The organism is Candidatus Zixiibacteriota bacterium (assembly GCA_036480375.1).
Lineage (GTDB): Bacteria > Zixibacteria > MSB-5A5 > GN15 > JAAZOE01 > JAZGGI01.
The window spans coordinates 1-57,671 of sequence record JAZGGI010000033.1; the positions used below are offsets into that span (position 1 = coordinate 1).

General features: G+C 43.3%; 48 protein-coding genes and 1 tRNA gene (1 of these 49 running past the window's edge). 14 read left to right on the forward strand and 35 right to left on the reverse strand.

Translation table 11 applies throughout. The features are described 5' to 3' along the window. Positions 1-350 (forward strand): hypothetical protein (locus tag V3V99_10165; protein ID MEE9443016.1); only part of this gene is annotated, 350 nt, incomplete at its 5' end. Positions 351-610: 260 nt separating this feature from the next. Further along, positions 611-1,360, forward strand: coding sequence for a hypothetical protein (locus V3V99_10170; protein MEE9443017.1), 750 nt, complete (start codon positions 611-613; stop codon positions 1,358-1,360). 105 nt (positions 1,361-1,465) lie between these two features. Here the strand turns inward: V3V99_10170 and V3V99_10175 are convergent, their stop codons facing one another. From V3V99_10175 to tpx, 6 genes are all read right to left on the reverse strand, one after another. Continuing rightward, complete coding sequence (locus V3V99_10175; GenBank protein ID MEE9443018.1) at positions 1,466-2,143, reverse strand: aromatic aminobenezylarsenical efflux permease ArsG family transporter; 678 nt, start codon at positions 2,141-2,143, stop codon at positions 1,466-1,468. A gap of 16 nt (positions 2,144-2,159) precedes the next feature. After that, positions 2,160-2,639: a nitrophenyl compound nitroreductase subunit ArsF family protein gene (locus V3V99_10180; GenBank protein ID MEE9443019.1), complete on the reverse strand. Its 480-nt coding sequence runs from the start codon at positions 2,637-2,639 to the stop codon at positions 2,160-2,162. Positions 2,640-2,658: 19 nt separating this feature from the next. Then, on the reverse strand, positions 2,659-2,901 hold the full coding sequence (locus tag V3V99_10185) for a thioredoxin family protein (protein ID MEE9443020.1): 243 nt from the start codon (positions 2,899-2,901) through the stop codon (positions 2,659-2,661). Between the two features lie 11 nt (positions 2,902-2,912). Then, a complete protein-coding gene (locus V3V99_10190; GenBank protein ID MEE9443021.1) occupies positions 2,913-4,205 on the reverse strand; it encodes a permease in 1,293 nt (430 codons plus the stop codon). Between the two features lie 75 nt (positions 4,206-4,280). Then, a complete protein-coding gene (locus V3V99_10195; GenBank protein ID MEE9443022.1) occupies positions 4,281-4,610 on the reverse strand; it encodes a metalloregulator ArsR/SmtB family transcription factor in 330 nt (109 codons plus the stop codon). A gap of 139 nt (positions 4,611-4,749) precedes the next feature. Further along, positions 4,750-5,268, reverse strand: coding sequence for a thiol peroxidase (gene tpx / locus V3V99_10200; protein ID MEE9443023.1), 519 nt, complete (start codon positions 5,266-5,268; stop codon positions 4,750-4,752). A gap of 507 nt (positions 5,269-5,775) precedes the next feature. On the opposite strand from tpx, the gene V3V99_10205 reads away from it, so the two are divergent. Further along, complete coding sequence (locus V3V99_10205; GenBank protein MEE9443024.1) at positions 5,776-6,693, forward strand: hypothetical protein; 918 nt, start codon at positions 5,776-5,778, stop codon at positions 6,691-6,693. A gap of 72 nt (positions 6,694-6,765) precedes the next feature. On the opposite strand, the gene V3V99_10210 is transcribed toward V3V99_10205, so the two are convergent. The 5 genes from V3V99_10210 to V3V99_10230 form a co-directional block, all read right to left on the reverse strand. Next, positions 6,766-6,854 (reverse strand) — tRNA-Ser (locus V3V99_10210). 132 nt (positions 6,855-6,986) lie between these two features. Further along, the gene (fetB, locus tag V3V99_10215; protein MEE9443025.1) at positions 6,987-7,745 is read right to left on the reverse strand and encodes an iron export ABC transporter permease subunit FetB; all 759 of its coding nucleotides are present in this window, start codon (positions 7,743-7,745) and stop codon (positions 6,987-6,989) included. Then, positions 7,742-8,410 carry an ATP-binding cassette domain-containing protein gene (locus tag V3V99_10220; GenBank protein ID MEE9443026.1) on the reverse strand — a complete coding sequence of 223 codons (669 nt, stop codon included), beginning with the start codon at positions 8,408-8,410 and terminating at the stop codon, positions 7,742-7,744. The genes fetB and V3V99_10220 overlap by 4 nt, the downstream gene beginning before the upstream one ends. A 145-nt stretch (positions 8,411-8,555) precedes the next feature. Further along, positions 8,556-10,148 carry a hypothetical protein gene (locus V3V99_10225; protein MEE9443027.1) on the reverse strand — a complete coding sequence of 531 codons (1,593 nt, stop codon included), beginning with the start codon at positions 10,146-10,148 and terminating at the stop codon, positions 8,556-8,558. 277 nt (positions 10,149-10,425) lie between these two features. Continuing rightward, complete coding sequence (locus V3V99_10230) at positions 10,426-11,244, reverse strand: DUF2268 domain-containing putative Zn-dependent protease (protein MEE9443028.1); 819 nt, start codon at positions 11,242-11,244, stop codon at positions 10,426-10,428. Between the two features lie 750 nt (positions 11,245-11,994). On the opposite strand from V3V99_10230, the gene V3V99_10235 reads away from it, so the two are divergent. The 5 genes from V3V99_10235 to V3V99_10255 all read left to right on the forward strand — a co-directional run bounded on the left by V3V99_10235 (position 11,995) and on the right by V3V99_10255 (position 18,652). After that, the gene (locus tag V3V99_10235) at positions 11,995-13,320 is read left to right on the forward strand and encodes a TolC family protein (GenBank protein MEE9443029.1); all 1,326 of its coding nucleotides are present in this window, start codon (positions 11,995-11,997) and stop codon (positions 13,318-13,320) included. An 11-nt stretch (positions 13,321-13,331) separates the two neighbouring features. Beyond that, complete coding sequence (locus tag V3V99_10240; GenBank protein ID MEE9443030.1) at positions 13,332-14,423, forward strand: efflux RND transporter periplasmic adaptor subunit; 1,092 nt, start codon at positions 13,332-13,334, stop codon at positions 14,421-14,423. Positions 14,424-14,437: 14 nt separating this feature from the next. Next, positions 14,438-17,539, forward strand: coding sequence for a CusA/CzcA family heavy metal efflux RND transporter (locus V3V99_10245; protein MEE9443031.1), 3,102 nt, complete (start codon positions 14,438-14,440; stop codon positions 17,537-17,539). Beyond that, positions 17,529-18,221, forward strand: a complete 693-nt coding sequence (locus V3V99_10250) for a hypothetical protein (protein MEE9443032.1) — start codon at positions 17,529-17,531, stop codon at positions 18,219-18,221. The genes V3V99_10245 and V3V99_10250 overlap by 11 nt, the downstream gene beginning before the upstream one ends. Positions 18,222-18,427: 206 nt before the next feature. Next, positions 18,428-18,652, forward strand: coding sequence for a 4-oxalocrotonate tautomerase family protein (locus tag V3V99_10255; protein ID MEE9443033.1), 225 nt, complete (start codon positions 18,428-18,430; stop codon positions 18,650-18,652). A 103-nt stretch (positions 18,653-18,755) separates the two neighbouring features. On the opposite strand, the gene V3V99_10260 is transcribed toward V3V99_10255, so the two are convergent. Beyond that, positions 18,756-20,711 carry a phosphoenolpyruvate carboxykinase (GTP) gene (locus tag V3V99_10260; GenBank protein MEE9443034.1) on the reverse strand — a complete coding sequence of 652 codons (1,956 nt, stop codon included), beginning with the start codon at positions 20,709-20,711 and terminating at the stop codon, positions 18,756-18,758. Positions 20,712-21,166: 455 nt separating this feature from the next. Between V3V99_10260 and V3V99_10265 the strand changes: the two genes are divergently transcribed. Both V3V99_10265 and V3V99_10270 read left to right on the forward strand, forming a co-directional pair. After that, on the forward strand, positions 21,167-21,622 hold the full coding sequence (locus V3V99_10265) for a YtoQ family protein (protein MEE9443035.1): 456 nt from the start codon (positions 21,167-21,169) through the stop codon (positions 21,620-21,622). A 98-nt stretch (positions 21,623-21,720) separates the two neighbouring features. Then, positions 21,721-24,117, forward strand: a complete 2,397-nt coding sequence (locus tag V3V99_10270; protein ID MEE9443036.1) for a prolyl oligopeptidase family serine peptidase — start codon at positions 21,721-21,723, stop codon at positions 24,115-24,117. Between the two features lie 82 nt (positions 24,118-24,199). Here V3V99_10270 and V3V99_10275 read toward each other — a convergent pair whose 3' ends face one another. Beyond that, a complete protein-coding gene (locus V3V99_10275; protein ID MEE9443037.1) occupies positions 24,200-24,832 on the reverse strand; it encodes a PEP-CTERM sorting domain-containing protein in 633 nt (210 codons plus the stop codon). 576 nt (positions 24,833-25,408) lie between these two features. Here V3V99_10275 and V3V99_10280 point away from each other — a divergent pair. After that, on the forward strand, positions 25,409-27,292 hold the full coding sequence (locus V3V99_10280; GenBank protein MEE9443038.1) for a hypothetical protein: 1,884 nt from the start codon (positions 25,409-25,411) through the stop codon (positions 27,290-27,292). Between the two features lie 89 nt (positions 27,293-27,381). Here the strand turns inward: V3V99_10280 and V3V99_10285 are convergent, their stop codons facing one another. The 4 genes from V3V99_10285 to V3V99_10300 form a co-directional block, all read right to left on the reverse strand. Beyond that, entirely contained in the window at positions 27,382-29,043 is a 1,662-nt protein-coding gene (locus V3V99_10285; GenBank protein MEE9443039.1) for an amidase, read from the reverse strand. Between the two features lie 75 nt (positions 29,044-29,118). Continuing rightward, positions 29,119-29,334, reverse strand: a complete 216-nt coding sequence (locus V3V99_10290; GenBank protein ID MEE9443040.1) for a hypothetical protein — start codon at positions 29,332-29,334, stop codon at positions 29,119-29,121. A gap of 111 nt (positions 29,335-29,445) precedes the next feature. Then, positions 29,446-30,600 carry an MFS transporter gene (locus V3V99_10295; GenBank protein MEE9443041.1) on the reverse strand — a complete coding sequence of 385 codons (1,155 nt, stop codon included), beginning with the start codon at positions 30,598-30,600 and terminating at the stop codon, positions 29,446-29,448. Between the two features lie 94 nt (positions 30,601-30,694). Continuing rightward, positions 30,695-32,818 (reverse strand): prolyl oligopeptidase family serine peptidase, encoded by a 2,124-nt coding sequence (locus V3V99_10300; GenBank protein MEE9443042.1) that lies wholly within the window; start codon positions 32,816-32,818, stop codon positions 30,695-30,697. Positions 32,819-33,296: 478 nt separating this feature from the next. Here V3V99_10300 and V3V99_10305 point away from each other — a divergent pair, with 478 nt between their 5' ends. Next, positions 33,297-33,734 carry a hypothetical protein gene (locus tag V3V99_10305; GenBank protein ID MEE9443043.1) on the forward strand — a complete coding sequence of 146 codons (438 nt, stop codon included), beginning with the start codon at positions 33,297-33,299 and terminating at the stop codon, positions 33,732-33,734. Positions 33,735-33,967: 233 nt separating this feature from the next. Here the strand turns inward: V3V99_10305 and V3V99_10310 are convergent, their stop codons facing one another. Beyond that, entirely contained in the window at positions 33,968-36,193 is a 2,226-nt protein-coding gene (locus V3V99_10310; protein ID MEE9443044.1) for a tetratricopeptide repeat protein, read from the reverse strand. A 254-nt stretch (positions 36,194-36,447) separates the two neighbouring features. Between V3V99_10310 and V3V99_10315 the strand changes: the two genes are divergently transcribed. Beyond that, on the forward strand, positions 36,448-37,503 hold the full coding sequence (locus V3V99_10315) for a chemotaxis protein CheW (protein ID MEE9443045.1): 1,056 nt from the start codon (positions 36,448-36,450) through the stop codon (positions 37,501-37,503). Between the two features lie 892 nt (positions 37,504-38,395). Here the strand turns inward: V3V99_10315 and V3V99_10320 are convergent. From V3V99_10320 to V3V99_10380, 13 genes are all read right to left on the reverse strand, one after another. Continuing rightward, positions 38,396-39,163, reverse strand: a complete 768-nt coding sequence (locus tag V3V99_10320) for an energy transducer TonB (protein ID MEE9443046.1) — start codon at positions 39,161-39,163, stop codon at positions 38,396-38,398. 10 nt (positions 39,164-39,173) lie between these two features. Next, positions 39,174-39,452, reverse strand: coding sequence for a hypothetical protein (locus tag V3V99_10325; GenBank protein ID MEE9443047.1), 279 nt, complete (start codon positions 39,450-39,452; stop codon positions 39,174-39,176). Positions 39,453-39,531: 79 nt separating this feature from the next. Further along, the gene (locus V3V99_10330) at positions 39,532-39,795 is read right to left on the reverse strand and encodes a hypothetical protein (GenBank protein MEE9443048.1); all 264 of its coding nucleotides are present in this window, start codon (positions 39,793-39,795) and stop codon (positions 39,532-39,534) included. Positions 39,796-39,996: 201 nt separating this feature from the next. Then, on the reverse strand, positions 39,997-40,722 hold the full coding sequence (locus tag V3V99_10335; protein ID MEE9443049.1) for an energy transducer TonB: 726 nt from the start codon (positions 40,720-40,722) through the stop codon (positions 39,997-39,999). Between the two features lies 1 nt (position 40,723). After that, entirely contained in the window at positions 40,724-41,344 is a 621-nt protein-coding gene (locus tag V3V99_10340; protein MEE9443050.1) for a biopolymer transporter ExbD, read from the reverse strand. A gap of 47 nt (positions 41,345-41,391) precedes the next feature. Then, positions 41,392-41,862: a biopolymer transporter ExbD gene (locus V3V99_10345; GenBank protein ID MEE9443051.1), complete on the reverse strand. Its 471-nt coding sequence runs from the start codon at positions 41,860-41,862 to the stop codon at positions 41,392-41,394. Beyond that, positions 41,859-42,617 carry a MotA/TolQ/ExbB proton channel family protein gene (locus V3V99_10350; protein ID MEE9443052.1) on the reverse strand — a complete coding sequence of 253 codons (759 nt, stop codon included), beginning with the start codon at positions 42,615-42,617 and terminating at the stop codon, positions 41,859-41,861. The genes V3V99_10345 and V3V99_10350 overlap by 4 nt, the downstream gene beginning before the upstream one ends. 38 nt (positions 42,618-42,655) lie before the next feature. Further along, a complete protein-coding gene (locus tag V3V99_10355) occupies positions 42,656-43,648 on the reverse strand; it encodes a hypothetical protein (GenBank protein ID MEE9443053.1) in 993 nt (330 codons plus the stop codon). Positions 43,649-43,688: 40 nt separating this feature from the next. Further along, positions 43,689-45,521 carry a tetratricopeptide repeat protein gene (locus V3V99_10360; GenBank protein ID MEE9443054.1) on the reverse strand — a complete coding sequence of 611 codons (1,833 nt, stop codon included), beginning with the start codon at positions 45,519-45,521 and terminating at the stop codon, positions 43,689-43,691. A gap of 22 nt (positions 45,522-45,543) precedes the next feature. Then, positions 45,544-45,810, reverse strand: coding sequence for a hypothetical protein (locus tag V3V99_10365; GenBank protein ID MEE9443055.1), 267 nt, complete (start codon positions 45,808-45,810; stop codon positions 45,544-45,546). A gap of 266 nt (positions 45,811-46,076) precedes the next feature. Next, entirely contained in the window at positions 46,077-47,228 is a 1,152-nt protein-coding gene (locus V3V99_10370) for a hypothetical protein (GenBank protein MEE9443056.1), read from the reverse strand. A gap of 320 nt (positions 47,229-47,548) precedes the next feature. Then, positions 47,549-48,184 carry a choice-of-anchor N protein gene (locus V3V99_10375; GenBank protein ID MEE9443057.1) on the reverse strand — a complete coding sequence of 212 codons (636 nt, stop codon included), beginning with the start codon at positions 48,182-48,184 and terminating at the stop codon, positions 47,549-47,551. A 448-nt stretch (positions 48,185-48,632) separates the two neighbouring features. Continuing rightward, positions 48,633-49,955, reverse strand: a complete 1,323-nt coding sequence (locus V3V99_10380; GenBank protein MEE9443058.1) for an FG-GAP-like repeat-containing protein — start codon at positions 49,953-49,955, stop codon at positions 48,633-48,635. A gap of 375 nt (positions 49,956-50,330) precedes the next feature. Here V3V99_10380 and V3V99_10385 point away from each other — a divergent pair, with 375 nt between their 5' ends. Beyond that, the gene (locus V3V99_10385; GenBank protein MEE9443059.1) at positions 50,331-52,550 is read left to right on the forward strand and encodes a M1 family aminopeptidase; all 2,220 of its coding nucleotides are present in this window, start codon (positions 50,331-50,333) and stop codon (positions 52,548-52,550) included. 37 nt (positions 52,551-52,587) lie between these two features. On the opposite strand, the gene mtaB is transcribed toward V3V99_10385, so the two are convergent. From mtaB to cmk, 4 genes are all read right to left on the reverse strand, one after another. Further along, positions 52,588-53,865 carry a tRNA (N(6)-L-threonylcarbamoyladenosine(37)-C(2))-methylthiotransferase MtaB gene (gene mtaB / locus V3V99_10390; protein ID MEE9443060.1) on the reverse strand — a complete coding sequence of 426 codons (1,278 nt, stop codon included), beginning with the start codon at positions 53,863-53,865 and terminating at the stop codon, positions 52,588-52,590. A 111-nt stretch (positions 53,866-53,976) separates the two neighbouring features. Then, on the reverse strand, positions 53,977-56,364 hold the full coding sequence (rpsA, locus tag V3V99_10395; protein ID MEE9443061.1) for a 30S ribosomal protein S1: 2,388 nt from the start codon (positions 56,362-56,364) through the stop codon (positions 53,977-53,979). Between the two features lie 110 nt (positions 56,365-56,474). Next, positions 56,475-57,035, reverse strand: coding sequence for a lysophospholipid acyltransferase family protein (locus V3V99_10400; GenBank protein MEE9443062.1), 561 nt, complete (start codon positions 57,033-57,035; stop codon positions 56,475-56,477). Between the two features lie 61 nt (positions 57,036-57,096). Further along, on the reverse strand, positions 57,097-57,671 hold the 3' portion of the coding sequence (gene cmk / locus V3V99_10405) for a (d)CMP kinase (GenBank protein ID MEE9443063.1). 127 nt of this gene lie beyond the right edge of the window; 575 of the gene's 702 nt are visible here — the last part of the coding sequence; its start codon lies beyond the right edge, outside the window — the gene reads right to left on this strand; its stop codon occupies positions 57,097-57,099.

A 57,671-nucleotide genomic window follows, 5' to 3' on the forward strand; every position in this document is an offset into this window, starting at 1 on the left:
ACACCTGCACGGCACCAAATACTATTAACATGAAGTGGATACACCGCGCGACAGCTGAAAACAGGCTTTCGCCTGTTGATATGACCAAAAACGTTAATCTGAGGAAACAAACCCATTTTGAGAAGCATGCCCCGTTCCGTCGGTTCTTTAACGAAGCGGTGAACCGACGGATAAATAACCGTCAGGTCACACCCACCTATGGCGTCCAAGACCTGACGGAACATATTAAAAGTTTAGATAAACCTCCCGACAGCCAAAAAGAGATGACATCCCCGACAGCAGAAAACAGGCCCCCGCCTGCGAAAAGGACAAAACGAACCCAATTCGCTGTAAGTAAAATCGCGACATGAAATTGCGAGGAATTTATTGAAACAAGAATGTGGATAACTTCCAGATTCTCACTTCAAAATCAATGGCAAGATAACTTCGCACAGAATTTGAATGCGCTCGATACTAAAATGAACAATTATTGTGCAATCATCTAAACCAGGTTTTTTCGTATTTGCCGTAACTGATGCAATACCAACGCATAATAATCTTTGGCATAGCGCTTGCTATTTTCCTAACCGTATGGCAAAACTTAGAACTAATTGATGAGAGGAAGTAAAAAATGAAAACCTCAGCCAAAGCAATCAGAATTCTGTTAACCGTTCTCATAGTAACAATCTTCTGTCAGCAGGCTTTCGGTGATATCGTGCGCCGTAAACGGAAAGTGAAAATCGACGAGCCATTCCGTCCCTGGACTTTTCAATTTGCCTTTGATGATCGTATGGACGACGACGATGACGAGTATCAAGGTGTACGTTTTTCGATAATGAAGAAAAACAAATCGGGCTCGGCCCTGCGGTTCAATCTCGGATTAGTCGAACGGGATAATCTTTTCTTGAATGACGGAGTCGTTCATACCCATAATGCCGATTTGATCTTTCACAATAATTATTATCCGACGAATATCGACGGGGCGAATATTTCATTGCAATATCTTTTCTATCCCTCCCCCGGCAATAAAGTCGATTTCTTCTGGGGATTCGGGCCCCGCTTGAGCGCCTACGAAACCGGTCCCGGGGTTATCGTCAATCATTACGAAGATTATATTTCCGAATGGACGGAAACGATTGATTCGAGGGAAGGAACTCGACTCGGTTTTGGATTCGAAGGTTCATTGGGAATGGAATGGCATCTTGGTCGCAGTATCAGCCTGCTGGCCGAATACGGTTTCATTGCTCAAAATGAATGGTATATCATGGAGGTGGAACAATATAACATTCACGGTCGCCTCGTAACCGATCATGAATCATTCGACGATGGAATACATCTATATGGGTCACAGGCGAGAATCGGATTTTCGGTTCATTTTTAAGAAGATAAGCATACTTTGCCTCGCAGCATAACTCCTCAACACCAACCCGGCGGGACTATCACAAATCCCGCCGGGAATTTTTATAAAGTTCATAGGAATATCATGTCATATCTGTACGTTAAATATGTATACGATAACCAAATAAAAGCCTACGACAATAAATACAATCGCCGTAATTCGCCGAGCCCATTTTTCAAAAGCGCTCATGCGATTGAAAAACGCACTGATGAATCGGGTCCCAAACGCGATTAGCAGCGCGAAGATAACAACCGGTAAAGCCGTGCCAATACCGTAAGCAGTGGGCATTATCAGACTGGATTCATATTCTATGGCCAGCGGTATTAGACTTCCAAAAAACAAGGCCGCCGAAACCGGGCAGAACGATAAGGCAAATAAAATCCCAAAAAGTCCGGCGCCCCAGATCCCCCATGTATCGACGCGCCGGGTTATTCTGTCGCTCACCCCCATTCCTGAAAATTTGAATTTAAAAACTTCCAGCAACAATAGCCCGACTATTATCAAAATCGGCCCCAGGAATTTATTCATATGCTGCTGCAAAAACATGGCTATATCAGGAATCGACAGCACACTGGTAACCGCTAACGCACCAATGACTATATAGGTAATCATGCGACCAATCGTGTAGAGTATCCCGGAAAGCAGGGCGACACTCGGTCTCTCCACGTTCTTGCCGATATAAGACATGGCCGCGATATTAGTCGCCATTGGACAGGGTGATATAGACGTCAGGATTCCCAGCCAGACGGCATAACCAATTGCCATCACAAAACTATCCATATTATTTTTTGGACACTTTTATAAAATCCCCTAATTCCGTCTGGACGTAACCAATAAACTTTTCCTTATCCCTCACCAGCGTCCATATCTCCGTGAGATTTTTCCATTCAACTTCTTTGCCGTCATTTTTCCGGGATAGAATTAATGATTTAGTGTAAAGTTGATAGTCTTTAACGTAGTGTTCATTACCTTCGTCTTCGAAATTCACCGTCTGCCAGACAATTGAGCTATCCTTGAGGTTTTCGGAAAATCCCGATTTAATCGCTTCTTCCGAGTAAGCTTCTATTTTTTTGCAGGTAGCACAGCGTTTATTGCCGTGCAGGTAATAGACAACGATTTGTTTTTGGGACTTATCGGCATCAGATTTTTCTTCCGAAGTAATGGTCGTATCTTTTGATTTAGCGGGTTGCTGATCATCAGATACTACTGCTGAAAACGCAAGCAGAATAAACCCTAAAAGACAAATTAGTATCTTTTTCATAACGAACCTCTCTATCAAATCAATTATCACTATTTATCATTTCTTTGAGCTGGTCAAGTGATGGCACTTTTCCGCATATTTTCACCTGACCGTTGACTACCAGGGCCGGTGTCATCATAACACCATAGCCGGTAATTTCCTGAATATCGGTTACTTTCACGAGGGAAGCATCCAAACCGATTTCCTTGATCGCCAATTCGGTCTGCTTATACAATTCCCTGCATTTGGGACAACCGGGGCCAAGAACTTTGATATCTTTCACGATATTCTCCTCTAAAATAAATTACCGTATATGATCCCGCTTATAGTAGCCATAATAATGACCAAGCATACAAAAACACTGGTTTTTTTGGTTCCTATAACTGAGCGAATGACGAGCATATTGGGCAACGATAATGCCGGCCCGGCTAAAAGAAGCGCCAGGGCAGGACCTTTACCCATTCCATTTCCAATTAATCCCTGCAATATAGGCACCTCGGTAAGTGTCGCGAAATACATGAAGGCGCCGACAACTGAGGCAAATAAATTGGCCCCGAATGAATTTCCGCCAACCAGATTACTTATCCAGTGAGACGGAATCAGCCCTTCGCTATCGGGGCGACCGAGGAGTAATCCGGCAACCAATACTCCGGCAAAGAGCAAAGGCAATATTTGTTTGGCAAAACCCCATGTTTGGGAGAACCATTCCCCGGTTTCATCCGAGCGACGGCATGTAATGAGCGACAAACCGATTACTCCGGTTGAAAAAGAAATAATGGGCATATCGGGAAAGATTAAGGCCATCGCTGCGACAATTATGGCGGTGAGGACAATTGGAATCCATTGTAATTTGAACCACTTAATCAGAATAAATCCTAAACCGGCCGCGGCTATACCGGTTATTATCCATTTATTGGAGTATATGAAATACCAGATTCCCGAACTCTCCTCCGGCTTTCCCCAATTAGCGAAAACAAGAATCAATATCATTGTCGCAAAATATAATCCGGTTTGCCATAACGGGCGTTTAACCTCCGTATCAGGCATGACCATTTGAGTTTTGGCCTTTTCTTCCTTAAGAAAAATCAAATGCATTAAGAGACCAATAAATATACTGAAAATAATAGCTCCGACAGCTCGAGCGATTCCCAATTCGAGTCCCAAAATTTGAGCCGTAAGAATAATTGCCAATACATTAATGGCCGGCCCCGAATATAAAAACGCCGTTGCCGGGCCAAGTCCCGCACCCATGCGATATATTCCCGCAAAAAGGGGTAAAATAGTGCAGGAGCAAACGGCGAGTATTGAGCCGGAAATTGAGGCAACACCATATGACAGAATTTTATTCGCGCCCGGTCCAAGATATTTCATTACCGAAGCCTGATTGATAAAAACCGCGATCGCCCCGGCAATAAAAAAGGCCGGTATCAAACATAAAATGACATGTTCCCGGGCATACCATTGGGCCAGGGCCAGAGCTTCGATGAATGGACCGCCAAAGCGCAGGCTTTCAAAAGGGAAAAAATAGAAAGCCAGAAAGGCGGCAATTATTAGAGCCAGGGGCTTCCATTCAGATCTCCAGTCCAATTTACAGGCTCCTCCAAATTGAAATGGTTGTGGCCGGAGTTTCATTTGCCGTATGACTCGTTTGAATTCTTGCCATTATTTCATTGCCGCTTGACGCGCCTGCTTAATATTCGCTTTTAGAACATCTTCAATGCACCCAAAGAAATTCAGAATACAGGGAATTCTGAGGCTGTACCAAACCTGTAAACCGCGCTTTTCATCGTTTACAATACCGGCCTGTTTGAGAATTGATAGGTGTTTTGATACCGTGGAAATATCAGAACCTATCATTTTAGTCAGATCATTAACGCATTTCTCGGACCTAGCTAACTCATCCACAATGAAAAGCCGCGTAGGATGAGCCAGCGCCTTAATAATCCGAGCCCGAGCTTCAAACCTTTGTTTTTTATTAGAATCCAATATCATACCATATGCTATATTTGCTTATTTGGCAAAATAGCCAATTATATCCGGCACGTCAAGAGAATTTAATGCAGATTGCTTTTGCAGCATCTAAATCTGAATTAAGGGCGACAGCTTAATGAAAAAAAACACCCCGAATCTATTAGCCTATCAAAGATTTGACAGTTTCAAGAACCTCATCGTAATTTGGTTCTTCGGTGGTTTCTTCGACATATTGGATGTATTTGACCTTTCTATCTTTGTCGATAACAAAAACGGTCCGGGCTAAAAGTCGGAGTTCTTTAATAAGTACGCCAAAAGCTTTTCCAAATGAGGCATCGCGATGATCGGACAGCATTTTTACGTTTTCTACTCCGGCGGCAGCGCACCAACGTGATAACGCAAAAGGAAGATCCATACTGACACCCATGACAGCGACATTATCTGATAATTTTTCGGCTTCCTGATTAAATCTCCGAGTTTCCATGTCGCAAACCGGAGTATCAATAGATGGCACAGACACAATAACTACAATTTTACCCCCGAATGAATCCAGGCTTTTTGCCGTCAGAGTTTCATCGAGAACCTCAAATTCGGGAGCGGTATCTCCCACTTTAACTTCATTGCCAAGTAAAGTCAGAGGATTGCCCTTCATCTTGACGATATTGTTTCTCTCATTCATTTTTTATCCTCCAAAAAAAATATTACACTGACTTAATAAATCCCTCGCCAATTATTATCCGCAACAAATATTTTTTTAAATTGTGCCTGAGAAATATAGAATTTCTTATTAAAAACGAGATATTTATCAATGAAAGATTTTTAAATCCTGAACCTGTCGAAAAATGTCTGATAGCAGCCGTTGCAATAAAAAAAGAATGGTCAAAAACAGGCCTTCCCTCGGGGAATCCATGTCACGCATCTTCTATTTTAAAAATAACATCTTTCGTGTCTAGCCTGATCGTCCACAATCAATTGGCATCGGGCTGATTCAACTACGCGACAGCCGAAAAGTAAATGAATTTTACTGGCGGAGAGGCTGGGATACATATAGAACTTTTATTTTCCATGGCAACCTTTCCTTATGAAATCTTCTCTATATGCTTCTTGTCTCGTTTCTTATTGACCTCAACCCTATGGTGAGATAAATTGCCGTTACCAATAGTTGGTTGTTTGCGAGAAGATGATAATGAATTTACCGGAAAATCATATTAATAAGATTAGAGCCGTTCGGCATTCGGGTAATCCATTGATAACAATCAATTCATCAACAGCGCTGGGAGACAACATCAACGGGCCTTCCGTCATTAAGGTTCCGTCATGGATAAAAAATCCTCTTGGTAATTACTATATGTATTTCGCACATCACAGCGGTAAGTTTATCCGGCTGGCCCATTCTGATTCTCTCGGCGGTCCGTGGATAATTTATGGACCTGGTACGCTAAATTTGAAGGGGGCGAACGCATTCCGAGGGCATATAGCCTCACCGGATGTCCACGTTGATGAAGAACAGCGGAAAATTTTTATGTACTTCCATGGTCTTGCCCGAAGCCGCAAAGGTCAATGGACTGGCATCGCAAGTTCGACAGATGGATTAAATTTCAAAGCTTCGAATGAGATTCTCGGTAAGTATTATTTTCGCGTTTGGAAATGGGAAGGGGCTTGGTATGCATTGGCCAAGAATGGTAATGAGGGCTGGGGCGAACTCTATCGTTCAGAGAATGGTTTGACAGGCTTTGAGAGCTGCGGTGATTTCTTGCGACGCGTTCGCCATTCCGCCGTACTAATCCAAGGCCATCACTTGCTTATTTTTTTCTCACGAATAGGCGATGCTCCGGAGCGAATCCTGGTGTCTTCCATTGACCTGAGGCCTGACTGGTGGGAGTGGGAATCTTCGGATGCGATGGAAGTCCTGAGGCCAGAGGCTGATTATGAGGGTATCGAATTCCCAATCATACCCTCACAATATGGTTCAGCTATTAAAGTAAATCAACTCCGCGACCCCTGCATTTTTGAAGAGGACAATCAAATATTCCTTTTTTATACTATTGCGGGGGAAATGGGTATTGCCATGGCATTGATCGAAATCGAAATGAAGCCGGTATAAACGGCAGTAAAAGCGTTCTTTAGAATTAAGTTTTTTTAACTTGTTGGGATACATGTTGATAGCGAGAATAAACGGAGAGGCTGGGATTCGAACCCAGGAGGGGCTTGTGACCCCTACACGCTTTCCAGGCGTGCTCCTTCGGCCAGCTCGGACACCTCTCCGTCAAATAACTCAACCGCCTGATTAATTTCAGGCGAATCCAAAATATTGCTGCTTTGAATGAGCAAAATCGTCCCCTATTATATGGATTATATCTACAAACGCAAATGAAATTTAGATGAAGTGTTCGACTCCTAATCGACACTTAACTGATGGGCAGAAGTAAACAATCTCCGGATTGTTAATTGAGCGGATATAATACCGGTAACTGTCACCGCCGCCGCCAGCATATACCCGACAATTATCTGAATCAGGACAGCTTTTAATGGCGACGCTCCGGCCAAAATCATACCGGTCATCGCCCCCGGCAATTGCACGATACCGACGATTTTAAGGAAATTGAGCAAACTCATCATGCCCGCTTTTATCGAGGCTCGATAATATGGATGCGAAGCCTGACGCCAGCTTTTCCCCAGGGATAGCGATGTTTCTATGGCTAACTTATTGGTCTTTATTTCTGAATACAACCGTTCCATTACCAGAGCCGCGCAATTCATGGAGTTACCGATGATCATTCCCCCGAGCGGTATTATATAATGAGATTCCGGACGTATTATTTGAACGGCTAACATCAATCCAAGAGTTACTATCAAGGCGACAATTATTGCCGATGAGGCCAAAAGCCAGGCGCGGTCAATCTGAGGAACCCAGCGTGAAGTCGTATGAGCGCCGACTATAACCATGATAAAAAGCATTCCCATGATCGCGAAAATGTTATCCAATCCAAAAATGAATTCCAGTGCATAGCCTATGGCTATTAGTTGAATAAAAGAGCGAAATATGCCGACGATGAGTTGTTTTTCTACGCCGATTCTCTGCCATCGCGTCAGCACAATCGCAAGAATCATCAATAAAACCGCGAATCCAACCTCTTTAAGGCCGGTATCAATCATCGCAATTCACCATTTATAAATTTCTTCGAGATTTCATTCCCCGGATTTTTGAATATCGTTTCCGTCTCCCCCGATTCTATCAGCCTGCCATCGGCCAATATTAGAGAATTTCCGCCTAATCTTAGAGCTTGATCAAAATTATGCGTTACAATAATAAGGGTCAATCCAAGCTCTCGATTCAATCTTAATAACAATTCTTCAATTGTTCGAGCGGCTCCGGGATCCAGAGCCGAAGTCGGCTCATCAAGAAGTAAAATTTCCGGTTCCATTACCAGGGACCGCGCCAAAGCAACTCTTTGTTTCTGGCCTACGGAGAGTTTTTCGGGATCGGCGTAAATCAATTTGGAATTAAGTCCAACCATATCAAGAAACCGCGCAAGGGATTTTGAATGCGAATCTTGTCCCTCAGGCAACCCATATGCCAGATTATCCATAACCGTTCCGGGAAATAAATATGGAATCTGAAATGTTTTCGCGATACGGCGTCTCAATTCCGTCACGGGATATGATTCTAATGGCGAATCATGATATATGATTTCACCTCCGGTCTTTTCATCGAGTCGATTGAGCAACCGCAACAGCGTAGTTTTTCCAGCCCCGGAAGGACCGACGATTGAGTAGATTTCATTTTTATTAAATTCACATGACACAGAATCAATTATCACGCAGCTTCCGGAATTTACAGATACTGATTTCGAAAGATTTATGAGTTTTAATATAGCGGAGTTGGAAATATTTAATTCGCCCAGCATGTACGCAATATATCGCCTTCGATTTCTTGAACCAAATATTTTTTAATGGAAGCAATTGTTACAGGCTAATGATGTCAATTTCAAAATCCGTCAGGTTATTCGGGGCGAACAAATTATTTGACATTAGAATTCGTGTTATACCGGGAACGAGATTATGATTCCCAGCGTTCATATCAAATCCCATCACATAACTGGCAACGAGTCGGTTGCAATAATAATCATATAGACCCACCTCGGATGCGGTCACTTTAATGCCATATCTTTGTCCTGTATATTTTGTATCGGGTAGGTGCTCGTAAAATAACCGGCTTTGATAATCTTCCCGGGGAAGATTATGCTTATCGAGCAATGTGATTACGCAACCATCCGGGGAATTTGAAAAATCTATTTCCTGTAAATAATCAAAATTTAACTTCCACACCGAAAACCGAATAGATTCAGATATATTTATAAGCGTTGAATTAGCGGGAGTATTATAAATAAATGGCCTGATTCCGCAATATTCAAAGCGAGGCCAGAAATTGTTAAATCCCGCCATAATTGAATTCCAGCTCCGCCCGGAAACCGCTTCGATTTTTGATATAATATCCGCCTGAGAAATAGATTGTATTTCGGGGTCTGTTCCCGACAGCTGCCTATAAAGTTCTAAAAAATTACTGGAATCGCATAAACGCATCAGGTAATTGATAAAAACGGCGCTTACGGGATATGAGGTTTCAGCCGATCCAATTTTACCGTAAAAATCGTCATACGTTAGAATATCTTCAACATTGGCGATCCCAAAATGTAGATTCACATAACCCGCATAATGGATGATTGCCGGAGTGCGTCCCCACCGTCCACCCAAATTGCAGGCCAGTCCTTCTTGTATAAAGGGAAGCGTATATAGCGAATTTTCTTCCAGGGCGAAGTTGATTAATATGTGAGCCAATTCATGCTCATGAGGAAATTCCTGAGTTATTACCGCGTCCAGAGCCAAGTCCCCCATACCTCGGGCGCTAAAACCGGTGATGGCCAGCATGTTATCTTCATCGCATAAGTAATAATAAATCTTATTTTCGGCCAGTTGTTGCATTCGACCGGCGGGTATCTTAAGCCGTGCCCCGACTGAATCAATAAATTTATCGATCTCGTCACTGGCAAATTCATTTATACGACTGGCATCATTATAAAATATTCGTACGTATCGGGTGTCCTTTATTTCCCAATCCTGACAATAATAGAATGCGGGTGATGTTAACAGCCAAATTTTATCGCTGTCCCGGATGGCATAGTAAGTGTAGTTTATGGTGTCTCCGCCTGAACTTACTGAAACTTGAATTTTTGCTTTGTTGCCGTTTTGCGCTGTATTAGTAATGGATACTTTCGCTTTGCCTTCTGAAATCTTATTAAGATTTCTCAATATCGGCGAGGCGCAGTCAAATTTTAAGGGTGCATCTGAAAATGATATTCCCAGCCGTTTTGCTGCGTTCACAAACTTCGGTTCCCAGTATCTTGCCGCCTCGTTAAAACGACCCGATTTTACAGCATCAAAATAAGACTGTAATGTCGTATCCGGAGTTGATTGCGCGTAAGCGAGAGAAGCGGCGATGACGTAAAATGCCGGTAGAATTATACATAAGTGGACGATTGATTTTCCCGGTTTGAGCATGGTGTTTATTTTTACCTGCTATTTGGATATTAGTTCCGCTTGCGATCAATATATCATCAAATATCAATAAAAAAGACGCGTTTCCGACGGGCAGACTTCAAAAACAAGGCTCTTGAATTTATCAAACGGATTAAATGGATTTGGATATCCAATATAACAATGCCTCTTTCTAACATTTTTTTAACATTATTAGCCAAAACAAGAGGAAATAAGAGAAAACACCAAACAGTCAAAATTCATGCATTTGTGTCCAGTGAAAATATAAAATGGTAATGAATCAATCAGGCTGCAAAAGATTAGCGATGTCTTTTTCAAACCGCGCACGGATTAGTTCTAATATATCTTCAGCAGATAGCCCATTTTCCATTGCATACCGTTCAACCAATCTTAATCCGGCAAAATACCCTGACCTGAATTGATATATATTGTCCGGATTGGACGCGTAGAAAATTTCAAGCTTGTGATCGCTCTTATAGTAGTATTGTGAAATCAGGCGGTATAGATTGCGTTCTTCGGCGATGCACTTTTCCCACCATCGCAGAGCATCATCATCGCTTAAATAATCCGCCCAGAGAGCTTCCAAATTTGATATCCCAAGAAATTCCCGGGTTAAATAAGTCGCCAGTCCTTCCGTAATCAACTGACGGGAAATCTGGAGCATCTCATTCTTCGAGTTAAAGTAAAATGAAGGGCTATTATTATAGTGCAGAGCGTGAATCAATTCATGAGTTACAAAAACCTCAACCAATTTTTCGGAAGAATAAGTCTCCAGTGGCAACCAGACCAGCCATTTGTCTTTCGAACGAAAAGCATGACCATTGGTTGTCCCAGCGCCTATAAAATAGATAAAATCAATCGCGCTATCGTCAATGTTATTCTCATTTAGTATGATTTTCAATTTTTCTATTAATCGAGTAACCCACTTTTTCCGTTTTTGAATCTCCTCATAATCAACTATAGTAATATTTAATTCTCTTTTGGCCCAGAATCGATAGTAATTATAAAATAGATCAGGGCATGATCTTTCATAGCCGTCTCGATCCCCTTCATTAATAAATTTGGATAAATATTTTTCGGTTAAATCAATGATTCTCATACATCAAAAATACTCCAAGATCTACCAGTTGTCATCAAATTATTTGAAATCACTCAAAATTGAATGAATTCTTAATTAGAGAAGACAGACAAGAAATAAGCTTTTTCTGACGAATGACAAACGTGATGCTTTTGGCAGCCAACAAGTTATATGATTTGCGTTGACAGGGTCTATTTTTATGTTATATTGGCGCAATGGAGAAACGGTTATATAATTATGTTTGCCGGGTTTTGATTTTCAGCTTTTCTTTGGCGAATTTTACGGCCTGTTTCGGCGATGTCCTCTGCATCAGTGAAGATAGTACTGTGGAAATCGAGTTTGCAAATATTTCCTGTTGCCATGCCGATTGTTTAACGTATTCGTCCCTTGAAACGCCCGCAATTCATGAATCAACGAATATAGATGATTGCGGCGATTGTATAGACATCCCGTTGAAGTCAATCTGTAATTATAATAGAACCGCGCCTGAGGATAATTTTGTTTTGGCAGGTAAGGCTGTTAATCTTTGCGAAATCCATCAAATCTTTAATCAATCATTGGGACATAATCTCGATTTCAAGAATAAATTTCTTAATTCTTTCACTCCCCCTATTAATCCCGAATTAAAACAATTAGGGATATCATCTATTCTCATTTGTTGATTTTATCATCAGCAAAATATCAACTATTCTGACTTAGTATAATGTGCTCGAATTACGTCTTTCGGGCACACTTGCGACAAAGCAATTGGATATTCCAGAGGAATAATTTATGAGATTCAAACATCTAATTTACAAAAGGGCTTTATGGTATTGTATGATTACTGCGACAATGTTTTGGGGGAGCGTATCGTTTGCCGATTCAAATCCGGCTCATTGGCAATCGCCATTTGAGAAAGCAACGATTAAGCAAATCGACAATGATTCACTTTCGCTCAATGATATTGTCGGACTTGTCGCGGAGAAAAATCCAATCCTGAAATCATTAAAATGGCATCTTGAATCGGCCGAGGGAAATCTACGCCAGGCCGGGCTATGGTCCAACCCTGAACTGGAACTCGAACTTGAGGAATTTGGCTGGAACGCTCCCGGTTTCAGGGAAACCGAAATGGCCATTATCCTGTCGCAGGAACTTGAGATTTTTGGACAGCGTGGAGCGAGGAAACAACATGCCCGCGCCAACATCGATTACACAAAATGGAAAAATCAAAAGCTGGCCTTTGATTTATATCTTGACGCCAAAATGGGATATTTCAAAATGGCTCATGCACAGGATAAAGCTCGCCTGGCTCGGGAGGCTATGGAGTTAGCGCAGACCATTTATAACAACATTGAAGACCGCCATAATAAAGGAGCCGCCCTACAATCGGGACTGCTCTTATCCCGGCTTGAATTACTAAAGGCACAATTGGAATCTGACGAGGCATTGCGCGATCGAAAAAACGCGAGTATGGAACTATCTGCGCTTTGGGGCACGGACGATAGCGGTGTTGTAGTAGAAGACTTCGGTATTGATTGTCATGAGTGCCTAAAAAACATAACCGAGCTTGATGTTTCTGTTGATTCCTGCGGCGAAATCATCGAAATGCTTTTTCAAAAAGATATAATTGACTCGGAAAGCCGGCTTTTGGCCGCCGAAGCAAAACCAGCCCTGACTTTCAGTGGGGGAGTCAAGCGACTTCAAGGCGATAAAGCCAATTCATTCATTCTGGGATTATCTCTGCCTCTCCCCTTTGTAAATCGAAATCAGGGCGAACGAGCTGGTCTTCAGGCCGATATAAAGGCTCTGAAACTTGAAATAAACGAAAGAAAAGCGAGAGTATCGTCCACCGTCCGCTCTCACATCGGAAAGATTGTGCAACTGGATGAAAAGCTCGAGATAACTGATTCGCTTCTTTTACCCACCGCCGAAAAAACCTACGAATCTCTGACTCAGGCTTATAATGCCGGAAGAATCCCTTATACCAGCCTGCTTGAAGGCGAACGGGCCCTGATTGACCTGAGGTTCGATAAAAACAATATATTTCTGAACATAAGAGAACTGCAGATTGAACTGGAAAGAATAATCGGCATTCCCCTGGAAAGCATAAAAAAATAGAGGACATAAACATGAAGGCAATAAAGCTATCCATTTTTCGATTGGTTTTAATTATTACTGTTTTGGTGTTCGCGTTTTGGTCCCTGTCACTAACCGATTCCACTAGTAACATTCAAAATCAAACTGACCCGCATGAGAATGATCAGAAAACAGATGACGATCACAAGAAAAGTGAATTGGGGGACGATCATGATCTTGACGCTCAGACGGATGACGGTCATGACCATACCGCCGAGGAATCCGAGGGCGACGAACATGATGAAGAAGAAGAGGGCGTCATTGAATTATCAGAGGAAGCGATAAAAATGGCCGGCATAAATCTTTCTACTGTAATAAAAGGCCGGCTTGGCAACTCACTTGACCTGCCCGGAGAAATTACATTTAACGAAGATCAAGTTGTGCATATATCACCTCGATTTGAAGGGATCGCAAGGGAAGCCCGGTTCACGGTCGGAGATTATGTCAACGCCGGTGATATTGTAGCCGTGGTCGAAAGTAATGAAAGTATGAGCCCTTATAATATTAAGTCGCCGATTTCGGGATGGATTATTGTGCGGCATATCTCCAAGGGTGAATTTGTTTCTGCCGAAAATAGTATTTTTGTCATCGTCGATCTATCAACTGTCTGGGTTAATCTGGCGGTATATCCCAAAGACGCCGACCGCGTAAGGCCGGGCATGAAAGCATCCATTGAGGCGATTGGTTCTGATATTCATGCCGAGGGAACGATTGAATACATCACGCCTATTCTGGACGTAAATACTCGCAGTATTACGGCCCGCGTGGTGCTTCCTAATCCGGATAATCAATGGCGCCCGGGGACATTTGTTCATGCCGCCATCACTACCGATTATGGAAAACCCGGACTGTTAGTCGAAAAAGATGCCGTTCAGATTCTTGATAATGAAAAGATCGTTTTTATCGCTGAAGTCCCCGGGCATTTTATAATCACTCACATTGAAACCGGCGAATACGATTCCAAATATATAAAAGTTCTTTCAGGTCTTGAGCAGGGTATGCAGTACGTCGCCGACGGCGCCTTTGAGTTGAAAGCCAAATTGGTTACCGGTTCATTGGGCGGACACGCCGGACACGGACATTGAGGGGAGTAAGCGGAATGAAAACGATCTTTGAAAACGTGCTGAAAAACCGGCTGTTTATCGTCGTTATTCTTCTGTGCGTTATAAGCGTGGGAATCTATCAATACCAAAATCTGCCCACCGACGCCTTCCCGGATATTTCTCCGGTTATGGTTCCGGTATTTGCCGAAGCCCACGGGATGGCCCCCGAAGAAATTGAACGCCTCATAACGTTTCCGATCGAATCGGCTATGAACGGACTGCCCGGAGTAAAACTGATCAAATCCACATCCGCCTTTGGCATGGCCGTGGTATATGTCTATTTTGAAGATGATGTTGACATCTATTTCGCCCGCCAGATAGTTTCCGAAAGATTAGCCGGCGCCAGTTCAGAACTTCCCAAAATGCATGAACCTCCCGGTCTGGGACCGATTTCCACCGGTCTCGGTGAAGTATATATGTATTATCTGACAGCTGACAGCGCCGTTAATACGGAAGGCAAACAGCTTAATACTTATCTCCGGGAAGTAAACGATTGGATTGTAAAATACCAGTTGCAGACCGTTCCCGGCGTGACGGATATCCTGTCAATGGGCGGCCATGTCCTGCAGTATCAAATCAAAGTCGATCCTTACGCTCTGAACAAATTCGGACTGGGTCTGGAAGATATCGTTGAGGCCGTTATCAATAATAACCGCAACGCTGGCGGTCAATTTCTCATCCTGGGCTCGGAAGAATATCTCGTCCGCGGAATTGGTCTCATGGAAAAACGCGAGGATCTACGAAACGTTCAAATAAAAGTATATGAAGGCACGCCCGTTCGCCTCGGCGATGTCGGTGAAGTAGACTATGGGGAAGAAATTCGCCGCGGCGTAGTGACTCGCAATGGAACGGAGGAAGTCGTCGCCGGTATTGTGATGAAACTGTTCGGGACTAATACTTCGGAAGTGATAAGCGAACTGGAAGCAAAAATACCGCAGGTCCAGGCATCACTTCCCCAAGGTGTTCAGTTGATTCCTTATTACAATCAAAGTTCCCTTGTCGAAAACGCCGTCAAAACCGTTCGTGATGCCCTCTGGCATGGCGCCATTTTGGTAATATTGGTATTGGCTCTTTTTATGGGAAACGCCCGCAGCGCCTTTATTGTCGCGTTGGCTCTGCCCGTTTGTGCTCTGATGGCCGCAATTTTTATGGGCGTGGCCGGCATGTCGGCCAACCTGATGTCCCTGGGAGGAATTGCGATCGCCATTGGGATGTTAGGCGACGCCTCGATTGTAATCGTCGAAAACGTGTATCGTCACTTATCTGATGAAGAATATAAAGACAAGAGTAAATATGAGATTATCAATATCGCCTGCCGCGAGGTTTTGCGCCCGATTATTTTTTCGGTTTCGATTATTATTATCGTCTTTATTCCGCTTTTCACCCTCGAAGGCGTCGAAGGCAAGATGTTCTCGCCGATGGCGTTTACGATTACTTTTGCCCTTCTCGGCTCTCTTATAGCCGCTCTCGTCTTTTCACCGGTGCTTTCTTCCCTGCTTTTGAAAAAGAAAACAAAACCGGAGTTTGCAATTGTTCGTTTTATTAAAAGCGTTTATCAGCCTCTCCTTAATTTTGTCCTGCGTTGGAAAATATTAATTGTTGTCATTACACTTATCATCTTCGGAGGATCGCTGGCTCTTATACCACAACTGGGTACAGAGTTTATTCCCACTCTCGAAGAAGGCATTATTCAAATAAATATTACTATGGCGCCTTCGATTTCGCTTGAAAAGGCAACCGAAACCATTATGAAAATCGAACGTATCATCATGGATTTCGATGGTGTTGACCAGACAATTTCAAAAATCGGCCGTCCCGAAGCCGGTAGTCATCCGCATCCGGTCAATTCTTCTCATATTCAGATAATGCTTAAACCACGGGAAGAATGGTATCAATACAATTCCAAAGCTGAAATAATTGAAGCCCTCGACAAAAAACTCTCTCAATATCCCGGTATTCAACTCAACTTTTCACAACCAATTCAAAATATGTTTGATGAGCTTCTTTCCGGGGTGCGGACACAGTTGGCTATCAAGCTTTACGGTGAGGATTTGAATATTCTGCGATCCAAGGCGGAAGAAATTGAAGCCGTTATTGAACCTGTCGAGGGATTAGTTGATTTATCCATCGAGCAGAGCTTTGGACAACCCCAGGTGCAGATTATCGCCAACCGCGAGGCCTGCGCCCGTTACGGCGTCAACGTATCAGATATTCTTGAAGTGGTCGAGCTGGCTATCGGCGGTGAAGTCATCGACAATATTTTCTTAAATACGCGCCGCTTCGGGATTCACGTTCGCTATGACGAACGGCATCGCAATGATCCCGAAGCGATAAAAAACCTGCTCGTCCATTCTACCGACGGAGTTCTCATCCCTCTTTCACAAGTCGCCCGGGTCGAAACGCTCATTGGCCCAATTCAAATTAACCGCGAGAAAAACCAACGACGCTGGGTAATTTCAGCCAACGTCCGCGGACGCGATATGGGCGGAGTCGTAGGCGATATCAAAAGGCTGGTTAAAGAAAATATCGAATTGCCGTCCGGTTATTATATAGAGTACGGCGGACAATTTGAAAATCAGGAACGTGCGATGAAACGGCTGGGAATTATTGTTCCAGTCACTTTTGGGTTAATATTCCTGATGCTTTATATGTCATTTGGAACCATTCGCTGCGCCTCACTTATTTTTATAAATGTTCCCCTGGCGTTAATCGGAGGTGTTTTGGGTCTGTATTTAACCGGTGAATACCTTTCCGTTCCCGCTTCGGTAGGATTTATCGCTCTTTTCGGCATTGCCGTACAAAACGGCCTCGTCCTGGTTTCTTATATGGATCAATTACGAAGCCGCGGCTTATCTATAAATAATGCGATTATAAAGGCCTGCCTGCTGAGGCTAAGACCGGTATTAATGACCGCCCTGACGACCATATTAGGACTGGTGCCATTATTATTATCGCGGGGAATGGGTTCGGAAGTGCAGCGGCCATTGGCGGTAGTCGTAGTTTTTGGGTTACTCTCTTCCACTTTTCTAACACTGATATTAATACCCGTTTTATACGGATGGTTCGCACCAAAAATGAGTCGAATAAATGATAACTAAATTTGACCGGGGATTAAACCCGGACTACAAGGAAAGGAACATAATCGTGAAATCATTGATTTTTATTTTTCTAATAATGGCTTTGATGTCCCAAGCGTCTCTCGCACAGGAATGCGGCCCCAACTGTCCGGTATGTTCCGGCGCGGGATTAAGCGAGGGAGTTCTCCTCGCGCGGAATTCAATAATGGTATCAGCATTAGCCGTTCCCGATGCCGAAGAAGAGCGTACTGTCATCAATGTGAAATACGGGATTTTTAATTGGCTGGACGCCGGAATTGGTTACGCCGTCAGAACCGAAAAATTCATTTGGAATGCGCGCATCCAGCCTCTAATGGAACAAAAAGATAATTGGCGCCCCGGACTAATTATTGGAAGCGGCAGCGTCCAAATAGGCGGCAATGACCAGTCAATCTACGCTCAGCTTTTGAAATCAATAAAATTCGACGATGATTTCAGTTTGAGCGTTAGCGCCGGAGCCGCTACGCTCTTACCTGACGTTGACGAAGTTTTCGAATTATATGGAGTAACAGCCGGTATATTTGAGAATTACAGCCTGTTTGTTAGTTATGACGGTATATCCTACCACGAAGGCGCATCATGGAAAGCCAATAATTGGCTGGCTATTTCTTTTATGATGATTGAATCGGAATACCTGGCTTTGGCTATCAACGCTACCCTGTAATAATGAGCGCGATAAAAGGAGGTGAATTTTCTAGTGACCTTCGAAAAACTTCATTGGCATCCAATTCCAGCAACGCCTTCATTTCCGCAATAATCGCATCCAATATTAATTCATTTCGAATCGTATAACAAAAGCAATGCGGGCTCGTGTACAAAAATAGCGATGAAAAGTCACACTATTTAACATTTTCAAAAGGAGTATCTCTCATGCCATTTATTGAAGTCAAATTAATCGAGGGTGTCTTTTCCGACGCTCAAAAAAAGGAAATCATCGAAAAACTCACCGATACGATGGTCTCTATCGAAGGTGAGAACATGCGCGAAGTCACCACGGTAGTGATTGAGGAAATGAAAAGCGGTTCTTGGGGAATCGGCGGAAAGGCATTAACCACCGAAGATGTAAAAGCCCTCGCGGCCGGGACCCCCGCTTGATTTTCAATTCCAAAGGATAGTCCTTTAAAAAGTATTTCAAAAAAGAGGCGTCCCTATTATTGTATGGGGACGCCTCTTCTCATAGATATAAATCTTGTCAGATTTACAGGTCTTGCGGTTTCACCACCGAACCGTGTTTGGCCTTAAGCTCTTCGAGACCGGCTTTCTGCTCCTTAAGTAATTCAAAGAATCTCTCAGGGATGCCACCTTCTTTTGTGTAGGCCTCGTCCTGCAAATCAATACGACCGATGATATTATCGATATACAGCGAGAACTGCTTCGTGTAGAGTTCTTCCGAATAATCCTTGTCGATAATTTCCTTGAAGAATTTTTTCAAATCATCATATTTCGGAATATAGCCAATCGGAGTATCAATGGCTTCGACCTCTTTGTTTGCAAAACGATCCAGCCAGCTAAGCCATGCCGGAACATCTCTCTTCTCACCAAGAAGTCCATTGCCACTCCCGCCCCGCTCTTCATGAGTCAGGAAGTAATTTAGACCGGCAATAATCGGGCGACCCGCGTCGCTAAATTTCGGATTGCTGAAGAATTTCATTTGGGCATCCATATAATCGGCTAACGAGCCCGGAATAAACGGAGCATTCGCCCATGGTTGACGCTTAACGCCGGTGGCCCCAACTTCAGTTGCCGTCGCTTTCGATACAATCGAGGCTCCAATAACAACACCGCTATCTCCATCTTTTGAAACCCAAATAGGAGGCATGGTATCTGAGTCGCGTCCGGAATAAGTAAAGACTTTAACCGTCGCGCCTTCCGGGCTTTCACCAACTTCCTTGTTATAGGTAGCAATCTGATCACAGCGCAGAGTACAGCGAGAATTGGGATGCGAAAGCGGAATAGCTTTTCCATTTTCGTCAGTTTTGCCTTCGAACCATTCGCCCTGAAAATTAATTCCCTTCTTCGCATGTTCTTCACCATTACCGGTCCAGTGCGGTTTGTTATTCTCATCAATTAACACATTCGACCAGATAACTTCACTGCCTTCTTCACGGAGGCATTTCATCAGATGCGGATCGCCTTCGCGATTCACGTCCGCAACGATTCCGAAAATTCCCTGCTCTGGATTGACAGCCCGGCAAGTGCCGTCTTCAGCAATCCAAATCTGGGCCAGGTCATCGCCAATAAAGTCGGTACCGGCCATGGCGCTTGTAGTTTTACCGCATCCCGATGGGGCTGCACCTGCGACATAAGTCACGCGGCCGCCGGGTCCTTTTACGCCAGTTATGAACATATGCTCAGAAAGTTCATCGCCGTGCTTGTAATAGGTGGCATAGTCAACCGAAAAACGATGATTGCCTTTCTTGAGAAGGAGAGTGTTTCCGGCATAGGTACAAAAAGTGGAAAATGTTGTGAACCAACTGCGATCCATCAAAATTCGTGCGTTGGGAAGATCTTCCGGAGTATTATTTCCTTCAGCGTGAACATTGGTATAAAATATTCCTTTTCTTTCTACTTCCGCGTCAAAATGCTCATAGCAATTACGATATAGGAGATCTCCCGAGTGTAGTACATAAGTTGAGGAAGAAATTTCGATAGCCGGAATTGAACCGACGGCGCCAATCGGGCCGCGGCTGAAGAAACCGATCATCAATGTTTTTCCCGACATGATCCCCAGCATGAATTTCCTCACATAATCCATAGCGTCAGCGCGATCCAATTTCTTGGCCAGCGGGCTGAGCTTCTCGCCTTTGTTTACGATATAAAAAGTCTGGGCAACCAAACGACCCTGTTCCTTTGCCAGATCAAAATGTATCGTATGATCTTTCATTCCCAGGGGTTTTTCTTCGCCTTTCTTGAGAGAATATTCACGCACCCACTGCTTGTCCTCTTGGGAACCGGTATTGATAAAAACGTCTTTGGGTTTGCACATGGCAATCGCATTGGCAACCTTGAGCAGGGCTTCTTCATTTTTTATTTTCGAGAGTTTATCGAGGGTTTCCTTGTTCAAGGTTTTCTCAAATAACGCATCAGCTTCTTGTTTGTTGTGAATCCCGCCAACGACTGCAAGTATGTCGTCACCTTTTTTCAATTCCAACATGATTTATTTCCTTCCTTATTTCTGTTATCCCTCCAGAACTTGATAAAAACGTCTGAACGGTTTAGTATTTTTTAAATCCGCCTTTTTTCCCCAGCTCAATTTCTCTTTTAACTTCAACTTCGCTTAGACACAAGATTATTAAATCCTCGGTCAATTCACATATTGAGCCATTTACTAATAGGTCACGTTTGACCGATTAACAAAAGGCTAAGCTATAAAGAAAATTTCTGATACGCAAGTACTCAATGTTTTATTTTTGCCTAATAGTCATTTATTTTTTCATGAACAATTTCCTATCCAAATGCCAACGATACGGGATGAATATTATCGCCTTATAATCAATTTCCATAGTATGCCGGTTTCCGGGACAATTATTATTTATGTTTTGGGCTGGAATTTTTTCGTGGATTTTTTATATTGGCTCTAATTAGTTTATTCTTTTCAGGAGCACGAAAATGGCAAAAATATGGAAAATATATTTATCTGGAGAAATCCATTCTAACTGGAGAGAAAAAATTACGTCAGCTGCAAAAAAGGCACGACTTCCTGCTGAATTTTATGAGCCCGTAACCAATCATTCAGCCAGTGATGATTGCGGAGTAGAAATCCTTGGTGAAGAATCCGATATATTCTGGCACGACCACAAAGGCGCAAAAATTAATGCCATTAGAACCCGGACTTTGATTGAAGACACCGACATCGTAGTTGTTCGATTTGGCGACAAATATAAGCAATGGAATGCCGCTTTTGATGCTGGATATGCGGCGGCGCTAAATATCCCGATAATTGTTCAGCGCCCGAAAGAATTTATACACCCCCTCAAAGAACTCGATTCTGCCGCTTATGCCGTTTGCGAAACTGTAGAACAGGTAATACGAATTCTCAAGTATATAACCTTGGGGAAATTGTAAAATAACTGAAAATCATTGGCGAACTTCTTTGAAAACAGTACAACACAAGTTTTGATTTGTTTAGGAATTTAACTCATTCAAATTTTATAGGTGAATCAATGAAACCGATCAGATTTTTAGCGCTTTTTTGCTCGTTATGGGTGCTGATACTTCCCGTACTCGCGGACCAAATCAATTCAGCCGAAGAGTTATCTCCGCTGACTGTAAAAAAGATCATGCGTGACAGAGCATGGATGGGAAATTGGCCCAGAAGAGCTTACTGGGGCGAACATAGTCAAAAAGTGTATTTCCGATGGAATCCCGAAAATGCCGACAACGATTCCCTGTATGTGATAGATATAAATAGCAATAATCCACGTAAAGTCTCTTCGGAAGAAAGTGATTCTCAGCCAAACCGTTACGGCGATTACGACAAGAATCGAAATCGCAAATTATTTGAACGCGATGGCGATATATTCTTGTATAATCTTAAGGATAAATCAACTAAACAAATCACAAACACTGTCCGCCGCGAATCCAGCCCTCGCTTCACACACGATGGATTAAAAATAACTTACATTGATGATGGTAATTTGTTCATCTGGAATCTTAATGATGGGACTATCCGCCAAATAACCAATTTCCGGGAAGGCTCAAAAAGTAAAAAAAACGTGGGGGCTAAATCCAAACATGAAAAATGGCTGAGTGAGCAGCAAAAAGATCTGTTTCAGTCATTTCAGGAAAAAAGCAAGATTGATGATGAAGAAAATCAGATTCGAGCCAAAAAAGATTCAAATCGCCCGTCGAAGATTTTTGTAGGTAGAAAACACCAGTCAAATATTAAATTGAGTCCGAATGAGAACTTTATCACTTTTCGCATAACTCAAAGCCCACCGGAATATTCCTCTACAATCGTTCCGAATTACGTTACTCGAAGCGGTTTCACCGAGGATATTAATAGCCGTACCAAGGTTGGACGAGAGGGATCGACTTACGAATTTGGGATATATGATAGAGAAAGAGATACTGTTTACTTTATTGAAACCGATAGTATTCCGGGTATATTCGACCAGCCGGAGTATTATGCTGACTATCCGTCTCTCGCCGATAGTACCAACCCTCCTTCTAAGCGTGAAGTCATAATATATGGCCCTATTTGGTCGGATGAGGATAACAAGGCTGTAGTTGAAATACTATCATCGGATAATAAAGACCGCTGGATAGTGCTTTTGAATTTATCCGACGGAGGGATGAAATTACTTGACCGTCAGCACGATGAGGCCTGGATCGGAGGACCCGGAATCAGAGGACGGTATTCACGAAATATCGGTTGGCTGCCCGATAATAATACCGTTTGGTTTCAATCGGAAGAAACGGGGTATTCGCATCTTTATACCGTCGATGTCATTTCCGGTCAAAAAAAACAACTTACTTCCGGTTCGTTCGAAATACGGAATCTTAAAATGTCGCGCGACAAAAAGTATTGGTATTTCGTCTCCAATGAAATTCATCCCGGGGAACAACAATTCTATCGGATGAAAATATCGGGAGGAAAACGTGAGCGTATCACAACCTTAAGCGGCGGCTTTGAAGTTTCGATGTCACCCGACGAGAAAACTCTGGCCATTCTTCACTCGACGCCGAATCATCCCCCCGAATTATACCTTATGGAAAACAAACCGGGTGCACCGATGAAAAAGATCACTTCCTCTCTTACCGACGAATTTTTATCATACTCGTGGAGGACTCCGGAAATTATCACCTTTACCGCGAGAGATTCTGCCGTTGTCTATGCCCGGCTTTTTAAACCGGATGAGGTTTCTCCGAACACTCCCGCCGTAATGTTTGTTCACGGCGCCGGATATCTGCAAAACGCTCATATGCGATGGAGCGGTTATTATCGGGAATACATGTTTCATAATTTACTGGCCGATAACGGTTACATCGTTCTCGATGTTGACTATCGGGGCAGCGCCGGATACGGGCGCGATTGGCGAACCGGCATATATCGTCACATGGGCGGAAAAGATCTGGACGACTATGTTGACGGCGCTCGATATTTGGTATCCCAACACGGCGTTGACTCGACCCGGATCGGCATATATGGAGGTTCTTATGGGGGATTCTTAACGCTCATGGCGCTCTTTAAAGAACCTGCAGTGTTCAAAGCCGGAGCGGCCCTGAGGTCGGTTACTGATTGGGCTCATTACAATCATGAATATACGTCCGATATTCTAAACGTACCGCATTTGGATAGTATTGCCTATACCCGAAGCTCACCCATTTATTTCGCCGAAGGTTTTCAGGGCGCGTTATTAATGTGCCATGGAATGCTGGACAGGAATGTTCATTATCAGGATATTGTCCGCCTTTGCCAACGATTAATTGAACTGGGTAAGGACAATTGGGAACTGGCTTCATACCCCCTGGATGGACATACTTTTAGAAAAGAAGAAAACTGGACCGATGAATACAGCCGTATTTTCAAATTGTTTGAGGAAAATCTGAAAAAATAAATCAGCCAATTTTTCGGAAACAAATATAGGCAAAAAAAATACCACCCCGAAGGGCGGTATTTTATCATCCATTAAACTTGTATTACTTTCTGAATTTGCGAACCAAGCCAGTTCCGAGTAAACCCAATCCCAAAAGAGCCATTGAAGTCGGCTCTGGAATCGTAACAACCTTCAGTGACGCGAAGTCAATAGCAACGTTATCCACAGTGCTACCAACAGTGCCACTCGCAAAATCAACATCCAGTATACCGTCCGCCAACGTCACAGCGCCAAGAGAGAACTGGAATACCTGTGATCCCCATGCACCCATCTCTACTCCGGCAAAAGCATTGACAACTTCAATACCGTCAAACCAGAGCCTGCTCTGGCCCCCAGCGGTAGTCTGAATACCGGAAAGATCAATCATAAAGGTACCTTCATGGAACGCTGAAGGAGCAAACGGGGCGAAATTAAAGGTGGCGTTCAGGGTATTTCGCGGCTCGATATCAGTAAATTGAGCGCCGTTGGTAGCGGCCAATTCGGCCGCAGAGCGGTTATCGAAAATCCAACCTCCACCGGGAGTAGGATCATCGGAAAATGGCAAAGTGGCGTTGTCAGCCACGCCGTAACCATATCCGTCATTGTCACCAATCATTTCAAAATAACTGAAACCAAATGACGGAGTGGACAGGCTGAGCAAGCAAATCGCAAATCCGAGTACCAAGATCTTTTTCATTTCAACCTCCTAAATAACTTATTTTTGTTTTACCTAATTTTCTTTGAGCAAAATTCATACCAATTCAATCGATTTTTTAAATCATTACCTTATAATAACTTATAATTTTACCCTCAACCAGGCCCGCAAAATTGTTAGTATGTCTGACATTTTTAGTAAACTTCACACGCAAGAATTGATTATCCTGTTGAATAACAATCAATTACGCCAAATCCGGTTTTGTCCAATTGCTGAACACTTTTCGATAGACTTTAAAAACTTGCCGATATTATTCAAAAAACATATAAGAAATCGAAGTTTAAAAGGGAAATATACTCCATAACTATACTATTAAGTTATTCATAGACAACTCCTTAATAACTTATCGACCAATTCAGAGTTTTCTCATTTTCTCACGGGAATCCTGGGTGCCTTTCCTGTATTCCGGTGAGTTGGATAACAGATTCCTCTAAATTCTGCCCAAAAATGCATTACATTTTATGGATTTTGGCCTCTCGACATTAAACAAAGAAGACGACTTTGCGTCTTATTAAGAATAAAAAGGACATTGCAGCCATATAATTAACGGGAGCCAAAATGAAAAATCTTATTTCTCTCAGAATTTTTATTCTCCTTCTTCTTCTAATTTTTTTTAACATCGCCACATTGCCTAAGCAGGCCTGTTCCGAAACAGTCGGATTTGATTCAAATCGCTGGACTATTTTGGCGGGGCAGGTTACTGAGCACCTCGGACGAACCGCCTTTGAAGGAATTGCGGTTCTCGGAGATGTTGAATTTGAAGATGGAATAATCGAATTCGATATTGCGGCGATAACTGACCGCGAAAAATCATATCCCGGAATCATATTCCGCATCCAGGGTCAAAATTATGAGCGTTTTTATGTTCGTCCTCATCGTTCGGCTCTTTATTCGGATGTGTTACAGTATACGCCTACTATTAACGGCGTCGCCGGATGGCAGTTATACTCGGGTGACGGATGCACCGAGAAGGCCACTATTCCCGTCGGCCAATGGATACATATGAAAATGGTTATCAAAGGAACTCAAGCTCAATTATTTATCGATGATAATGAAAAACCGGCACTGTCAATATCGGAATTGAAATTGGGGCCAAGAAGAGGATCGATTGGTGTTTTCGGTCCCGCAGTCGGCGTGTCATATTTTTCTAATTTCTCCTATACTCTTGATTCCACAGTTCAGATTGATCCTATACCGATTAAAGAACCCGTTTTTGGCGTTATCAAGAATTGGGAATTATCCGAACCTGTTAACCGACTGGAAATTGACGACGAAAAAACGCCCGATCAACTGGGATTGACTGAGTTATCCTGGAAGAGCGTCGAAAGTGATCCATTCGGCCTGGTTGATATATGTCAGCATTATACATGGAATTATTTTAATGCCAATTTAGTTTGGGCTAAAACCACGATTAACTCTTCTGAAGATCAATTGAGAAAATTCTCATTCGGGTATAGCGATGCCGTGAATATTTTCTTAAACGGCCAATTGATCTTTTCGGGAGTCAGCACCTATCAGGGCCGCGACCCGTCATTTTTGGGTATCATCGGATTATTTGACGCTCTTTATCTGCCTTTAAAGAACGGTGACAACGAACTTATCTTCGCGGTCATGGAAACTTTTGGCGGCTGGGGCTTTATGTGCCAGGACGCCGATACCGTTTATCTTGCTGATGGTGTTACTAAAGTCTGGGAAATTGAGAATGAAGTCAGAATGCCGGAATCGGCCGTCTACGATGCCGAAAAAGATCTGCTTTATATCACCAATTATTATAACGCCGGCCAGGAATTTATTTCAAAAATTACTCCCGACGGTCACATTCAGGAATTGAAGTGGATCACCGATCTCAATAAGCCGACCGGATTAGCCATGTATAAGGATAAGTTATATACCGTTGAGCGAACCGGCCTGGTCGAGATTGATAAAGAAAGCGGTCAAATCTTAAACCGCTTTCCAATTCCCAATCCCGGCTTCCCCAATGACTTCACTATCGATGAAAACGGTATAGGATATCTATCTGATAGTGACGGCAACACGATCTATAAATTCGCCAATGGAGAGCTAAAAATTTGGTTGCAATCTGATGACATCATCTCACCCAACGCAATTCATTATGAAAAAGGGAGACTATTGGTCGGATGCACCGGAGATGGGATTCTAAAATCAGTCGATATTGAAACGCAGAAGATTACACCCATTGTCAGCCTGGGAGCCGGGGCTTTAATGGACGGAATTACGCCTGATGGCCGGGGCAATTATATTATATCCGATTTTTATGGAAGGGTATTTCGCGTCAATTCCGCGGGAGAAAAAACACCTTTGATAAACACCAACGCGATTGACAGGTTTACAGCCGATATTACTTTTATTCCCGAGAAAAATTTGTTGATCGTACCGCGACTGTATAATAGCAAATTGGCCGCTTATACCATATTGCCATAAAATCGTAAATACATCATGCTCGACAACTAAGGCGGGATGCCCAAAATGGCTTCCCGCCTTTATCGTATTCTAAATTGAAACTCCAATAGTTACTCAAATCTCTCAGGATGCTTCATATGAAAATCAGTCGCATCCTGAAATTTCCCGGCGACCGCCACAAGCGTTGCTTCATCATATAACCGTCCAATAAAGGTAATGCTCGTCGGGGCCCCCTCTTCATTAAAACCGTGCGGCAAAACCACACAGGGATGACCGCTGAGATTGGTCAAAAGGAGATTATTGCCTTCAAACGAAGGCGCTATATAAACGTTAATATCCTTCATTAAGGCAGCCATTTTCTCTATCATCAGAGTTCTCAAGCGATTGGCCTGAATGTATTCAACGGCGGGGATAAATCGGGAACCTCGAAATGTGTTGGGCCAGGAGTTTTTTATCTGCCTGACTAACAAATCGTCGCGATTGGAACGAGTCAATTCATCAAACGCCGCCGCCGCTTCGGCGCTGAGTATAATTGACATCGGCATTATCGGCATATCCGGAAGCTCGATTTCAATAAGGTCGACCCCCAGTCCGCGCATAACTTGAAGAGCGTTATTATTATGCTCCATATAACTCGAATCGGTATCAAAATCTTTTTTCAGATATCCGATTTTCAATGATTTTAAATCGATATCGGGGTTATAATTGAAGGCCGCGTCAATTACAGACATATCAATGCCATCTGACCCCCGAATAGCATTATAGACTAAGGCGCAGTCTTCCACCGTGCGGCAGATCGGTCCCAGTTTATCCATCGTCCAGCTCAAAGCCATCGCCCCGGCCCGGCTAACCGCACCGTAAGTGGGCCGCAATCCGGTCGTTCCGCATCGAGTCGAAGGCGACACAATCGAGCCCCAGGTTTCCGAACCGATAGCAAACGGCACCAATCCGGCTGATACGGCCGAGGCTGGACCGGCCGACGAACCGCTTGAGCCCTGCTCAAGATTCCACGGATTACGAGTCGTATCGGCAAACCAGACATCGCCCCAGGCCAATGCTCCCAAAGATAGCTTTGCCACCAGAACCGCTCCCGCCGCTTCCAGCTTTTTTATCACCGTCGCATTGAAATCAAGGATTTGATCTTTATAAGGCATCGCTCCCCAAGTCGTCTTATATCCTTTCACGGCCAATAAATCTTTGGCACCGTATGGTATGCCGTGCAACGGTCCTCGATATTTCCCCGATTTAATTTCCTCGTCTGCCTTGGCGGCCTGAGCTAAGGCTAACTCTTCGGTAAGAGTAATAACGCAATGCAAGTCCGGGTCGAATTTTTTAAGTCTATCCAGAGCCAGCCGGGTTAGCTGAGTCGATGTGACCTTTTTTGTTCGCACTAATTCTGCCAATTCACCGACCGAAAAAAAGGCGAGGTCGTCGATATTTTCCGGCATGGCCACTTTTTTGGGCTTGCTGAATTTTATTTTTTCCTGGTTATAATTTACTTCAAAATTCCGCGGCAAAGGGTTGAACCAGATGGATGGCGGTACCGAATTATCAATCTCGACTTTTCTCATCTCAATGTATGATTCCAAATTATCCGCTAAATCGGTAAGCATTGAATCCCGCTCGTCGGCTTCAAATTCCATCCCGATTATTTTTTCGGCGTTGCTTACATTATTGATCGTGATTTCATCTAAATTATCTCCGCAACAGCCAAATTGAAACAGAATGCCCGCCGCGGCAATAAGTACTAAATAATTGAGATTCTTTTTCATGATAATACCCCTTATGGTTTGGCCATAAGGAAATACTCTTGGAAGATAATCGCAATGTAATAATGAGGAACCGAACTACTGGTTTACCTGAGTATCGATTTTGATCGGTTCGCTAATTACTATCTCAAAATCATTACGCGCGTGGGATTGGTATAAGATATTATTGAATTCCTGCCGGACCGCGTTCATAACATCTTTATGCTCGCGCAATACGTCATTTTTTGACTCCTTGATATTATCCCTAACCCTGATATTCAAAATATCGGCCGGCAATAAAACGAGTTTTCTCAAAAGCGATATCCTCAAGTAGAAAAAATCTGCAAATTCACATGATAGTATAATTATCGGCAAGTCTCCCAAATAATTTCAGGATCACGCCGGTTCATATGGTAGAGTATGAATTTACTTTGAATCGGGTGATAAGATATTCTTACCCGGTACTTTTAATGCCAGCAACAAATCAATCAGGACAATCAAGGCTCCAGCCAAAAAAGTTACCTGATATCCAAACATGCTCCACATGACGCCGCCGGCGATCGGAATTACTACCGCGGTGATATGATTGGAAGTCATGCCGAATGACAAACATCCTGTCAAATCTTCCTCGGTGGAAATTTTCCTGATATAAGATTTAAGCGCGATAGATGACCCGAACAAGATGTTATCAATCACGTATAAGGCAATTAACATCGGTAGTAAACTTACAAAAGCATATCCGCAAAAAATGAATATCAGAAAGAACGAACATCCCACCAGGACAAATTTCTCGCCGTACCGGTCGTTGAGGACTCCCAAATATCGATTGGTAAAAATAGTAATGAAATTATTCGCTAACATAATTATCGAAACAACGGTAATATCGAGATTATGATTTTTCACCAGTAGAAATATCGCGAAAGTAGTGAAAATATGACGACGACATCCGCGAAGAAATGACAGAGAATAATAAAGCCAGTATTTCCTCCTTATCCTGACCTTTCTTTTTTCCTGCTTGCCTCGATTGGGCGGCAAGGCCAGAACCAGATATAATCCTATCAATATCACGGCGCTTCCGAAGATGATAAATGAAACGCGAAAATCAATAAATAATGTCATCAGGAGAATCATCCCGGCGCCAAGCAGACCGGCCATCGATTCATAAGATAATAAACGTCCCTGCACTTTTCCGACTTCGTTTGTATCAGACAACGCCAGAAGTTGTGAGGAGTTTACCGGCTCGAAATAATGAAATCCGAACGACATCATGACGGTCGCCAGCCCCAGGACCACTAACGTAGGTGAAAATCCACAGAATAGCAGTCCCAGCCCCATCGCGATCAGAGCCAATGACGCGATTTTTGATTCGGTGAAATAAACCGCCAGCGCGCCGGCGCCAAACGCCAGCAGTCCCGGGATTTCTCGAACGGCTTGAATTACGCCGACATCAGTCGGCGAAGCGTCAAATACCTCAACCGCGAAATTATTAAACATTATCCGCCAGGCATAAAACCCGACCCACATTACGATTGCGGAAAAAGTAATAGTTTTGATTGAGACTTTATTAATCCCGAGGGCCATAATCGGACTAAGATAAATAGGATATCTCTATTTGCAAGGAAAATCGAGGATTGAACTCGGCGGCATCATGACCGAAGATACCGCCGCCGTGCTTTTACATGTCTAATTCTTTGAATAAAAATCCGAGAATATCCGCCTTCTCGTTTATCTGCTTTGTCATCGGCTTGCCCGCACCATGACCGGCTTTTAATTCATACCGCAAAAGGATGCTATTGTCGCCGGCATCGGCCGCCTGAAGAGCGGCGACGAATTTTAATGAATGCGACGGATAAACTCGATTATCCGATTCCGCGGTCGTCACAATTATCGGAGGGCATTTTATTCCCGGCCTGATATTATGCAACGGTGAATAAGCGTACAAAAATTTGAAATGTTCCGGGTTTTCCTCGGCGTTGCCATATTCCCCGGTCCAGTAACGTCCGGCCGTAAATTTGTGATAACGCAACATATCAATCACCGGAACCCCGCAAACAACCGCGCCAAAAAGCTCGGGTCTCTGAATCATGCAGACCGCCACCAGCAAACCTCCATTGCTTCCGCCCCAGATAGCAAGTTTGGATGAACTTGTATATTTATTGTCAATCAGCCATTCAGCGGCGGCGATAAAATCATCAAACACATTCTGTTTATTGCCCAGCATACCGGCCTTATGCCACTCTTCGCCAAACTCACCGCCTCCCCGAAGGTTTACTTTAACGTAGATTCCGCCCTTTTCCAGCCAATAGAAGTTTTTAAAATCGAACTTGGGTTTGGAACTGGAATTGAATCCCCCGTAGCCATTCAATATGGTTGGATTGTTGCCATTCAATTCCAAATCTTTTTTGTGTACAATAAACATCGGTACTTTCGTGCCGTCTTTGGATGAGAAAAAGACTTGCTTGGTTTCATAAAGATCGGATTCGACGTCAATATCATCTCGAAAACGAAGCGCCGTTTGGCCCGTTACAAAATCAAAGTGATAGAATCCGGAAGGATAGGTAAAAGATTGAAAACTATAAATCATCTCCGTCCCCATCCTTTTACCTTCTATACCAGAGATTGTCCCCACCGCTGGAAGCTCAATATCCCTAATGAATTTCCCTTCCGAGTCAAATATTTTTGGCACACTGTAGGCATTGTGCAAATAATTGACGCTCAGATGATTATTTATCATGCTTGCCGAATTTATGGCATCACTATTTGGGGGTATTATTTCACGCCAGTTTGACTTATCGGGTTTTGTTATATCAATTGCGATTATCCTGTAATTCACCGCATCATTATTCGTCAAAAAGTAGAAGATATTGCCAATGTTTTCAATAAAGGTGTATTCGGCTTCGGCTTGATCGATAAGCTTTACAATCCGTCCGCCTCCGATCTTCTTATAATAAATCCGATTTTCGACATCCGTTCCCCGCCAGACATTCAGCACTAAGTACTTGCCGTCCTCGGTCATATACGGATCAAAACCATTTTCCCTATTTACAATATCCTCATAAACAAGCTGATCTTCTGCCTGATCCGTACCCAGCTTATGAAAATAAAGTTTATTATCAAGAGTGCGATCCTCAAGAGCCACCTGATTGGAATCGGGATAACGGCTGTAATAAAATCCGGAGTTATCATTCATCCAGGCAATACTCGTGAATTTAGTCCAACGGATTGTCTCTTCATATTCTTCGTTAGTCGCCACATTGCGGATGCGTACTTCTCGCCAGTCACTGCCCGACTGGGAGATAGTGTAAGCCACCATTGAACCGTCATTCGAAAAATACATGTGTCCCAAAGCAACCGTGCCGTCATCGCTAAAAGTGTTGGGATCGATCAATATTTGCGGCGTTTCCGAAAATGATTTCTGCTTATAACAAACGTATTGATTTTGAAGTCCCTCGTTCTTCTTAAATATATACCAATCCCCTTCAATTCTGAGATTGCCGTACCGGGCATAATTCCACTTCTCGGTTAATTCATTCCCAATTTCTTCGCGAACCGTATTTTCAAGATATTCGTTGGTTATCGCCTTTTCTTCAGCAATCCAGGTCCCGGTTTCGTCTGAATTCAAATCTTCCAACCAGCGATAAGGATCGGTCACAGGGGTTCCATGAAAATCATCTACGACATCAACGGTATGAGCCACCGGGTACGAGTAAATATTGGTACTCGATTTAAAATCACATGATACTAAGCATGAAGTAAACGCGATTAATGCAAAGAACCGGATTATACATGATTTACGCATGAAACCTCCTCTGTCCTTTTTGGTCCCGATATTCAATATTGAACAGTCGATGATTACTTATCAATCACCCGACGCAGTTAATATATTAAGTATTTTTGACGCGGACTAAATATATCACACGGGCAACGATTCACAAAGCGGTATTTCGTTTTATCAATGTTTTAATCCGCGCAATAATAAATGGGCCGACGTTCTCATCAACTATTCCTGCCGTGTGAAAAAAGGTGAACTGGTTGTTATTTCCGTCAAGGGCGACAGCGCCCGGAGCATGGCGTTTTATTATGATATTTACAATCAGCTTGATTTCGTGCGTCGTTGAAAAACAAATATATTTACGTTGGAAGCTTATGCAAAAGGCCAGACGGCGAATCCTCAGATTAACGTTTTAGGTCATATCAACAGGCGAAAGTCTGTTTTCAGCTGTCGCGCGGTGTATATGAATTTTATGTCAAATATTATAAGCTGAGTGCTTCTCAAAATGGGTTTGTTTCCTCAGATTAACGTTTTTGGTCATATCAACAGGCGAAAGCCTGTTTTCAGCTGTCGCGTAGATGACCTACCGTCGGTTCACCGCTTTGCTAAGGAACCGACGGCACAGAGAGCAACTTCTAAAATGGGTTTGTTTCCTCAGATTAACGTTTTGGGTCATATCAAATCGGTGGTGATTCGGGCAGGCGAAGGCCTGTTTTTTGGCTGTCGGGGATGTCATCTCTTTTTGGCTGTCGGGGTGGCATATTTTAATTTTTCCTATGTAGCAGGCCATTTGTATTTCTCTTCCAAATTCTCATTGTCATACCCGCGAAAGCGGGTATCCATGCAGCGTTTGAAGAAAATGCGAAATTTGTCAATAGATGATTTGTCTGCATGGATTCCCGACTCGCTTCACCCCTTTCAGGGATTTCGCTCTCGGGAATGACAGGCAAACCTGTTTTCTGTAGGGACAACTCTCGAGTTGTCCTGAAATTGTAAACACTCGCAAACGCGGGCTCGTCGCGACGAGCCTCTACTGGCAATTTCCGGCCGGAAATATAATTCATACTATTAAATGCGGATGATTTCGGAAAATGCGGTGGGTTGGTTGGATATTTGTAAATGTTCTATGCGGGAACCCAACCTCCCCGCCGAGGCGGGGAGGACGGGCCACCTGTCCTATTTTTCTTCCCCGCAGATTGAATCCAAAATTCCGAGATTTTTTATTGTTCCAGCATATTGTAGTGGGAATGCTTTATCCGTATAGACTTTGAGGGCGTTTTCAAATGCCTGTCGCGCGCGCTGGCAATTACCCGGTTTGTCTTCCACGTCGGCCAGCGTCCGGTATGCAGTTCCCAGATTATTCTGCGTCATGGCATAATCCATCGGGAAAACGTCGAGCGTATAGATCTTCAAGGCTTCTTTGAAGGCCTTAATGGCCAGTCTGCAATTACCCGGTTTGTCTTCCACTTCGGCCAGCGTACTATATGCATTTCCCAGATTATTCTGAGTCATGGCATATTGGTACGGGAAATCGTCGATCGTATAGATATTCAGTGCTTCTTTGTATGCTATAATGGCCAGATTGCAATTGCCCGGTTTGTCTTCCACTTCGGCCAGCGTTTTGTATGCATTTCCGAGATTATTCTGCGTCATGGCATAATCCATCGGGAAATCGTCGAGCGTATAGATATTCAGGGCTTCTTTGCATGCATCAATGGCCAGAGCGCAATTACCCGGTTTGTCTTCCACTTCGGCCAATGTTCCGTACGCAGTTCCCAGATTATTCTGCGTCATGGCATAATCCATCGGGAAATCGTCGAGCGTATAAATGTGCAAAGCTTCTTTGCATGCTTTAATGGCCAGCGTGCAATTACCCGGTTTGTCTTCCACTTCGGCTAGCATGCGGTATGTATCCCCTAGATTATTCTGCATCATGGCATAATCTATCGGGAAATCGTCGAGCGTTCTGATCTTCAGGGCTTCTTTGCATGCTTTGATGGCCAGCGTGCAATTACCCGGTTTGTCTTGAACTTCGGCCAGTGTTGAGTATGCATTTCCCAGATTATTCTGCGTCATGGCATAATCCATCGGGAAATCGTCGAGCGTTCTGATTTTAAGAGCTTCTTTGCATGCTTTAATGGCCAGCGTGCAATTACCCGGTTTGTCTTCCACGTCGGCCAGAGTCCAGTATGCTTTTCCCAGATTATTCTGAATTTTCGCCACATGCTCAACCGAACCTGATTCGCCCTCCAATTCAAGGCAACGAAGGCATAATTTAATGGCAATTTTTGCATATCGGCTTTTTTGCACAGATATTTGACTGAAATCAAATACGCGATCTTCAGCCAAAAATAAGGCATCTGAATCATCTGAAAAAACATCCAAGATTGTTTCAAAATGAGAAGGTTTATCGAATTTCCCGTCTATAATATTTTTCAGATATGTTTCTTCGATTTGGAGGTTTCCGTTTTTTATTGAGATAAACGATTTGAATGCGAGAGATTCAAAAATGCTATTCATCTCATATTTTTTCCTGTCCATGCCGTCAATTTTCTGGCAAATACGACTGACGCGATTTTTTGCAAAGACTTCATTCTCTTCATATATCCCGGCGTTATATAGTCTTTTTATAGCAAGGAGGACTGTTCTTTCCTCGTCGGTGCATTTTGCATAACAGTCGGTCATGGCATCAAGCCGTACAAAAATCGATCCAATATTGCCGTTGAACCTCGCAGGCAATTCTCTTTGAGTGTCATTTGCGATTTTTTCGGCTTCGTTTCGAGGAATTTTCTCTATTTTGATAGGTTTGTCGAATATCAGCCGTTCCTGTTCAACGTTGTCGCAAAAATATTTGTATTCCGGACCGGACCTGCAGGTGGCGACGATGATAAAATCACGCTGGGCATATTCTGACAGCAGATAGGGGAAATTTCGTTTGGCGGTGTATTTATCAATATCATCCAAGAGAAGAATATTACGGGTGACAGCGCTAATCGCGGGAGGATATTGGAATTCTTCGATGTTAAAATCGTCGATATGGGGTATATATACGTAGTGAACGGGATTGAGGCGTTTCAATGTCTGATAAACCGCTCTGGATTTCCCGGCCAGAGGTTCTCCAGTGATTATCACACTTTGCCCGTCAATAATCATCTGCTCAATTTGCTTATCGTATTCCCGCTCATAATAATATTCCTCAAATCCATGATCTTTTTGGGCTCGAATGCTCATAACATCATAAGGAATTAAATCTGATGATTTTTTGCCATCAACACGAAAAAAGCCTTTCCGCTTTTTCTTCTTTTTAGAATAAATTTGAATTATAAAAAGGACTATTCTTACTACTATCGCCAAGATTGCGATAGCAACGCCAAGAACAGTCAGAAAATTGTATTTATCCATAAATAAATCCCCCGAATATTACAAGAGTTACTAAAAATACATAAGAATATCAGAAAAGTAAAGAAAAAGTTGGCCGGTGGCCTATCCTCTGGCGGTAATCGGAGGGGCCGCCGGTCGGTTGCGGGAGGTCGGCCTGCCTTTTATGCCACATTGTTTATAATTAGCACAGTGAAGAACTAATTAAATAGAGAAACAGGACGATTATTTGATAAAGGGGGGGAACTATTCCCAAGCTAATGTCGGAGGATTTAGAAATGGATACCCACGTTGGAAATCAATTCGACGAGGTGGTACAGCTTGTCTCATTTCGACTCGGCGACGAAGAATTCGCTGTTGATATCCTTAAGGTTCAGGAAATCAATCGTATGGTCGAAATAACCAGGCTTCCAGACGCACCGCACTATTGTGAGGGAGTCATCAACCTCAGGGGCACTGTGATCCCGGTTCTTAACCTGCGCAAGAAATTCGACATGGATGGCAAGGAATGGGATAAGAATACACGCATAATTGTCTGCGTCGTCGAAGGCAGTGTAGTAGGTATGGTCGTGGACGCGGTTGAAGAGGTCCTCAGGCTTCGCCGTTCGACCATCGAGCCAGCCCCTGATATTGTCACTTCCTGCAACACCGACTACATCAATGGTGTAGCCAAATTGGACAAACGCCTGCTCATCTTCCTCGACATTTCACGTATTGCCGTGGAAGCCCATAAGGCCGTGAAGTCGGAAACACAGTGCTACGAACCCCAGCCGAACATGAAAGCGGAGAATTCTACCAGCACCAGCCTGACTCTTGCCAGCGGTGCCGGTTTGGAAAGGAGAACTATGATGAACTCGATAGAGATGATCGTCACCAAACTTAAAGATGTAACTCGCGAATTAAACGAGAACACCGGTGAACTCGTATCCGCCGCCAACGAAATTGTTTCCTGCGCCCAGGCCACGGTGAAGGCGGCCGAGCATATGTCCGAGCTCACGGGTAAACAGGCTCAGTGTGCCGGTCAGGTGTCGACGACTGTCGAAGAGACGACCGTTGCCTTCACAGAAGTGTGGAGAACCTCCGGTGACAATACCAGGAAGCTGGCTGAGATGATCAAGACCATTCAGACTGAAACTGAGAACGCCAGGCAGTCGATGGAGGCGGGCATCCAGGTTGTCTATAAGGGTCGGGAGATGGCTGACAAAGCCAATAGCTCTCTTAACGAGGCTGTCGACATGTCAAAGGAGGCGATGGGTGTGATAGAACAGATTACTCCCTCCTTTGGCCAGGCTGCAGGTACAAAGAAACGCGTCGAGCAAACCGTCACGATTTGATAGCATCGACGTGAGATGCAGGAGTCTCGTTAAATCTCCCTCGGACTGTCATGTTCTAACGCTGCCGGAGAAGTATGATATGTAAGCGCGCGGCATTCCTGTTTTCACGTGCTTCGCGGATGACCGGTAGCCCGTCCTCTGACGATAGCCAGAGGATAGTTTCTCGCATACGGCATTCGCAATTATCCCATACATTTTATGCATTTTCCGAATTCATCCTTATATGTAAGATGAAACATATTACAATTAAGCAATCACCCGTAAGGGCGCGGTTTCCGCGCCAGATGATAGAGTACAGGCATTTATTCGGGCCGGGAAACCCGGCTCCTGCAGAAAAACAGGCCATCGCCTGTTCCCCTGCCAGGCCTTTGCCTGTCTTGAGAGGGTCGCCCGCAGGGCGGGGTGTGTACATTAAGGTAGAATAAGATAAATGACTAACTTCTTGTCAAAAGTTCAGATAAACTACGCGACAGCCAAAAAGGGATGACATCCCCGACAGCTGAAAACAGGCCTTTGCCTGAAAATTGACAAAACGAACCCAATTCGCTGTAACTCATACGGGAACATTTACATATAAGGAATTATCAGAAATGCAATTGTGGATAACTCTTTATTTTTGCATAAAATTGGTCATTGCATGGAGGTCCCGTGAAACACGGGAACGACGTGGCGATCTGCATTTAAAAACCAGAGATTGCCACGTCCGGCAACTGTCGGATTCGCAATGACGGGGTTTTTTCTGATATGTTTATTTTGCGATTATCCAAAAAAAGCGGTGTGGGGGCCGAAAAAAACGGCCCCCAGGTAGCTAATGAGCGCGGGCATCATCCAAAAGAGCTCCCAGCCAATGCTCCCCCGGATGATATTCATGTTTTCCCATATGCGGATAACACTAATGTCCCTGGATATCTTTATTATCGATAATGAATTTTATGACATACGAAATCCAAATCCCGACCGGCTGACCGTTTTGAATCGCCGGAGAAAATACCGATTTGTATGCCGCCTTCAGAGCTTCCTCCTCAAATCCCATCTTCGGCTTGGTACATTTGGCAATCTGAGCTTTGAGGACTTTTCCTTCTTTGCCAACAAATACTTCAACTGTCAGCGTAGCATCAAACCCCGCCTCAAGCGCCAACCGAGGATAGATCGGTTCTTCCTTATGTACAAATTCCGGATTTATCTCAACCGGAACGAATTCTGTTGACTTGGGAATTTGCTCCCCAGACCCAATCGCACCTAATTCGCCAATGCCCGAGTTTGGATCAACCCCGATCCAGGCTTGTGCGTCAATCAATTCCTTTATTTCTTCATTTGTCATTAAACTGCTTTCCATCTTGTCATTGCTCAAATCCGAAATCATCACAGGTCGCCCCGTTAGTTTATCAATTAGATTTTTCATATTCCCTTCCGGCCTTTTTTTCCTGCCGCCCGACACTGGGTCATCCCTCACTATTATGGGGCGTGGTTCTATATGAATATATGAGCCTTCGGAGGTATCATCCTCCGGTATGACTATTGCATCAGGCATCAATAGTAATGCCGTCGTTATTGAAACAATCGCCAGCATCGTCGACATCAATATCCCGATGAGCATGTTTTTCTGGTAGCATTGTTTTAATTCAAATGCTCCGTACGGTACGTTTAAATTCTGTGACATAATTCCCCTCCTATTTAAGTTCAATCATTTGCCCAGCAGCATTCCGCAACTGAGAATTAACTTCGGCCTTTTCATTTTGATATTGAATATTCGGCGCGATCAATGCCGCTCGATACGGCTCCATATAATTTATTAACAGAGCCGTCCCTCCGGCTGATGCGATTATTGCCCCGATGACAATACCAAATAACAGCCCAATAAACCATTGGCGCAATCTTAAAGAATATACAATATTTAGGCAGTTGGATGAGGTTGGGGGATTTGGCGAAGTAACCGAAAAAAGACTCATATCTCCCTCCTGACGAAAAGGGTTTTACAGCACATGCGCTGCTATATTAATCAGTCTTTTTTCTCGTAATCTGTCAGTCTTAGCCTAACGCAGCGGTTGAGGTCAAATCGACTTTGGCCAACGATACTGCCGAACTGCTTTTAATCTCATTCTTAATACTCGAAGCTTCCGGTCTTTGAACGACAATAGTAACCGAAACGATCATGGCAAACACAATCAGCGCCAATATAGCGGCCAAAACAAATTCACGAAACCAATCCTGCCGCCAATAATAATCCATTAATTCTCGATTTGTTAAGGCCCTTTCGATTGATGAGTTGACGTCCGCATTATCAAAGTTCATTTTCCATCCCTTCTTTTCCGCGGCAAATTACCGCGCATAACGCCTGTTTTCTCGGATTAATGAACCAGAATTTCCCGGACAAACCGGGAGACGGAATATTTTGGGCTGCTTAATTTGTGAGGTAAAGACGGTGTCAAACGTCTTTGGCGGGGGGATTATAAGAGAGAGTGTTTTTAATAACACTCCCTCAAATCTTGAATATCAATTATTCAACTTAAAATCGATGCCGTATGAAATCCAACAACCAATCGGAGCTCCGTTTTGAATAGCCGGCCGATATTTACAATCATAGGCGGCCTTTATTGCGGCTTCTTCAAAGCCCATATTAGGTCTTGTACAGTGCTTCGCCTGAGCCTTTTTTACATTCCCATTTTTATCGACGAATGCCTCAACAATAACTTTCGCGGTAAAACCGCCTTCTTGCGCCAGACGCGGATACACCGGAATTTCCTCGTAAATCTGTTCAGGATAGACTTCAACCGCAATGAACTCATCCGGTGATGGCATATAGTCTTCTTCGGGAATGTCAATAAGGAGCTCAGAGCCTTCGCCTTCGTCGCCAAAAACCGGCGCGTTAATCTCCTGCAAATCTTCACGAGAAGCGATAACGATATCCTCGTCGATAACTTCATCATCATCGACAGCCGTCGGAATACCGACTTTGGGAGCGGTGATTTTCGGCTTATCGATATTAATTTGCGGAGGCTTAGCCGCCAATGAAGGAGGAGCGCCCAGCTCCGCGATCGTCTTGATGCGGATAACATTTGTCGGTACCATATCCTCATAAGTAATAACTCGATAAATCCAGACTCCGAAACCGATCAAAACAGTCAGCGCAATGGTCGAAAGGGTGCCAAACATCATATTGCGTTGATAGGTCGATTTTAACTCAAACGCGCCGTAAGGAGTTGCTACTGAATTAGCCATTTTATTCACCTCCCCTTAGAACTTTTTCAACCATCCGCGCATCGCGATTTTCCCAGGGGGCCTGGGCATAGCGGTATGAAAAACGTTTAGATTTAAATTCTTCATATCGATCGTGCCTCGAATCATTGAATTCCCTAATGGTTACATCAAGTTCCTTAGCCGTCGCGGCATTGAAAGACCGCTCAATCAAATCGATTTCATCGAGCACATCTACAAAGGTACTGTACCTTGCGTCTTCATTAATAATAATCAGCGTATTGAGCTTGGCGTTTTCTTTGTTCCTAGCCACCAGCAACGTTCTCAGGGAATCGGCACGCATTGGGGTCGGCAGGTCTCTTCCAATACTCCAGTAGAAATTATTTTCGCCGTCAATTCGGAGAGTAAGCAAATTTGAATCTTTGACTTTAATTTCTGCTCCAGTATCGTCTATGGGAGGTAGATTGATTTCCATCGCCTGCGGCATGGAGAATACGGTCGTAACCATGTAGAATATCAGGAGGAGAAACGCGATATCGACCATCGGCGTCATATCGATGCGAATAGCAAGACGTCGTTTGGGGCGCCTGAGTCCTCCACCTTTTCCTTTTTGCGGTCGGTCACCGCCTACAGCTGCTCCACCCATTTAAATCACCGCCTTTAAAAAACTGTTTTCACATATAATCCCGGACATCATAAATCAGTCTCCAAACTGGTAATAATCTGGAATCGTGGCAGATGCTGTTCCTGAAGCGTATTCATAATTTGCTCCATGGTTCCAAAACTCGATTCCTTATCCGCCTTGATCACCAAAAACGCCCTGGGATTTCTGACACGGGCTCCGTTAATATAATCACCCACATTTCGCGGGGTTGCCTCATCATAAACCCTGACCGGCCGGGAAATCTCTCTGCCGTCAATAGTCACCATCTCCTTAATAATATAATCGACAAAAATCGAATCTTCGGAAGTTACGGTGACATTGATAATGTCTCTATCCGGCAAAGAAACCATTGAATGCGATGACGGCAAATCCACATTTTTCTTCTCCGGGGGCTTAAACTGAGTAGTCGCCATATAAAAAATGAGAAGCAGAAAGGCGATGTCAACCATCGGAGTCATATCGATTAAGATGCTTATCCGCCGTTTCTTTTTTATCTTCATTTATGATGCTCCTTGGCTTTCAACATCTGAAGAATTTCATAACTGGCTTCGTCAGTAGTGTAGTTGAAAGCGTCAACCTTATTAACAAAGAAATTGTAGAAAAAAATACCCAAAATACCCGAAGCTAAACCACCGGCCGTATTAACCAGCGCCTCGGAAATACCGCGGGCCAATGCCTGAGCGTCAATAACACCGCCAGTGGTGTGACCGGTCGCCGCAAAGGCGCGAATCATCCCAATCGTAGTTCCCAGAAGGCCGACCATAGTAGCGACTGAGGCAATCGTAGAAAGAGCGATCAGGTTGCGTTCCAGAAGCGGTCCCTCAAGAGCGTTGGCTTCTTCGATAGCCGACTGAGTCGCCGCTATCTTTTTATCGGTGTCAAACGAGTCATCTTCTTTGATGCGCATATACCGTTCAATCCCGGCACGCAGAACATTGGCCGTTGTACCGCGCTGCTTATCGCAAGCGGCCAGAGCCGATTCATAATCATTGCTCTGCAAATGACCGATTAAATTTTTGAAAAATACCTGAACCGAGCTTTTGCCTTTGGCTACACGCAACGACATGAATCTTTCCACAACAAATGCCAGAAGCATCAGCAAAATCGCTATCAGAACAACAACCAGAGGCCCACCTTCATATAAAGTATGCAAAATCGTTCCACGTTCCGCGCTTGCGAAAATCACGCCCCATAATATCCCGCCTACGACAAACGAGATCAGAGTATTGAGGGTTACAAAAATTGTCTGTTTCACAGCTACAATTCCTCCACCTAATATTTACGTTTCAAATCCTAAATTTCTTTACCTTTAAGGGCCAAGACCAAAAAGGCCCCTAACGCGACAAACATACCGCCGGTGGTCAGTCCTATAAAAGACATAAGCGAGTAAGAATCTCCCACCTGAGTCACCATCACCGACGAGTCAAAACCATACCGAGCCCCGATAAACGACAGAACCAGCATTCCCAGCCAGATAAGCACCGGAATCCAGTTAAACTTCAAAGTTTTCTTTAGATGAAGAGCAAACGCGTCGGCATCTTTCATTTTGACTCCAAACAACAAATATAAATTATAAGCGCCCATTCCGAGACAAGACAATAAAAAGAGAATCATTAAAATTCCAGTCAGGATCAGAATAAATCCGCTTGAAAAAACATAAGAACCGTAAGTCCCAATCGATATCAAGGCACCGATACCGCTTATTGAATACCGATCATAAGTCACCTCTGTAATAGTCGTCATATTGGGGGGAATAACATCTTCTTCTGTCCCGGCCGCCATAAGACTGTCAGCCATCGTGGAATCAGCGTCAGCCAGAGCCTCTTCAATCGGTTGTTGTTCGGCAACAACCGTTTCCGGATCTTCCGTAACGGCGGCATCATCCTGAGTATCATCAGCAATAACGGTCGAATCCTTCATATCTTCCGTAGCCGTTGTATCGGCAACAGCTTCTGTCGCAAAGACCTGTGGGACAAGACGATGCGTCACAATCTCAAAATGCCCCGAAAACCACGGCAGAAATATCGCCAAAATCATAATTACCGAAACCGCCGCCAGAAACATCTTTTCAACATTCGACACCCTGACTTCAAGTAAGGTGCAACGATCCCGAACTTCGCCCTGGCTCTGTCCGAATTTGGCCATTACTTTTTCAATAAGCGATTTGCGTTCTTCGTCCGATTTGAACAGGTTGCCGGCTTTTCCTGGAAACACGTCAAATCCGATATACTTAAACCGCTCATTGGAACTATCATACGGTTGTTTTTTCTTTTCACCGTCAGTCATAAAATCTCCCGTAAATCAACTCCTACAACTCAACTCAATATCAAAATTCAAACTCGGTATCCGATTTGCCTTTTTTGGCATCCGCGTTTCCCGGCTCGCATTTCAAAACTCTATTATACCAGTCAAAGGCGTTCTTAAAAAAAGGACGCGATTCTTCTTTTTTATCCTTTTCAAGCAAATCGGCGGCATATAGATGATAGCCCTGGGCGATATAAAGCATGACATTGGCATTGCCGCAATTGTCCATGCCCTTATCCTTGAAACAATTTAAAGCCCGCTTAAAATACCCGATGGCTTTCAAATAATCAGTGTAGCAGTCGGTGCCGAAGTAAGAGAAACCAAGAGTAATCAAAGCGTCGCAACTGGTCGTATCTTTGGCATACAGTTTTTCAGTCCACAAAATACCGTTATCGCAGTCGGCTAACTGGCGTATATAAGTATCTGAAAGCAACAAATAGGCGCGCGTTTTAGTAGAATCGAGCTCAACCACTCTATGCAAATAATTCACCGATTTTTCCCAATCTTCGAGCTGCAATGTACAATATGAGGCATTAAGATAAATATTGGCGTCATCCGGACCGATATCAATGCGACGGTCATAATACGTCAGGGCGTCGGCGTATTCCTTAATCTGATGAAATGAAATCGCCGCCAAAACCGCGTAACGCGAATTCTCAGGCCTGAGCTCACTGGCGGTAACATAATATTTGGCCGCGTTGGCATGATCATCCAGATCCTTATAGGCATCCGCAATTCTACGATTCAAATCGGCATCCGGTTCCCATTCGGTATCCTGTTCTTTCATCCACTCGATATGGTTGTTTAAATAATCTATCCCCGCCTGATACTCTTCAAGGATAATTTTCGAACGACCCAGATAGAGATAGATATTACTGGGGACATCACCAATGGAAAGAACATAACTGAAGGCAGAATCAGCATTTGCATAAAAGCCTCGATTAAAATAAGCGCGACCCATATTAAAAAATACTTCACCCCCCGTACTGTCATTCGATAATTCAATAAATTTGCCGTATGACCAAATGGCCTCATCAAATCGCTGCTTTTTCGTTTCCTGATCTCGCGCCGAGAGTCCCGCCATAGTATATAGTTTACCCGCTTCCTTCCAGGCATAAGCGTAGGTCGTATCCCGGCTGAGTACAACACTCAGTTGATCCAACGCCTCACTATACTGATTCTGAACCATGTAGGCGCGAGCTAATCGGAAATATACATCAAGATTGGTCGTATCCATTTCAATGACTTGATTGTACTCATTGATAGCCAAAGGATATATTTTGGAGAAATAGTTGGCGTCGCCAAGATTTACATGAAACTCGGCCTGATCCGGACCAATCTGGATAGCTCTGCGGAATTCAACATCGGCCCTGGTATATTCTTCCCGTTCCATATAAACCAGACCCAGTCCATTATGGAACCACGACTTCTCATCTTTGGCTTTATCAATACCTTTTTTAAAATCCTTTTCAGCATCATCAATTTTACCCAGTTGCAGCAAGACTCGGCCCTTCAAATACAGAGCTTCATATAGTTTTGATTTTTTATCCAGAGTAATTTCAAATTGATCGAGGGCATCCTCATAATTTCCCTGGGCAAAGAAAATCTTACCCTTTAAAAAGTAATTATAGGCATAGGAAGGATCTGTTTTGATAATACCATCAAGTAATATCTGCGCTTGTGTCGTATCATGATTGTTTAATGCCTCGGTTACCCGAGGATCGATTTCCTCGGCAAAAATAGTCGAAGAAAACACCCCCGCCATAATCATTAAAATGCAAATCCATCGTGATGCTTTAAAAGAAGCCATTGTTCGCTCAAACCCTTTCAGTTCAAAAGAAACCAAGAATTCCATAATACAAAAAACGCCTATTATGTCAAGTGATTTTTGAGGAGCCATCGTCTCGTTCTAACTCCTCAACCAACTCATGTAAACCCTCGTTTTCCTTTTCCCGAATTTGCTTAAAGGCCACTATTGACTGTCCTATACGGGCCACAAAATAGAAGCTCACAAATATACCGATTACCCAACGAAATGTTTCCCCCATGGTACCGGGGTAATAAATCGCGATAGCCATACCGCCTATAAACATGACTAATGCCGAAAACATGTTTACAACAATTTGTAAGCCGCTAGTCGCCATATTATTTATACCATCATTAATACAATTATGTACAACAATTCTTCCGGGCAAAAGTCTGAATTATATGGAACTTGACGAATCAAAACCCGTGCCGTCAAATAAATTTTATCAAAAATTATATATTGTTGTGAAGCATCGAGTTATAATTTCCATTCCGGGTTACAAAATACCTGTTTCGGTGGATTCATCGTCAGATTATCCGACTATTACAATTAACAGGCAAGCCATTGTATTGCAACATCCTACAGGTCGCAAAATCTGCGGCTTTATTCCAGCCATTCGGCATTACATACGACTTTCTTCTCGAAGTCTATCTTAATCTTTATCTTACCACGATACCACTCAAATTTACCTTCCGCATTAACAGCCGGATACCAGGTAAATCTGGACATTATTTTTGAAATGTTTGCTTTTAGTTTGTCTGATACTCGTGAAGCGGTAAACCTTGTTTTTCCATCCTGATCAATGTAAACCTGTCCTGCGGCGCTGCCAAAAGCGTTTTTGGTCAGGCTGCTTGAACCTCGATATCCCAACGGAAAGTTTCTCGGAATTGGATAGATATATATATCATCAGGATTTAATCTCATCGTCATAAACCACTCTTGAGCATGAGTTAAATTTCCTGAACTGTCGGCCGATTCCGTTGGCGAATAGGGATAGACAATGTTATCAAAAAATCTGAAAATTAAAAGAAAATCAGACGCAATCGCCGTATCGTTAATTGAAGCCGGAGAAAACTCTGAATTAATTAAAGCCGTCAATACCGAATGAGTACTCTTATCCATACCGGAAATTGGAAATGATACGTCAATCAATTCTCCCGTTTCATCAATTTGAACGCGAGCCACAACCGTTTCATATTTGCCGCTCTTGCTTGATGGATTAACGCGAAATTTCATCGGAGGGACATATTTTACTTCCGGCAAAACGACATTGTTTAATTTTAAAAACTCATACATCAAATCTCTATCGATTTTATATCCCGAATCGGTTTTATTTTCCTGGGGAGCAATTGGCAATCTGAGATCAATTGAACCGTTTACAAAAAATTCTTTACCGTATATCACTTCAACAGGAACACTAATTCGTCCGCCCAGTCTTCTTCCCTCAGTATACTGAAATCGTATTTTTTTGAGTTTCTTCTTCACCGGTTCTATCCAGACCGCAGAATCCGGTGGGAAATCTATTTCCTTGACCTTACCCTTTTCATCGGTACTGAGAATGACATGGATTTTAGACGACGATAATCGTCGTCGATATTTTTTAAAATCCAGTTGAATTTGCGGATTTTCTTTTGGATATGGGAGCGATATTCCCAGATAGTTTTGGGGCGAACCTATATCGGAAGCACAACCGATATTCGCCGCTAAACCGCAACCGATAAAAAAAGTGACTAAAAGAAACCAATTTCTAATCATCGTATAAAGTTATACTGATAAAAGATTATAGTAAACAAAAAATTTCGGGATTGACTTGAGAAAAATGGGAAAAAGCTCCCATTTTCCGGCAGGCCGCTGAGCTGGTGGCCGTCATATATATAAAATATTATAAAAATGCCTGTTATTTATTTTCCAAATTACACATTGTCCGAATTGTCTGACGACATACAAATAAGGAGATTTTCGACCAAAAAAAAGTGCTGACGTCTTTGTCAACACCCTGAGGCGCGCCTAAAGGCGAGCCCAATCTATCATAACCTTTGTATACTTACCCCTGGGGCATTGTTACATACCCGGTACTACTTTTTGAAGCGACGGTAAATTCCGGCGCCGGCAATCCCCAAGCCGAAAAGAGTCAAGGTTCCCGGTTCGGGGATGGTTTTCTGACCATCATGCGAAAACGGTGCAAAAGTAAATTTGCCATCGATTTCACGATAAAAACCGTGAGCATCAAAGTGAACATTTTCGTACGAAGTTGAAATATTCAATATGAAAATTCTACCCATATCTGTGCCGTCTTCGCCCGGCTGCATATCCATGACAACATGAGGAGCGTCATTAACCAAAGCCGCTAATTCCAACTCAAAATAATTGGCGGGAAATGTCCCATGAGGAGGATAGCCGCTGGCATTATCTCCAAATTCCGGAGGTGTTCCATAAGTGAAGTCGTTATAATCAATGCCGTTAATAGAAATCGCACCATCGGTTGGAGTTTCATCAGGTCCTAAGGACGTTACCAGCGTCAAATTGTATATTGGCTTGGTATCACCGCTCGAGGTTATTACCTGTAGTTCAAAATCCGAGCTGTAAGTTATCCAGGTCTGAGTAGAGGCGTCCCAGTCAGCACCCGGGATATACACCTGGACGGCCGGTACGGCAAAAACCGCAGGAGTCATAAAGAAAATTGAAGCCAGAAAAATAAGGAGTTTTTTCATCAACTAAGCCCTTACTAAGTTAAATTCAAGTTTATTACAAGCAATCCGTATGCCGGGTTTGATTAAAATATCCTCATATTGAAAAAAACCTAATTTGTTGATTATTAAATGGTTAAGAAGACAATTAGGAGTAACAAACAAATTGTTAAAGGGATTATCGCTACATAATGCAACAGATTGATCCCTTTATTAAATTTGTGTCAGGAATCTGGACAGTTCATTATAGATTATTTATGGTTGGATATGATTAATCTTATGAAAACTGACGCCGCCCCAAAATCATAACCTTTTATTTATCAACAATATATGCGGTTAATTAAAAGCGATTATTCATTAATCTTCATTGTCTTTGGCGATTATTGGAAAATCTCAAGATTGGTTGTAAAGCAACTGGACAATTTTGGCTTTACTCGCCCGTATTTGGTTAACTTTCGGAAAATATCTTCACTTAATTACATCCTGCGCAGGGCCAGGTACCGTTCTTGAATACATGATTTATAAGAAATATTGCGTCTCCGATATTGGTTTCGTCGTCACAATTTACGTTTCCGGCTTCCCAATTAAACGGCTCGGGACCGCCTCGGAATATATAACTTATCAGGTAAACAGGATCACCGATATTCACTTTTTTATCGTCATTGGCGTCACCGCACATAAAAGATTGATTCAAATAAATCGAGACGCTATTTGAATAAGAAATAGTCGCCGCTATATCAATTTTATCGTCCTCATTGAAATCCGCGGCGCAAACCGCTTGCGTTGATCCCATAGCATAAAAGCTGATATTTTCGGAAAAATCTCCCTCATCATTATATAATACCGTTATTCTTCCGTTATGGTTTTTCATAAAATTGGCTACTATCAAATCATCATCGCCGTCATTATCGACATCACCTGAAACAATAGAACGGGGGGAGTATCCTGAGAAATAGCTGGCGTATTCGCCAAATGTCCCATCACCGTTTCCCGGAATTATGAAGATATTATCCGATTCGTCATTGGCCACTGCAATATCAATATTTCCATCACTATTAAAATCGCCGGAACAAGCCGATTTTGAACCCGGATCGCAACGATATTCTAAAACAGGATAATAATATGATCCATCTCCTTTATTCAGATAATGAATAAATCTGCCGGGGATATTCATAGATACATAATTTACCACCCCTATATCAATATCATTATCGTTGTCATAGTCAGAAAGATCCAGACCATATGCGCGCAACCCAACTCCCAAATCACCTGTTTGGGTAAAGGTTGAGTCACCGTTATTCATAAATATCTGTCCCCGCCCGCGCAAAGTTGTTATGACCAGGTCGATATCACCGTCATTATCAAGATATTCGCCTTTGACTACCAGGTTGCCTTGTTCAGTTTCATAAATGGAAGGTTCTCCAAAAACGCCATCGCCCTGATTGAATAATATAGAAAAATTAAATGGTTGGAGATTGGCAGAAATTATATCGCTGAAGCCATCACCATTCATATCGGCTGCACATAATGACCATACTTTGCCGCCGGCAGGATAATGAGTAATATCATAGAAATTTCCGTCGCCTGAACCCAGTAAAACCGTAACCGATGTCGAGGAATAATTGCCAACAATAATATCCTGATGGCCATCATTGTTAAGATCACTGCAGGTGATAGAAGCCGGTTTTATCTGTGTGGGCAGGCTATTTCTTTCATAGAAAAACGCATCGGCAGCAAAAACACTTGCGCTTGCGAAAATTATTAGTATGGCCGGTAAAATAAGCGAGTACTTCATCGTTTGCCCCTTAGATCTATATAAAAAATATAAACGAGAATATCACATGATGCGAATAAGACTGTATTATAATATAAAGCAAAACGCCTTGAATACAAGCGGTTTTTCATACTCGAAATGGGTTCGTTTCCTCAGATCAATAAATCGCTGTTCAATTTTGTAGGCTTAAACTCAATATTTCTTTCCCTCCACCAACGCCTGTGGGCAAGCTTACTTTCAGGTAAATGAGTTCTTCATGGATAATTTCCATTTGTATAAATACTTAAGTCATGTATATTAAAGATATTCGGTTTGTTGTTGGCAATAGCAAACTCGCCATATATTATAAAGATAGACAATTGGGGCTAGTGGAAATGCAAAACCGTGGAGGTTACTATGAAGCCCATTTATCTTACTCTCATATTCATCATAAGCCTAAATAGTCTGATCCTTGGCCAGGAAAATATAGTCAGCGAACCAGCAATTGAGAAGATCCAACAATTTTCATTTGAAGATGAAGACATATCAATATTTAGCGGTGCATTTGACTCAGATAATGATACTGGCGTGCGTGAATTGGCCGATTACTCAGACTACGACATAACTTACTATCGACTTGATTTGAGAGTGGATGAAGTGAATGAAATTATTTACGGCGCAGTTGGAATTCAGGGAAAGTCATTAGTAAGCTCGCTAAACGAAATTAATTTGGATTTTTCCCTTAATATGATCATTGATTCGATTTATTTTGAATCGGGAGACCTTTCATTTGACTATGATCTGGGACAGCTTGTTGTCACTCTGGAGCGCGATTATAATATCGACGAAGAGTTTTACTTTACAATTGTGTATCATGGAACTCCCCTCCAACACGAGTCTAATGGATTCATATTTTCTGAGAGGAATGGTTCTCCCTTGATAATGACAAACTCAAAGGCAGATTATGCCCGAGAATGGTGGCCCTGTAAAGATATTCCCAGCGATAAGGCTGATTCTGTTGATATCATTGTTACTGTTGATACTTCATTAGTCGTTTCCTCGAATGGTTTGCAGGAAGCAGATATTGATAATGGTGATGGTAGTCACACAGTTTTTTGGAAAGAACGCTATCCTATTGCAACCTATCTGGTGAATATCGCTGCCCATCCTTATACAGTCTGGTATGATGAATATAATTATGGCGATGGCCAAACTTTGACGCTCCAATATTTCGTTTTCCCCGACCAATATGAGATTTCTCAGGAATATTACGGGCAGATACCGGAACTACTAGATTTTCTCAGTAATTATTTTGGCGAATACCCATTTATTAATGAGAAGTATGGATGCACTCAAGTCATATTAAATGAAAGCGTGGAATGCCAAACAAATGTATTTGCATGTATAGATGAAGACAGTTATGCGGATACATCCTTAATCCATGAATTAGCCCATCAATGGTGGGGTAATATGGTATCCTGTGACAATTGGCGCCATGCCTGGCTAAGCGAAGGTTTCGCTACCTATTGCGAACTTTTACTTATTGAACACAAATATGGCTATAGTAGAAGTCAAGCAGTGCTCCTTTCATGGGATTGGAGTGTAAATGGAACTGGTAAGATATATACAGCCGCACGGGGTCCTGCAATTTTCAAGATTGAAATTTATCAAAAGGCCGCCTGGGTTTTCCGTATGCTTCACCATCTTTTCGACGATGAAACCTTCTTTGAAGCCCTGAGTAATTATCGAGAACAATATCAATATAAATCAGCAACAACACAAGATTTTCAGGAAATATTTGAGACCACATCCAATCAGGAACTTGATTTTTTCTTTAGCCGCTATATTTATACCGAGGGGCAGCCTTTGTACTATACCAGCTATATGTTTGAAGAAGGAGTCAAAAACACATATAATATTTATTATAATATATGGCAAAATATGCACCGTTGGGTTTTCCCGTACTATCTGTATTCAATGTTTTTAGACTTGCACATTGTCTATGAATCTGGACTTCGTGACACCGTGACTGTCTTTAATGACAGAATGGATCAGAATTATATAATTAAAGTTAAGGAACCTGTACAGCTGGTTATTTTTGATCCGGACAATTTTGTATATAAATTTGGCCAACCTCCACCATCCTATGGCGTTAAGATATTGACTGAAGCACTTCCGGTGGGTTTTATCGGTGAATCTTATACTTTTAAAATTCTTGCAAAAAGTCAAAACGGTTCTTATAGAATGGAAATTATTGACGGTACCTTGCCGGCTGGATTAACATTTGACGGTTCAACGGGATATATAACGGGGACACCTGTTCAAAGCGGTGATTTTGAACTAATCGTACTGGCAGAGGATATTCAGCAAATCATGTATAATGATTTTGAGAATTTCACATTAACAATAATTGACCCAAATCCTTATTCGCCCGGCGACGCCAACAATGATGAATCGGTAAATATCGGCGATGCGGTATTTTTGATTAACATTGTATTTAAGGGCGGCCCGGCGCCTCAAATACCCAATGCCGCTGACGCCAATGCCGATTGCTCTGTTAATGTTGGAGATGCTGTTTATATAGTGAATCATGTTTTCAGGGACGGCCCTGGACCTCAACCGGGATGTGTAGAGTGAGGACATTAGTATATTGTGCGTGTTCCTGAATTGGTGATTAAATAAGAATATTATTGGCTACAATTGATGGAAGAAATCTCAAAATTTTTTTCCCTCCGCCTATGCCTTTTGGCAGGCGAACTTTTAAATAATTATCGCTGACGGCGTTATAATATCCTTCTTTGTTTTTTGAATGCTCGGAGATGACATATACCTCAACGCCGATATGCTTTTCCAATTGTCGATTACGATTTTTATCACATATTTCGCGGGCAATGCGGTTTCTTTCTTTTATCACAGGTGGACTTATCTTTTCGGGCATATCCGAAGCCGGCGTGCCCGGACGATCAGAATATGAAAAGATATGACCGTAATCGATATATCCGGATTTGAGAATATCAAGCGAATATTCAAAATCATCGTCCGTCTCGCCTGGAAAACCGACAATTAAATCGCATCCTATGGTAACCGCTTCATTCGCCTTTTTTACTCTTTCAGTGATTCTCAAATACGCGTCTCGATTATATGGCCGATTCATGAGTTTCAATATTCTATCTGACCCGGATTGGAGCGGCAAATGCAGATGCCGACAAACACGGGAGTTATTCGCCACCAGATCCATTAATTCATCATCCAATTCATTAGGCTCAAGAGACGACAGGCGCAGCCTCGGCAGGCTGGTCTCTTTGAGAATTTTATTGACCAGACCGGCAAGATTCAGGTTGTTAAATTTGTATTTGCCTATATGAACAGCCGTCAGAACTACTTCATGGTATCCCCTGTATACCAACTCTTTGGTTTCATTTATTATCTTGCCCGATGAAAATGACACTAACTCTCCTCGCACTCGCGGCACGATGCAATAGCTGCAATTCTGATTACATCCGGTGCCGATTTGAACCATGGGACGGTTAGGCGGAGAAATATTTTGATCTGTTAAATCCATTTTACTCAGGCATGAAGCGGAGTCCGAATCCCCGTCTTGAAACAACGCTGGATATTTTCCCCTGAGTAAATTGGGCAATTCTATCTTCTGCCGATTATCAACCACAAGATCAACGCCGTTCATCTCAGATAACATATCTTTCTCGGCGACGACGTAACATCCGGCGACAACCATAACAGCATCAGGATTTAGACGATAGGCGCGATTGATTAGATTACGGCAATCAGAATCGGCCCGTCCGGTAACGGTGCAGGTATTTAGTATATACAGGTCGGCCTTTTGGCTATAGGGTACTCTGCGCAAGCCGTATTCGCTAAGTTTCGCGGCGATTTGTTCGGTTTCATATTGATTGAGTCGACAGCCGACCGTTGTCAATGCCATTTTTTTCATGACTTATTATACGTTTATTGACGAAGATGCCAAGTCTATTTTTATGTATTCAGGCGAAAAAAAGCCCGGAAAATATCCGGGCTTTAATTTACGCATGGTTAAGCCGAAAATTTATTCAGCCGGTTTTTCCTCATCCGATTCCGAATCGGCTTCCGGTTTGGATTCCGGGACGTCTTCGGCAGTTTCTTCAGGGGGTGTATCTTGAGCTTCCGACGTGGTTTCGGCAGCCGGCGCATCTTCAGAAGCTGGCTCAGCTACTTCGGTCGGAGTTTCTTCCGCAGGAGCCTCTTCAGAAGTTGACTCGGCCGCTTCGGTCGGAGTTTCTTCCGCAGGAGCGGCTTCAGAAGCTGGCTCTGCCGCTTCGGTCGGAGTTTCTTCCGCAGGAGCGGCTTCAGAAGCTGGCTCAGCTACTTCGGTCGGAGTTTCTGCTACGGGAGCGGCTTCAGATGCTGGCTCAACTACTTCGGTCGGAGTTTCTGCCACGGGAGCAGCTTCTTCAACCTTTCCCGGTTCCGAAAGAGTTTCAGTAGTAACGGTCACAACGTTTCCGAGTGAGTCGCCCAGGCTAACGCTCGAAGTTGCGGCTTCCGAGATAAACTTCTCATATTCATCGCGGTCGCGCTTCTCGAAATACTCCTTAATCGACAGGACTATTTTTCTCGCGCCGCGATCAAACTCGATAACCTTAATCGGGATCTGAAGGCCATCGGTGAAATTCTCGGCGATTTTATCGTCACCGTCTTTGACCAGTTGATTGCTCGGAACAAATCCTTCAACTTCACCATCCAGTTCAACGACCAGGCCGCGATCCATGGAGCGCATTATCGTACCCAGAACTTCATTTCCGACAGCATACTTCTTGGCGTATTCCGGCCAGGGATCTTCCAGAAGCTGCTTAATGCCCAGAGAGACTCTCCGATTATCGGTGTCGATCTTGAGAATGCGAACCGCGATGATATCGCCCTTCTTCATAATTTCAGAAGGATGCTGAATACGCTTTGTCCAGGACATATCGGAGATATGAACCAGTCCATCTACGCCTTCCTCGATCTCAACAAAGGCCCCAAAAGCCGTCAGATTGCGCACCCGGCCTTTGACCACACTACCGATCGGATATTTCTCGTGAATCGTCAGCCATGGATCAGGTTCCATTTGTTTAATACCCAGGGAAATCTTTTCATTCTCCTGGTCAACCGACAAAACAACCGCCTCGACTGCATCACCCATGCTCATAATTTTGGAAGGGTGTTTGATATGCTGAGTCCAGGACATCTCTGAAATATGAATCAATCCCTCAATGCCTTTTTCCAGTTCAACAAACGCGCCGTAATCGGTAATAGAAACAACTCTACCCTTCACTCGCTTATTGATAGGATATTTCTCATCTATATTTTCCCAGGGATACGGAGTGAGCTGTTTCAGGCCGAGAGAAATCCGTGAAGTTTTATCATCAAAATCGAGAATCTTGACATTCAGGGTATCTCCCAGCTGAACCATTTCGGAAGGATGTCTCATTCGGCCCCATGACATATCAGTTATATGCAGAAGCCCATCGACTCCGCCGAGATCAATAAAGACACCGAAGTCGGTAATATTTTTCACGATTCCTTCGCGGACCTGCCCCAGTTCGATCTCTTCCAAAAGCTCATTGCGCAGTTTATCCCGTTCATCTTCGAGAACAACGCGGCGTGAAACGACAATATTCCGGCGGCTTTTATTGAGCTTGATAATTTTGACATCCATGGTCTCGCCAATAAGAGCGTCAAAGTCAGGCACTTGTCTCAGGGCGATCTGCGAACCTGGCAGGAAAGCATCGACGCCTATGACATCGACTACAACTCCGCCTTTAATACGACGCTTTATTCTTCCGGGAACTAAATCGCCGGCGTCATGAGCCACGCGGATGCGATCCCAGACGCGCATGAAATCGGCTTTTTGCTTTGAAAGAACCAGCTGACCTTTGCCATCCTCAACCGCTTCCAGAAATACTTCGATTTCGTCGCCGACTTTAATATTGATGTCTCCAACGAATTCGTTAATCGGGATTATGCCTTCGGATTTAAATCCGACATCGACGATGATATCATCGCGGGTAACTCCGATTACCGTCCCGGGGACAATTTCGCCCTCCTTGATATCCTGAAGCGTACCCTCATACATCGACATGAGCTCATCGAACTCTTCCTGGTTGTATTCTTTGGCTTCCAGATCGGTCAGGCGCATGGAATCAACTACTTCGGGAATAGCTTCGACAACCGGAGCAGCGACGCGCTCTTTGGCTTTTTCGGAGATTCTTTTCTTGCGAGCGGTTTCGACTTTTTCAGCTACCGGAGCGGTCTCGACAACCTGCTTAACCGTTTCCGTAATTTTCTTCTTTACCTTCTTAGTCTTAACAGCCTTGGTTTTCCTGGTGGTGGCCTTCTTGGTTTTGCTCAGCTTAACCCTATCACCTCCCGTCCTGGTAGATTTTTTTGTTTTGGTTTTTTCGGCTTCAGCCATTTCTAAATATCCTCCTTAAATATATTTACTCCCGAGCTTTGCCCAGGGGTATTGCTTTCATTATCGGCATGTCGATTGCTTTATTAAAGCGTCACATTCATTATCTGTTTCTAATTTCTACTTCCTCTATCTCGTATGTCTCCGATGCGAGTCATTACCATTCTGGCCAGTTCACGATATCCCTCCTTATTGTCAGGATATTCTTTTATCTTATCTACAGAAATTGGTTGACCGAATTCAATAATCATTCCTTTACGCCTGATTAACGCGTCTCGCATCTTATTGGTTCGCCAGGCATAGAGCGGTAAAATCGGAACTTCTGCTTTGCGAGCAATCATTCCGATTCCCGGTTTGGGTTTAAGAAATTCTCGGCCGTTTCCCCGGGTGCCTTCGGGAAACATAAGAATGGCGCCTCCTTTATTGAGGCTGTCATAGACCCGATTAAGAGATGTTGGATCATAGACGCCGCGGCGAACCGGAATCGTGTTCAGGCGGGTGATTATCCAGCCTAATATTGGTATGTCAAAGAGCTCTTTCTTGGCGAAGAAATGAATCTCCCGACGAATCATTACAGAAACAAAAGGCGGATCGAGATACGACTGATGATTGGACGCAAATATCAACGACCCCGACATCGGAATATTCTCTTCGCCGATAGCCCTCAGGCCCAAAAAACCCATTCCCAAATAGCGTACCAACGTCCAAATTGTTCTATAAAACCACTTCATATCATTAGGTGAACTGTTTCCTGGCAATCTGAATTATAGTCTCAACCTGTTCTTCAATAGACATGTGAGTGGTATCAACGACAACCGCTTCATTAACCTTTTTCAGCGGCGATGCTTTTCGTTCCGAATCATTCCTGTCGCGAGTTTTGAGGCTTTCTATCTGTTCTTCAATGGTCGTTGATTGCCCGTTGTGCATGGTCTCAAGAAAGCGGCGTTGGGCCCGCGTTTTTATATCGGCGTCGAGATAGACTTTCAAATCAGCCAGAGGAAACACAACCGATGTCGTATCGCGGCCCTCAACGACAATACTCCCCTTCTTCCCCATTTTCTGCTGCAAAGCGACTAAAATTTCGCGGACTCTTGGATGCACGGCTATGGCCGATGAACCACGGGTTGCTTCGGGTGTACGCATATCATTCGAGATATCCTCGCCGTTTAAAAAAACCAACTGCCCTTTATCGGGATGGTTTTTGAATTCGATTGAAATTTTTGCCGCGATTTGCGTCAGAGCGTTTTCATCATCAAACGAAACATTATGACGCAGGGCAAATAAGGCCACCGCCCGATACATGGCCCCGG

What these genes read in the sequence shown, in the direction of transcription:
- V3V99_10170 (MEE9443017.1), top strand. Translation starts at nt 611, where the DNA reads ATGAAAACCTCAGCCAAAGCAATCAGAATTCTGTTAACCGTTCTCATA.
- V3V99_10175 (MEE9443018.1), bottom strand. Translation starts at nt 2,143, where the DNA reads ATGGCAATTGGTTATGCCGTCTGGCTGGGAATCCTGACGTCTATATCA.
- V3V99_10180 (MEE9443019.1), bottom strand. Translation starts at nt 2,639, where the DNA reads ATGAAAAAGATACTAATTTGTCTTTTAGGGTTTATTCTGCTTGCGTTT.
- V3V99_10195 (MEE9443022.1), bottom strand. Translation starts at nt 4,610, where the DNA reads ATGATATTGGATTCTAATAAAAAACAAAGGTTTGAAGCTCGGGCTCGG.
- tpx (MEE9443023.1), bottom strand. Translation starts at nt 5,268, where the DNA reads ATGAATGAGAGAAACAATATCGTCAAGATGAAGGGCAATCCTCTGACT.
- V3V99_10205 (MEE9443024.1), top strand. Translation starts at nt 5,776, where the DNA reads ATGAATTTACCGGAAAATCATATTAATAAGATTAGAGCCGTTCGGCAT.
- fetB (MEE9443025.1), bottom strand. Translation starts at nt 7,745, where the DNA reads ATGATTGATACCGGCCTTAAAGAGGTTGGATTCGCGGTTTTATTGATG.
- V3V99_10225 (MEE9443027.1), bottom strand. Translation starts at nt 10,148, where the DNA reads ATGCTCAAACCGGGAAAATCAATCGTCCACTTATGTATAATTCTACCG.
- V3V99_10230 (MEE9443028.1), bottom strand. Translation starts at nt 11,244, where the DNA reads ATGAGAATCATTGATTTAACCGAAAAATATTTATCCAAATTTATTAAT.
- V3V99_10235 (MEE9443029.1), top strand. Translation starts at nt 11,995, where the DNA reads ATGAGATTCAAACATCTAATTTACAAAAGGGCTTTATGGTATTGTATG.
- V3V99_10240 (MEE9443030.1), top strand. Translation starts at nt 13,332, where the DNA reads ATGAAGGCAATAAAGCTATCCATTTTTCGATTGGTTTTAATTATTACT.
- V3V99_10245 (MEE9443031.1), top strand. Translation starts at nt 14,438, where the DNA reads ATGAAAACGATCTTTGAAAACGTGCTGAAAAACCGGCTGTTTATCGTC.
- V3V99_10250 (MEE9443032.1), top strand. Translation starts at nt 17,529, where the DNA reads ATGATAACTAAATTTGACCGGGGATTAAACCCGGACTACAAGGAAAGG.
- V3V99_10255 (MEE9443033.1), top strand. Translation starts at nt 18,428, where the DNA reads ATGCCATTTATTGAAGTCAAATTAATCGAGGGTGTCTTTTCCGACGCT.
- V3V99_10260 (MEE9443034.1), bottom strand. Translation starts at nt 20,711, where the DNA reads ATGTTGGAATTGAAAAAAGGTGACGACATACTTGCAGTCGTTGGCGGG.
- V3V99_10265 (MEE9443035.1), top strand. Translation starts at nt 21,167, where the DNA reads ATGGCAAAAATATGGAAAATATATTTATCTGGAGAAATCCATTCTAAC.
- V3V99_10270 (MEE9443036.1), top strand. Translation starts at nt 21,721, where the DNA reads ATGAAACCGATCAGATTTTTAGCGCTTTTTTGCTCGTTATGGGTGCTG.
- V3V99_10275 (MEE9443037.1), bottom strand. Translation starts at nt 24,832, where the DNA reads ATGAAAAAGATCTTGGTACTCGGATTTGCGATTTGCTTGCTCAGCCTG.
- V3V99_10280 (MEE9443038.1), top strand. Translation starts at nt 25,409, where the DNA reads ATGAAAAATCTTATTTCTCTCAGAATTTTTATTCTCCTTCTTCTTCTA.
- V3V99_10285 (MEE9443039.1), bottom strand. Translation starts at nt 29,043, where the DNA reads ATGAAAAAGAATCTCAATTATTTAGTACTTATTGCCGCGGCGGGCATT.
- V3V99_10295 (MEE9443041.1), bottom strand. Translation starts at nt 30,600, where the DNA reads ATGGCCCTCGGGATTAATAAAGTCTCAATCAAAACTATTACTTTTTCC.
- V3V99_10300 (MEE9443042.1), bottom strand. Translation starts at nt 32,818, where the DNA reads ATGCGTAAATCATGTATAATCCGGTTCTTTGCATTAATCGCGTTTACT.
- V3V99_10305 (MEE9443043.1), top strand. Translation starts at nt 33,297, where the DNA reads ATGGGTTTGTTTCCTCAGATTAACGTTTTTGGTCATATCAACAGGCGA.
- V3V99_10310 (MEE9443044.1), bottom strand. Translation starts at nt 36,193, where the DNA reads ATGGATAAATACAATTTTCTGACTGTTCTTGGCGTTGCTATCGCAATC.
- V3V99_10315 (MEE9443045.1), top strand. Translation starts at nt 36,448, where the DNA reads ATGGATACCCACGTTGGAAATCAATTCGACGAGGTGGTACAGCTTGTC.
- V3V99_10320 (MEE9443046.1), bottom strand. Translation starts at nt 39,163, where the DNA reads ATGTCACAGAATTTAAACGTACCGTACGGAGCATTTGAATTAAAACAA.
- V3V99_10325 (MEE9443047.1), bottom strand. Translation starts at nt 39,452, where the DNA reads ATGAGTCTTTTTTCGGTTACTTCGCCAAATCCCCCAACCTCATCCAAC.
- V3V99_10330 (MEE9443048.1), bottom strand. Translation starts at nt 39,795, where the DNA reads ATGAACTTTGATAATGCGGACGTCAACTCATCAATCGAAAGGGCCTTA.
- V3V99_10335 (MEE9443049.1), bottom strand. Translation starts at nt 40,722, where the DNA reads ATGGCTAATTCAGTAGCAACTCCTTACGGCGCGTTTGAGTTAAAATCG.
- V3V99_10340 (MEE9443050.1), bottom strand. Translation starts at nt 41,344, where the DNA reads ATGGGTGGAGCAGCTGTAGGCGGTGACCGACCGCAAAAAGGAAAAGGT.
- V3V99_10345 (MEE9443051.1), bottom strand. Translation starts at nt 41,862, where the DNA reads ATGAAGATAAAAAAGAAACGGCGGATAAGCATCTTAATCGATATGACT.
- V3V99_10355 (MEE9443053.1), bottom strand. Translation starts at nt 43,648, where the DNA reads ATGACTGACGGTGAAAAGAAAAAACAACCGTATGATAGTTCCAATGAG.
- V3V99_10360 (MEE9443054.1), bottom strand. Translation starts at nt 45,521, where the DNA reads ATGGAATTCTTGGTTTCTTTTGAACTGAAAGGGTTTGAGCGAACAATG.
- V3V99_10365 (MEE9443055.1), bottom strand. Translation starts at nt 45,810, where the DNA reads ATGGCGACTAGCGGCTTACAAATTGTTGTAAACATGTTTTCGGCATTA.
- V3V99_10370 (MEE9443056.1), bottom strand. Translation starts at nt 47,228, where the DNA reads ATGATTAGAAATTGGTTTCTTTTAGTCACTTTTTTTATCGGTTGCGGT.
- V3V99_10375 (MEE9443057.1), bottom strand. Translation starts at nt 48,184, where the DNA reads ATGAAAAAACTCCTTATTTTTCTGGCTTCAATTTTCTTTATGACTCCT.
- V3V99_10380 (MEE9443058.1), bottom strand. Translation starts at nt 49,955, where the DNA reads ATGAAGTACTCGCTTATTTTACCGGCCATACTAATAATTTTCGCAAGC.
- V3V99_10385 (MEE9443059.1), top strand. Translation starts at nt 50,331, where the DNA reads ATGAAGCCCATTTATCTTACTCTCATATTCATCATAAGCCTAAATAGT.
- mtaB (MEE9443060.1), bottom strand. Translation starts at nt 53,865, where the DNA reads ATGAAAAAAATGGCATTGACAACGGTCGGCTGTCGACTCAATCAATAT.
- rpsA (MEE9443061.1), bottom strand. Translation starts at nt 56,364, where the DNA reads ATGGCTGAAGCCGAAAAAACCAAAACAAAAAAATCTACCAGGACGGGA.